Source organism: Pandoraea eparura, from assembly GCF_902459725.1.
GTDB classification, from domain to species: Bacteria; Pseudomonadota; Gammaproteobacteria; order Burkholderiales; family Burkholderiaceae; genus Pandoraea; species Pandoraea eparura.
In genome coordinates, this window is the sequence record NZ_CABPSH010000002.1 from 342454 (window position 1) to 399558 (window position 57105).

Annotated in this window: 52 protein-coding genes and 2 pseudogenes (2 of these 54 cut by a window edge); 26 read left to right on the forward strand and 28 right to left on the reverse strand. The window is 64.7% G+C overall.

The window, feature by feature from the left end; all coding sequences use genetic code 11:
* From gtdA to PEP31012_RS05665, 6 genes are all read left to right on the forward strand, one after another.
* On the forward strand, nt 1–705 hold the 3' portion of the coding sequence (gtdA, locus tag PEP31012_RS05640; protein ID WP_150588355.1) for a gentisate 1,2-dioxygenase. Its footprint begins 333 nt before the window's first position; the window shows 705 of its 1038 coding nt (coding positions 334–1038); its start codon lies off the left edge, out of view; its stop codon occupies nt 703–705.
* A 151-nt stretch (nt 706–856) separates the two neighbouring features.
* Nucleotides 857–1555, forward strand: a complete 699-nt coding sequence (locus PEP31012_RS05645) for a fumarylacetoacetate hydrolase family protein (protein WP_150588356.1) — start codon at nt 857–859, stop codon at nt 1553–1555.
* 9 nt (nt 1556–1564) lie between these two features.
* Nucleotides 1565–2206, forward strand: a complete 642-nt coding sequence (gene maiA, locus PEP31012_RS05650; protein WP_150588357.1) for a maleylacetoacetate isomerase — start codon at nt 1565–1567, stop codon at nt 2204–2206.
* A 40-nt stretch (nt 2207–2246) separates the two neighbouring features.
* Complete coding sequence (locus tag PEP31012_RS05655) at nt 2247–3464, forward strand: 3-hydroxybenzoate 6-monooxygenase (protein WP_150588358.1); 1218 nt, start codon at nt 2247–2249, stop codon at nt 3462–3464.
* A 209-nt stretch (nt 3465–3673) separates the two neighbouring features.
* Nucleotides 3674–5017, forward strand: a complete 1344-nt coding sequence (locus tag PEP31012_RS05660) for an MFS transporter (protein WP_150588359.1) — start codon at nt 3674–3676, stop codon at nt 5015–5017.
* A gap of 271 nt (nt 5018–5288) precedes the next feature.
* The gene (locus PEP31012_RS05665) at nt 5289–6230 is read left to right on the forward strand and encodes a 2-hydroxyacid dehydrogenase (RefSeq protein WP_150588360.1); all 942 of its coding nucleotides are present in this window, start codon (nt 5289–5291) and stop codon (nt 6228–6230) included.
* A 13-nt stretch (nt 6231–6243) separates the two neighbouring features.
* On the opposite strand, the gene PEP31012_RS05670 is transcribed toward PEP31012_RS05665, so the two are convergent.
* Together PEP31012_RS05670 and PEP31012_RS05675 are read right to left on the reverse strand one after the other, a co-directional pair.
* A complete protein-coding gene (locus PEP31012_RS05670; protein ID WP_150588361.1) occupies nt 6244–6495 on the reverse strand; it encodes an MJ0042-type zinc finger domain-containing protein in 252 nt (83 codons plus the stop codon).
* A gap of 175 nt (nt 6496–6670) precedes the next feature.
* Entirely contained in the window at nt 6671–7642 is a 972-nt protein-coding gene (locus PEP31012_RS05675; RefSeq protein ID WP_246171157.1) for an AraC family transcriptional regulator, read from the reverse strand.
* Between the two features lie 246 nt (nt 7643–7888).
* Here PEP31012_RS05675 and PEP31012_RS05680 point away from each other — a divergent pair, with 246 nt between their 5' ends.
* From PEP31012_RS05680 to PEP31012_RS05690, 3 genes are all read left to right on the forward strand, one after another.
* Complete coding sequence (locus tag PEP31012_RS05680) at nt 7889–8938, forward strand: aldo/keto reductase (protein WP_150588362.1); 1050 nt, start codon at nt 7889–7891, stop codon at nt 8936–8938.
* A 252-nt stretch (nt 8939–9190) separates the two neighbouring features.
* Nucleotides 9191–10288 carry a branched-chain amino acid aminotransferase gene (locus tag PEP31012_RS05685; protein ID WP_150588363.1) on the forward strand — a complete coding sequence of 366 codons (1098 nt, stop codon included), beginning with the start codon at nt 9191–9193 and terminating at the stop codon, nt 10286–10288.
* A 134-nt stretch (nt 10289–10422) separates the two neighbouring features.
* Nucleotides 10423–11082 carry a YitT family protein gene (locus tag PEP31012_RS05690; RefSeq protein ID WP_246171158.1) on the forward strand — a complete coding sequence of 220 codons (660 nt, stop codon included), beginning with the start codon at nt 10423–10425 and terminating at the stop codon, nt 11080–11082.
* Here PEP31012_RS05690 and PEP31012_RS05695 read toward each other — a convergent pair.
* Nucleotides 11067–11996 (reverse strand): LysR substrate-binding domain-containing protein, encoded by a 930-nt coding sequence (locus PEP31012_RS05695; protein ID WP_150588364.1) that lies wholly within the window; start codon nt 11994–11996, stop codon nt 11067–11069. The genes PEP31012_RS05690 and PEP31012_RS05695 overlap by 16 nt on opposite strands.
* A 169-nt stretch (nt 11997–12165) precedes the next feature.
* Between PEP31012_RS05695 and PEP31012_RS05700 the strand changes: the two genes are divergently transcribed.
* From PEP31012_RS05700 to PEP31012_RS05710, 3 genes are all read left to right on the forward strand, one after another.
* On the forward strand, nt 12166–13191 hold the full coding sequence (locus PEP31012_RS05700; RefSeq protein ID WP_150588365.1) for a DUF1338 domain-containing protein: 1026 nt from the start codon (nt 12166–12168) through the stop codon (nt 13189–13191).
* Between the two features lie 116 nt (nt 13192–13307).
* Nucleotides 13308–14807 carry an L-piperidine-6-carboxylate dehydrogenase gene (gene amaB / locus PEP31012_RS05705; protein WP_150588366.1) on the forward strand — a complete coding sequence of 500 codons (1500 nt, stop codon included), beginning with the start codon at nt 13308–13310 and terminating at the stop codon, nt 14805–14807.
* Between the two features lie 19 nt (nt 14808–14826).
* Nucleotides 14827–16029: an aminotransferase-like domain-containing protein gene (locus PEP31012_RS05710; RefSeq protein ID WP_150588367.1), complete on the forward strand. Its 1203-nt coding sequence runs from the start codon at nt 14827–14829 to the stop codon at nt 16027–16029.
* Here PEP31012_RS05710 and PEP31012_RS05715 read toward each other — a convergent pair whose 3' ends face one another.
* From PEP31012_RS05715 to PEP31012_RS05725, 3 genes are read right to left on the reverse strand one after another with little or no spacing between them, the layout of a single operon-like run.
* Nucleotides 16030–17196, reverse strand: a complete 1167-nt coding sequence (locus tag PEP31012_RS05715; RefSeq protein WP_150588368.1) for a M20 aminoacylase family protein — start codon at nt 17194–17196, stop codon at nt 16030–16032.
* Between the two features lie 37 nt (nt 17197–17233).
* Entirely contained in the window at nt 17234–18466 is a 1233-nt protein-coding gene (locus PEP31012_RS05720) for a diaminopropionate ammonia-lyase (RefSeq protein ID WP_150588369.1), read from the reverse strand.
* A 59-nt stretch (nt 18467–18525) separates the two neighbouring features.
* Entirely contained in the window at nt 18526–19797 is a 1272-nt protein-coding gene (locus PEP31012_RS05725) for a Zn-dependent hydrolase (RefSeq protein ID WP_150588370.1), read from the reverse strand.
* A 178-nt stretch (nt 19798–19975) separates the two neighbouring features.
* Here PEP31012_RS05725 and PEP31012_RS05730 point away from each other — a divergent pair, with 178 nt between their 5' ends.
* Nucleotides 19976–20449 (forward strand): Lrp/AsnC family transcriptional regulator, encoded by a 474-nt coding sequence (locus PEP31012_RS05730; RefSeq protein WP_150588371.1) that lies wholly within the window; start codon nt 19976–19978, stop codon nt 20447–20449.
* Nucleotides 20450–20533: 84 nt separating this feature from the next.
* Here the strand turns inward: PEP31012_RS05730 and PEP31012_RS05735 are convergent, their stop codons facing one another.
* Nucleotides 20534–21118, reverse strand: coding sequence for a fasciclin domain-containing protein (locus PEP31012_RS05735; protein WP_150588372.1), 585 nt, complete (start codon nt 21116–21118; stop codon nt 20534–20536).
* 46 nt (nt 21119–21164) lie between these two features.
* A complete protein-coding gene (locus PEP31012_RS05740) occupies nt 21165–22058 on the reverse strand; it encodes an alpha/beta hydrolase (protein WP_150588373.1) in 894 nt (297 codons plus the stop codon).
* Between the two features lie 195 nt (nt 22059–22253).
* Here PEP31012_RS05740 and PEP31012_RS05745 point away from each other — a divergent pair, with 195 nt between their 5' ends.
* The 3 genes from PEP31012_RS05745 to PEP31012_RS05755 are packed head-to-tail and all read left to right on the forward strand — an operon-like array spanning nt 22254 to nt 24043.
* The gene (locus PEP31012_RS05745) at nt 22254–22913 is read left to right on the forward strand and encodes a lipocalin family protein (RefSeq protein WP_246171159.1); all 660 of its coding nucleotides are present in this window, start codon (nt 22254–22256) and stop codon (nt 22911–22913) included.
* Nucleotides 22910–23440, forward strand: coding sequence for a chalcone isomerase family protein (locus PEP31012_RS05750; protein ID WP_174978129.1), 531 nt, complete (start codon nt 22910–22912; stop codon nt 23438–23440). The genes PEP31012_RS05745 and PEP31012_RS05750 overlap by 4 nt, the downstream gene beginning before the upstream one ends.
* Before the next feature lie 6 nt (nt 23441–23446).
* Nucleotides 23447–24043 carry a DUF2878 domain-containing protein gene (locus PEP31012_RS05755; protein WP_150588374.1) on the forward strand — a complete coding sequence of 199 codons (597 nt, stop codon included), beginning with the start codon at nt 23447–23449 and terminating at the stop codon, nt 24041–24043.
* Here the strand turns inward: PEP31012_RS05755 and PEP31012_RS05760 are convergent.
* The 5 genes and pseudogenes from PEP31012_RS05760 to PEP31012_RS05780 form a co-directional block, all read right to left on the reverse strand.
* Nucleotides 24044–24187, reverse strand: a pseudogene (locus tag PEP31012_RS05760) (2-hydroxycarboxylate transporter family protein); the annotation flags it as partial. It abuts the gene before it with no gap.
* A gap of 124 nt (nt 24188–24311) precedes the next feature.
* Nucleotides 24312–24581, reverse strand: coding sequence for a TIGR00366 family protein (locus tag PEP31012_RS05765; protein ID WP_425494925.1), 270 nt, complete (start codon nt 24579–24581; stop codon nt 24312–24314).
* A gap of 104 nt (nt 24582–24685) precedes the next feature.
* Entirely contained in the window at nt 24686–25546 is an 861-nt protein-coding gene (locus PEP31012_RS05770) for a sulfurtransferase (protein ID WP_150588375.1), read from the reverse strand.
* A gap of 366 nt (nt 25547–25912) precedes the next feature.
* Nucleotides 25913–26425: a single-stranded DNA-binding protein gene (locus tag PEP31012_RS05775; RefSeq protein WP_150588376.1), complete on the reverse strand. Its 513-nt coding sequence runs from the start codon at nt 26423–26425 to the stop codon at nt 25913–25915.
* A 30-nt stretch (nt 26426–26455) separates the two neighbouring features.
* A complete protein-coding gene (locus PEP31012_RS05780) occupies nt 26456–27679 on the reverse strand; it encodes an MFS transporter (RefSeq protein ID WP_425494926.1) in 1224 nt (407 codons plus the stop codon).
* Nucleotides 27680–28111: 432 nt separating this feature from the next.
* Here PEP31012_RS05780 and uvrA point away from each other — a divergent pair, with 432 nt between their 5' ends.
* The 6 genes from uvrA to PEP31012_RS05810 all read left to right on the forward strand — a co-directional run bounded on the left by uvrA (nt 28112) and on the right by PEP31012_RS05810 (nt 35485).
* Nucleotides 28112–30976: an excinuclease ABC subunit UvrA gene (gene uvrA, locus PEP31012_RS05785; protein WP_150588378.1), complete on the forward strand. Its 2865-nt coding sequence runs from the start codon at nt 28112–28114 to the stop codon at nt 30974–30976.
* An 89-nt stretch (nt 30977–31065) separates the two neighbouring features.
* Nucleotides 31066–32094, forward strand: coding sequence for an AI-2E family transporter (locus PEP31012_RS05790; protein WP_150588379.1), 1029 nt, complete (start codon nt 31066–31068; stop codon nt 32092–32094).
* 115 nt (nt 32095–32209) lie between these two features.
* A complete protein-coding gene (locus tag PEP31012_RS05795; RefSeq protein WP_150588380.1) occupies nt 32210–32884 on the forward strand; it encodes a helix-turn-helix transcriptional regulator in 675 nt (224 codons plus the stop codon).
* The gene (locus tag PEP31012_RS05800; protein WP_150588381.1) at nt 32881–33861 is read left to right on the forward strand and encodes a threo-3-hydroxy-L-aspartate ammonia-lyase; all 981 of its coding nucleotides are present in this window, start codon (nt 32881–32883) and stop codon (nt 33859–33861) included. The genes PEP31012_RS05795 and PEP31012_RS05800 overlap by 4 nt, the downstream gene beginning before the upstream one ends.
* Nucleotides 33858–34256 (forward strand): RidA family protein, encoded by a 399-nt coding sequence (locus PEP31012_RS05805; protein WP_150588382.1) that lies wholly within the window; start codon nt 33858–33860, stop codon nt 34254–34256. The genes PEP31012_RS05800 and PEP31012_RS05805 overlap by 4 nt, the downstream gene beginning before the upstream one ends.
* A 320-nt stretch (nt 34257–34576) precedes the next feature.
* Nucleotides 34577–35485 (forward strand): hypothetical protein, encoded by a 909-nt coding sequence (locus PEP31012_RS05810; RefSeq protein ID WP_150588383.1) that lies wholly within the window; start codon nt 34577–34579, stop codon nt 35483–35485.
* Here the strand turns inward: PEP31012_RS05810 and PEP31012_RS05815 are convergent.
* The 5 genes from PEP31012_RS05815 to PEP31012_RS05835 form a co-directional block, all read right to left on the reverse strand.
* Nucleotides 35479–36027: a phosphonate degradation HD-domain oxygenase gene (locus tag PEP31012_RS05815; RefSeq protein ID WP_150588384.1), complete on the reverse strand. Its 549-nt coding sequence runs from the start codon at nt 36025–36027 to the stop codon at nt 35479–35481. The two genes, PEP31012_RS05810 and PEP31012_RS05815, sit on opposite strands and share 7 nt — an antisense overlap.
* Entirely contained in the window at nt 35987–37819 is a 1833-nt protein-coding gene (locus PEP31012_RS05820) for a Na/Pi cotransporter family protein (RefSeq protein ID WP_150588385.1), read from the reverse strand. The genes PEP31012_RS05815 and PEP31012_RS05820 overlap by 41 nt, the downstream gene beginning before the upstream one ends.
* A gap of 338 nt (nt 37820–38157) precedes the next feature.
* Entirely contained in the window at nt 38158–39612 is a 1455-nt protein-coding gene (gene phnY, locus PEP31012_RS05825) for a phosphonoacetaldehyde dehydrogenase (protein ID WP_150588386.1), read from the reverse strand.
* Nucleotides 39613–39711: 99 nt separating this feature from the next.
* A complete protein-coding gene (gene phnA / locus PEP31012_RS05830) occupies nt 39712–40965 on the reverse strand; it encodes a phosphonoacetate hydrolase (RefSeq protein WP_150588387.1) in 1254 nt (417 codons plus the stop codon).
* Nucleotides 40966–41071: 106 nt separating this feature from the next.
* Nucleotides 41072–41788 (reverse strand): phosphonate utilization associated transcriptional regulator, encoded by a 717-nt coding sequence (locus PEP31012_RS05835; RefSeq protein WP_150588388.1) that lies wholly within the window; start codon nt 41786–41788, stop codon nt 41072–41074.
* Nucleotides 41789–42180: 392 nt separating this feature from the next.
* On the opposite strand from PEP31012_RS05835, the gene PEP31012_RS05840 reads away from it, so the two are divergent.
* The 3 genes from PEP31012_RS05840 (at nt 42181) to PEP31012_RS05850 (ending at nt 45695) form a co-directional block, all read left to right on the forward strand.
* Nucleotides 42181–43314, forward strand: coding sequence for a 2-aminoethylphosphonate--pyruvate transaminase (locus PEP31012_RS05840; RefSeq protein WP_150588389.1), 1134 nt, complete (start codon nt 42181–42183; stop codon nt 43312–43314).
* A 173-nt stretch (nt 43315–43487) separates the two neighbouring features.
* Nucleotides 43488–43934, forward strand: coding sequence for a DUF488 domain-containing protein (locus tag PEP31012_RS05845; protein WP_150588390.1), 447 nt, complete (start codon nt 43488–43490; stop codon nt 43932–43934).
* Nucleotides 43935–44324: 390 nt separating this feature from the next.
* Complete coding sequence (locus tag PEP31012_RS05850) at nt 44325–45695, forward strand: MFS transporter (RefSeq protein ID WP_150588391.1); 1371 nt, start codon at nt 44325–44327, stop codon at nt 45693–45695.
* Nucleotides 45696–45850: 155 nt separating this feature from the next.
* Here the strand turns inward: PEP31012_RS05850 and purU are convergent, their stop codons facing one another.
* The 9 genes and pseudogenes from purU to PEP31012_RS24230 all read right to left on the reverse strand — a co-directional run.
* Entirely contained in the window at nt 45851–46723 is an 873-nt protein-coding gene (purU, locus tag PEP31012_RS05855) for a formyltetrahydrofolate deformylase (protein ID WP_150588392.1), read from the reverse strand.
* A gap of 79 nt (nt 46724–46802) precedes the next feature.
* A complete protein-coding gene (locus PEP31012_RS05860; protein ID WP_150588393.1) occupies nt 46803–47654 on the reverse strand; it encodes an NUDIX hydrolase in 852 nt (283 codons plus the stop codon).
* A 146-nt stretch (nt 47655–47800) separates the two neighbouring features.
* Nucleotides 47801–50290: a GcvT family protein gene (locus PEP31012_RS05865; RefSeq protein ID WP_150588394.1), complete on the reverse strand. Its 2490-nt coding sequence runs from the start codon at nt 50288–50290 to the stop codon at nt 47801–47803.
* 263 nt (nt 50291–50553) lie between these two features.
* Nucleotides 50554–51360 carry a phosphonate ABC transporter, permease protein PhnE gene (gene phnE, locus PEP31012_RS05870; RefSeq protein WP_150588395.1) on the reverse strand — a complete coding sequence of 269 codons (807 nt, stop codon included), beginning with the start codon at nt 51358–51360 and terminating at the stop codon, nt 50554–50556.
* A gap of 163 nt (nt 51361–51523) precedes the next feature.
* On the reverse strand, nt 51524–52501 hold the full coding sequence (gene phnD, locus PEP31012_RS05875; protein ID WP_150588396.1) for a phosphonate ABC transporter substrate-binding protein: 978 nt from the start codon (nt 52499–52501) through the stop codon (nt 51524–51526).
* 16 nt (nt 52502–52517) lie between these two features.
* Nucleotides 52518–53402 carry a phosphonate ABC transporter ATP-binding protein gene (gene phnC, locus PEP31012_RS05880; RefSeq protein WP_150588397.1) on the reverse strand — a complete coding sequence of 295 codons (885 nt, stop codon included), beginning with the start codon at nt 53400–53402 and terminating at the stop codon, nt 52518–52520.
* Between the two features lie 432 nt (nt 53403–53834).
* On the reverse strand, nt 53835–55073 hold the full coding sequence (locus tag PEP31012_RS05885; RefSeq protein WP_150588398.1) for an NAD(P)/FAD-dependent oxidoreductase: 1239 nt from the start codon (nt 55071–55073) through the stop codon (nt 53835–53837).
* A 10-nt stretch (nt 55074–55083) separates the two neighbouring features.
* A complete protein-coding gene (locus PEP31012_RS05890; RefSeq protein ID WP_150588399.1) occupies nt 55084–55437 on the reverse strand; it encodes a RidA family protein in 354 nt (117 codons plus the stop codon).
* 109 nt (nt 55438–55546) lie between these two features.
* Nucleotides 55547–55942 (reverse strand): annotated as a pseudogene (locus PEP31012_RS24230) (hypothetical protein); the annotation flags it as partial.
* 105 nt (nt 55943–56047) lie between these two features.
* Between PEP31012_RS24230 and PEP31012_RS05900 the strand changes: the two are divergent.
* Entirely contained in the window at nt 56048–56692 is a 645-nt protein-coding gene (locus PEP31012_RS05900) for a helix-turn-helix domain-containing protein (RefSeq protein ID WP_150588400.1), read from the forward strand.
* 10 nt (nt 56693–56702) lie between these two features.
* Here the strand turns inward: PEP31012_RS05900 and PEP31012_RS05905 are convergent, their stop codons facing one another.
* Nucleotides 56703–57105 carry the 3' portion of a DeoR/GlpR family DNA-binding transcription regulator gene (locus PEP31012_RS05905; protein ID WP_150588401.1) on the reverse strand. Its footprint extends 353 nt past the window's final position, so the window shows 403 of its 756 coding nt (coding positions 354–756); its start codon lies beyond the right edge, outside the window — the gene reads right to left on this strand; the stop codon is at nt 56703–56705.

Consider the following 57105-nt stretch of genomic DNA (forward strand, 5'->3'; position numbering starts at 1 on the left):
CTGCGCTTCATCGTGGAAGGCTGCGGCGCGTGGACGGCCGTGAACGGCGAGCGCACCACGATGCACCCCGGTGACTTCATCATCACCCCGTCGTGGACATGGCACGACCACGGCAACCCGGTGGACGGCGAGCCGGTCGTGTGGCTCGACGGCCTCGACATCCCGCTCGTGCAGTACTTCGACGCCGGCTTTGCCGAGAACTACCCCGAGTCGCAACAGCCGGTGCAGCGCCCCGAAGGCGACAGCTTCGCGCGCTACGGCTACAACATGCTGCCGGTGCATCACAAGGTCAGCGATCCGACCTCGCCGATCTTCAGCTATCCGTATGCCCGCTCGCGGGAAGCACTCGACACGCTGTACCGCAACGGCGAACTCGATCCGTGGGACGGCATCAAGCTGCGCTATGTGAATCCGGCGACCGGCGGCTGGCCGATGCCGACCATGGCGACGTTTATGCAATACCTGCCCGCAGGCTTCCAGGGCAAGACCTATCGCAGCACCGATGCGACGGTGTTCTCGGTCGTCGAAGGTCACGGCACGGTGCGCATTGGCGACGAGGTCTTCCAGTTCGAGCCGCGCGATCACTTCGTCGTGCCGTCGTGGGCGCCGGTGCAGATCGCCGCGCTCGACGACGCCGTGCTGTTCAGCTACTCGGATCGCCCAGTGCTTGCCGCCCTGAACCTGCTGCGGGAGTCGCGCACCTGAGTCGAGCACTCGAGTTGCACGCCCGCGTTGCAAGCCCGAGTTGCACGCCTGAAACCAGCCCAACGCTCACTTAACGGCCCTGCGTACCGCACCCCCGCATGATCTGCGTGCGCTGCCACTGTTCTCATCTTTATTCGTCGAGTCAAACCCTATGTCCTTCGTCTTCACTCCGCCCGCTACCGTCGCCATTCCCGTTGTTGGCAGCACCGATCAGTTTGCCGTGCGCCGCGTGTACTGCGTTGGCCGCAACTACGCCGCGCACGCCCGCGAAATGGGCTTCGATCCCGAGCGCGAACCGCCGTTCTTCTTCTGCAAGCCGGCCGATGCCGTGCTGCCGGTGGCCTACGGCGAGACGCTCACGTTGAAGTATCCCGCGCAGACGACCAACTACCACTACGAAGCCGAACTGGTCGCGGTGATCGGCAAGGCGGGGTCGGACATTGCGCTCGAGCAGGCGCTCGAGCATGTCTGGGGCTACGCCGTGGGTCTCGATATGACGCGCCGCGACCTGCAGATGAAGATGCGCGAAATGGGCCGTCCGTGGGAAATCGGCAAGGCCTTCGACGCCTCGGCCCCGATCGGCCCGATTCATCCGGTGTCGAGCGTCGGTCATATCGAGAAGGCGGCAATCTCGCTGACGGTCGACGGCGTGCAAAAACAGAAGAGCGACATCACGCATCTGATCTGGTCGGTGGCGGAAACGGTCTCGTACCTGTCGCAGTTCTTCCGTCTGGAGCCGGGCGACCTGATCTACACCGGCACGCCTGAAGGCGTGGGCCCGGTCAAGGCCGGAGAGACGATGGTCACCGCCGTGGAAGGTCTCGGCGAGATCACCGTGCGCGTGATCTGAGGCATCGTCATGCAGCTCTACAGCTTCTTCAACAGCTCGACGTCGTATCGCGTGCGCATCGCGCTCGCGCTCAAGGGGCTGGCGTTCGACACGATTCCGGTGAATATCCGCGTCGGCGAGCATCATGCCGGCGCGTATGTCGACGAGGTCAATCCGTCGGCCGCCGTGCCCGCGCTCATCGACGGCGACTTTTCGCTGGGCCAGTCGCTCGCCATCCTCGACTATCTCGACGCGAGGTGGCCCGCGCCGCGTCTGGTGCCGCAAGACATCGAGGCACGGGCGCGCGTACTCGAACTGGCGATGCTCGTCAGTTGCGACATGCACCCGGTGAATAACCTGCGCATTCTGAAGTATCTGCAAGGCCCGCTGGGCCTCAGTGTCGAGCAGAAGAATGCGTGGTACCGCCACTGGGTCGACGAGGGCATGGCAGGCGTGGAGCGATTGCTCGGCAAGCATGGACACGGCGCATGGTGCTTCGGCGATGCACCGACGCTTGCCGACGTCTGCCTGATTCCGCAAATCGCGAATGCCCAGCGCACGGGGTGCGACTTGTCGGCGTATCCACGAGCGATGGCGGTGTACGCGCAGGCGCAGACGCATCCCGCCTTCCTCGCGGCAGCGCCCAATCGTCAGCCGGATTACACGGCCTGACTTCCATCCAGAACGGCTGGACAGGCCGCAGGAGACAACCATGAGTCAAACCTTTCAGCCCAAAGCCCTCGTCGTTGGCGGCGGCATCGGCGGCCTGGCGGCTGCCCTCGCGCTCGCCAATCAGGGCGTGCAGATCGAACTGCTGGAGCAGGCCGAGACCATCGGCGAGATCGGCGCGGGCATTCAGCTCGCCGCCAATGCGTTCGCGGCACTCGACGCCCTCGGCGTCGGTGAGGCGGCGCGCGGGCGTTCGGTCTTCACCGACCACATCACGCTGCGCGACGCCATCGACCGCAGCATCATCGCGCAAGTCGACGTCGGCGCGCCGTATCGCGAGCGCTTCGGCAATCCGTACGCCGTGATCCACCGCGCCGACATCCATCTGTCGATTCTCGAAGCAGTACAGCGCAACCCGTTGATTCAGTTCCGCACCGCGACGCGGGTCGTCTCGCTGGAACAGGACGACAAGGGCGTCACCGTCATCGACCAGCATGGCGAGCGCCACACGGCCGACGCCGTGATCGGCTGCGACGGCGTGAAGTCCGCCGTGCGCGCCGTGCTGATCGGCGACGAGCCGCGCGTGACCGGTCATGTGGTGTATCGCGCCGTGGTCGACGTCGAGAACATGCCGAAGGACTTGCAGGTCAACGCGCCGGTCGTCTGGGCCGGGCCGAACTGCCACCTCGTGCATTACCCGTTGCGCGGCGGCACGCAATACAACCTCGTGGTCACGTTCCATAGCCGTGAGCAAGAAGTCTGGGGCGTGCGCGACGGCAGCAAGGAAGAAGTGCTGTCGTACTTCGAAGGCATCGATGCGCTGCCGCACCAGATGCTCGACCGTCCGACGTCGTGGCGACGCTGGGCCACCGCCGACCGCGATCCGGTCGCGCAGTGGAGCTTCGGCCGCTCCACGATCCTGGGCGACGCCGCCCACCCGATGACGCAGTACATCGCGCAAGGCGCCTGCCAGGCGCTCGAAGACGCCGTCACGCTCGGCGCCGCCTACGCGGCAGCAAACGGCGATTTCGTCGACGCCTTCCGCCGCTACGAGCACGCCCGCATTCCCCGCACCGCCCGCGTGCTCTACGGCGCGCGCGACATGGGCCGGGTCTACCACGCCAAGGGGGTGGATCGCTGGGTGCGCAACTCGCTGTGGAAGGGGCGCACGCAAGCGCAGTTCTACGACGCTCTGCAATGGCTACACGGCTGGCGCGCCGAGCATTGCCTGTCGCAAACCCCGTGGCTGGCTGAGGCCTGAGGCCTAACCACGCCCCTACCTCTCGATTCACCGCCCGGCATCCGGGCATCGCGCCGCGCGACGATCCAACACCGTCGCGCGGCACCCCCTCGCCTCGCGTCTCGCGATGCGGGGGATTGGCAGCACCCATAACAACAATCACTGCAACGCGTTTCTGCGACGACGGCCCATTAGCCGCGCCGCTTCTGGCAACCCTGAGGAGACAACCCATGCCAGCCACCCCCATCAACGTGACGGCGTTCATCGACCGCCATCGCATTTCGCCGTTCCAGGTGATGATCGTCGTGCTGTGCTTCCTGATCGTCGCCATCGACGGTTTCGACACGGCCGCCATCGGCTTCATCGCCCCTGCCATTCGCGCCGAATGGTCGCTCACCCCGGCACTGCTCGCGCCACTGTTCGGCGCCGGGCTCGCGGGCCTGATGGCCGGGGCATTCCTGTTCGGGCCGCTCGCCGACAAGTTTGGCCGCAAGACCATTCTCATCTTCTCCGTGGTGTTCTTCGGCGTGGCGAGTCTCGCGTCCGCGTGGTCGATGGAACTGTGGCAACTGATCGCCCTGCGCTTCCTGACCGGCCTGGGCCTCGGTGGCGCCATGCCCAACGCGATCACGCTGACGTCGGAGTACTGCCCCGAGTCGCGCCGCTCGTTCCTCGTGACGACCATGTTCTGCGGCTTCACGCTCGGCTCGGCGCTGGGCGGTCTCGCCTCGGCCGGATTGATCGAAGCCTTCGGCTGGCGCGCCGTGCTGATCGTGGGCGGCGTCATGCCGCTCATGCTCGGTGGGGTCCTGATGCGCGCGCTGCCCGAATCGGTGCGCTATCTCGTGATGGCGGGCAAGTCGCCGGCGCGCATTGCGGCATCGCTGCAACGCATTGCGCCGAATGAGGATCTGCGTGGTGCGACGTTCAATGTCACGGCGAAGCCATCGACCACGTCGCCGGTGAAGCATCTGTTCACACCCGAATTGCTGCGTGGCACGCTGCTTTTCTGGGTCACGTTCTTCATGAGCCTGCTCGTGATCTATCTGCTCTCGAGCTGGTTGCCCACGCTGCTTCGCACCAACGGCCTGACGCTGCGCAACGCCGCCATCGTCACCTCGATGTTCCAGGTAGGCGGCACGCTCGGCGCCATCGTGCTCGGCTGGTTGATGGACCGATTCAACCCCCACTACGTGCTTGCCGCCGCGTATGTGCTTGCGGGCGTGTGTGTCGCCGCGGTCGGCCCTGTCGCCAGCTCGCCCGTGCTCGCCTCGGTGGCCGTGTTCTGGGCCGGGTTCTGCGTGTCGGGCGGTCAGGTCGGCGCGAACGCGCTGTCCGCCGGGTTCTACCCCACCGATTGCCGCGCCACGGGCGTGAGCTGGGCCAACGGTGTCGGGCGACTGGGGTCGGTGGTCGGTTCGGTCGGCGGTGCGTCGATGCTCGCCATGGGCTGGTCGATGCCGGCGCTTTTCGCCGCCATCGGCGTGCCCGCCGTGCTCGCCGGTCTGACGATGCTCACGCTGGGTCGCCTGCGTCACCATCAGGCCATGCGTGCGGTGAAGGCCACGGCCTGAGCGTTTCGGCCCGCACAACAAGGCCTACGTAACGCGCACTGCCGCGGGTCTCGGGCTTGAGCGGGCGCCATTCGCATTGCGCGATGGCGCCCGCGCGCCTTTGCGGCCCGGGGAATCCCGACCGCGCAGGGGGCGCACTGCGTGCCGCATCGCGCAAACCCTTGCGGATAGGAATACAGTGTCGGCTGACGGCGAATTCGAGGTGCCCGTTCGGCACCCGCGTCATCGCGACGCTGCGCCGCGAGCCCCCATTCCCCTGTGGAGATTGAAGGTGTCGTTGCCCCCATTGCTGGTCCTGATCCCTATGCAACCCGAGCAGTTGTCTAGTCTGCAAACGCATTTCGATGTGGCGTACCACCCGAGCTATCATCCCGCGCCGGAAGGCTGGGGGCCCGACGGCGAGCGGGCGCGCTTCGTGCTCACCCACGGCGCGCGGGGTCTGAGCGCCGCCGAGCTGTCGCATCTGCCGAACGTGGCATTGGTCAGCGCGCTGGGCGCCGGTTACGAGAATCTGGACGTCGCCGCGATGCATTCGCGCAATATCGTGGCCGTGAACGGCGCCGGTGCGAATGCGCCCACGGTAGCGGATCAGGGCTTCGCCCTTCTGCTGGCTGCCGTGCGTCGCATTCCGGCGTACGACGCCGCCTGTCGCAAGGGGGTGTGGCGCGACGCGCTGCCGATGCAGCCCGGTGTGTCGGGCAAGAAGCTGGGAATCGTGGGACTGGGGGCGGTCGGCCGTCAGTTCGCCAAACGCGGTGAGGGCTTCGATATGCAGATCGGCTACCGAAACCGCAGCCGTCGCGACGACGCGCCCGCGCACTATCAATACTTCGACAGCGTGCTGGCGCTGGCCGAATGGGCGGACTACCTCGTCGTGACCGCCCCGGGTGGCGCACAGTCCCATCACCTCGTGAATGGCGAGGTGCTGCGCGCGCTGGGCAAGCACGGCTTCCTCGTCAATCTGGGGCGTGGCAGCGTCGTCGACACGGCCGCCCTCGCAGACGCATTGCGCGACGGCGTCATCGCCGGTGCCGGGCTGGACGTCTACGAAGGCGAGCCGTCACCGCCTGCGGCACTGATCGACTTGGAGAATGTGGTGCTCAGTCCGCACGTGGCAGGCCGCTCGCCTGAGGCGGACGCCGCCACCGTCGCGCTGTTCATCGAGAATACGCGCCGCTTTCAGGCGGGGGAGCCCGTGTTGACGCCACTGTGAGTGGCGAATTGCGTCAGTGATTGTCGAGCCCGTCGATGCTTCGCACGGGCGACGGCGAGAGCGTGACGCCGTCGTTGACCGGCTCGAACTCGATGCTGCTGCTGGCGCTGCCCGTGGTGAAGGCGGTCTCGCACGTCGGGCACTTCACTTCGGCATCCGAATGGAGATAGTCGTACATCGCCTGGACGGTCGGCTCGCTCGCCGCGACAGGGAAGCGGGCTTTACAGGTGGGACAAACGACGAAACCGGTATGGATCGACAGCATGACGGGCCTCCTGCAGGCAAGTCGGCAACGTCACCCATTTTACAACCAGCCGGGTCGTCGTGCGACGCGGGTCGCGGGGATTGGCGGCGACATTGATCCCGGTTTGCGTGGAGGATTCGTCCGATTTGACGGGCGCCGACACGGTACGCGCAGCGCCGCTGAGCGGCTGCCCGCATTAGTTTCGCGGCCCCCCGGCCTCTTCCTCCTGCAGCCAACGGCGTTTGTCGCGCAGCGGCGCTTCGCCAAACACGCGCGCATATTCACGGCTGAACTGCGATGCGCTTTCATACCCCACCGTCTGCGCTGCCGCCGCCACGGTGATGTCCGCCGCGAAGATCAGCCGCCGTGCCTCCTGCAAGCGCAACTGCTTCTGGTACTGCACCGGACTCATGGCCGTCACCAGCTTGAAGTGGTGATGCAGCGACGACACGCTCATGTGCACCTCCTGCGCCAACGCCTCCACCCGCAACGGTTGCGCGTAATGCTCGCGCAGCCACCGCACGGCGCGCGCAATTCGATTCATCTGGCTGTCCTGCAACGCCATCTGCCGCAGCAATACCCCCTGTCCGTTCATCAGCAGGCGATAGACGATCTCGCGCTTGATCATCGGCGCCAGGATCGGAATGTCGCGCGGTGTGTCCAGCAAGCGCAGCAAGCGCAACACCGCATCGAGCAACGCCGCGTCCAGGCGATTGACGTACATACCCCGCCCGCTTGCTGAAGGCGCCGGCGGCGGCAGATGCTCGTCGCCGATGAGCGACGTGACATCCTCGGCCACCAGGTCGAGCCGCATCCCCAAATACGGCGATTGCTCGCTCGCCCCCGACACCTGTGCCACCACCGGCAAATGCACCGACGACACCAGGTAGTGCATTGGGTCGTACGCGTAATCCTCGTCGCCGATCCGCAAGCGCTTCTCGCCCTGGGCGATGACGGCGAACGCCGGTTGCTGGAGCGCCGGTTTCGGGCCGCCCGGATGCAGGATCCGATGCACGAACAAGCCCTCCACCGCCGTCGGTGTCGTGCCCTCCAGGCCGTGCGTCGCGCGCTCGAGCCGATGCACCAGTTCGGTACGTGCGGCAAGCGACGGATCGTCCTCGAACGCCCGCGGCGAGACCTCGCGCGGCTCCGTCTTGACCAGATGCATGACAATGCCCTCAATCCAGAGGCGGCCGATCCCCACAACACGGCCGCAATGCCGCACAGGATACCCCTGCCGCATGCGCTTGCCCGATCCTCCGGCATGGGATTCACACGATCAGGCAGGAAATGTGCAGGAACAGGTACTGCTCGCTAGATGCGCCTCGACGCATAATTTCTCCCATCCCGTGCATGCCGTCGCCCCTGCCTGACGGCCCCCTGCGACGGGCAGCCATTTCAACGGAGCGATGCAATGCGACAAAGAAAACTCGGCAATACCGGCCTCTTCGTCTCGGAACTGTGCCTTGGCACGATGACCTTCGGCGGACAAGGCGAACTGTGGAGCAAGATCGGCCATTTGCAGCAACAGGACGTCGACACCCTCGTGGGCCGCGCGCTCGACGCCGGCATCAACTTCATCGACACCGCCGACGTCTATTCGGAAGGCCAGTCGGAAATCCTCACCGGGCAGGCCCTGCGCAATCTCAAGGTACCGCGCGATAACGTCGTGGTCGCCACCAAGGTCTTCGGTGCCACGGGCGCGCAGGGGTCCAATTCACGCGGCCTGTCGCGCTATCACATCATGGACGGCGTCAAGGCCAGCCTCAAACGCCTGCAACTCGATCACATCGACCTGTATCAGGTGCACGGCTTCGATCCGGCCACGCCCATCGACGAGACCCTCGGCGCGCTCGACACGCTGGTGCGCCAAGGGCACGTCCGCTATATCGGCGTCTCGAACTGGGCGGCCTGGCAGATCACCAAGGCGCTGGGCATTTCGGCGCGGCTGAACCTCGCGAGCTTCGCGTCGCTGCAGGCGTACTACACGGTCGCCGGACGCGATCTCGAACGTGAAATCGTGCCGATGCTGCGTAGCGAAAACGTCGGCCTGATGGTGTGGAGCCCGCTTGCCGGTGGCCTGCTCTCGGGCAAGTACACGCGCGATGGCCAGACCGAAGCGGGCAGCCGGCGTCAAACCTTCGACTTCCCGCCGGTCAACGTGGAACGCGCTTACGACGCCATCGACGTCATGCGCGGCATCGCCGCCGAGAAGGGCGTGTCGGTGGCACAGATTGCACTTGCCTGGCTGCTCGCCCAGCCGGTCGTCTCGACGGTCATCATCGGCGCCAAGCGGACCGATCAGCTCGACGACAACATCGCGGCAACGCGTGTCACGCTGAGCGAGCGCGACCTGTCGGCCATCGATGCGGCCAGCGCATTGCCCAGCGAGTACCCCGGCTGGATGCTCTCGCGCCAGGGCGACCCGCGCCGTGCCCAACTCGCCGAGGCCGGCCTGCTGTAAAAAGTGGGAAGGGTGTGAGCGGCGCCAGACGCCATTCAGAGCGAAATATCGGCAAACCTCACACTTTTCTTCTAAAAATCGGCCAAATTCCGATTTTTTTCGGCGCCATTACCTTCAAAACGATGTGATGACGGCGCGAGTGGTGAATTCAGTCGACAGGCGGGGGGCTAAAGGAGGAAAATAGGGCCTCCTTGCCGTTTACGTTAACGGCACTGACGACTGAAGCCCCCTCTGCCGAGACATTGAAGAAACATGAGCGCCGATAATCAATTGCGTTTTGTCGTGGAGCCGCACGCCAACCCCACCCCTGCCGACCAGATCGCCGCCAAGCTGGCGAACCCGGTGTTTGGCCGCGTATTCACGGATCACATGGTCACGATCCGCTGGACCGAGGGCACGGGCTGGCATGACGCGAAGGTAGAGGCCCGCCGTCCGTTCGAGATCGATCCGGCATGCGCCGTGCTGCATTACGCGCAGGAAATCTTCGAAGGGATGAAGGCCTATCGCGGTGAAGACGGCAAGATCTCGCTGTTCCGCCCGCAAGCCAATGCCAAGCGTTTCCGTGAATCGGCCCAGCGCATGTCGATGGCCGAACTGCCGGAAGCCGTGTTCCTCGAAGCCGTGGAAAAGCTGGTCGATATCGATCGCGCCTGGATTCCGGGCACGGAAGGCAGCAGCCTCTACATCCGCCCGTTCATGTTCGCGTCGGAGAGCTTCCTCGGCGTGCGCGCCGCGCATGAATATATCTTCTGCGTGATCGCCTGCCCGGTCGGCCCCTACTTCAAGCCCGGCAAGTCGGCCGTGACCGTGTGGGTGTCCGACCAATACACGCGCGCTGCCCCGGGCGGCACGGGCGCCGCCAAGTGCGGCGGCAACTACGCCGCCAGCCTGATCGCGCAAACAGAAGCCAGCGGCAAGGGTTGCGATCAAGTCGTGTTCCTCGACGCCGCGCAACATCGCTGGATTGAAGAGCTGGGCGGCATGAACGTCTTCTTCGTGATGGACGACGGCTCGCTCCAGACGCCGCCGCTCGCCGGCACGATCCTGCCGGGCATTACGCGCGCATCGATCATCGAAATGGCCAAGCGCGACGGCCTCACGGTCAACGAAACGCCGTACGAGTTTGCCCAGTGGCAAGCCGACGCCGCCAGCGGCCGTGTGAAGGAAACGTTCGCGTGCGGTACGGCGGCGGTCGTCACGGCCATCGGCCAGGTGCGTCACGCCAAGGGCGAATTCACTATCGGCGACGGCGGCGAAGGCCCGGTCACCAAGCGCATTCGCGATCAGCTCACGGGCATTCAACGCGGCAAGGTCGCCGATCCGTTCGGCTGGGTGCACCACGTCGCCTGATCGACGAGCGTTGTCCACATAACAAGTTGTGCAGTTGCGCATCGCCCGAGACAGCGATGCGGGAAATCATCGGCGGCGCACCACGACACCAGGAGAGTCGGGCGCGCCGTCTTGTTGTATTTGACGTGCTGATCATGGAACACAATCCAGGCGCAATCGCGGGTAGCCCCCGCAGCGCCATCGCGGCAGCCGACACAATCGGCGTGCCGCACTCCGTGCTCGAAGACATCTATGCGATGGTCATCGGCATGGCATTCGTGGTGGTCGGGCTGGTGCTGCTCAAGGCCGCCGGGTTGGTCACCGGCGGCGTGGCCGGCATTGCGCTGCTCGCCTCTTACCTCTTTCCCCTACCGGTGGGCACCATTTTCACACTGGTGAACATCCCGTTCTTCCTGTTCGCGTATTTCACGATGGGCCCGCGCTTCGCGCTCAAGTCCACCGTTGCGAGCTTCGGCATCACCTTCGCCCTCGCGGCCATGCCGCAGACCTTCAACGTCGCGTTCGTCAATCCGCTGTTCGCCGCGTTCGTTGGCGGCACGCTGTGCGGCATGGGGGTATTGGCGCTCGCGCGTCACGGGGCCGGCGTGGGCGGCACAGGCATCTTCACGCTGTGGCTGCAACGCGAGCGCGGCATTAACGCCGGGATTACCCAGGTGTGCATCGACGCGACGATTCTGCTCGTCTCGCTCACCACCATCCCGGCGGGGCGTGTCGCCTGGTCGGCACTGTCTGCGCTCGCCATGAGCGCCATGGTGGTCGCCTGGCACCGGCCGGGCCGTTACACCGGGCGCTGAGCCGCCACGGGCAGATCATCCGGTCGATAGGCACTGGCCTGCATCAACAGCCACTCGCGGAACACACTGAGTGGCTGCCCGTGCGTGAGTTCCGTTGGATAGACGAGGTAGTAGGCCGACTCGGCCACGCTCTTCACATCGACTGGAATCGTCAGACCGAAGGTGGCCAACTGCCCCTCGACGAAGAACTTCGGCACCAGTGCGATGCCGAGTCCGGCGGCCGCGCCCGCGATCAGCATCGTGTGAAGCTCATAGCGCACCCCTTGCAGCGTCCGGTGGTCCTCGATGCGCTGCTCCGCAAACCATTGCGTCCAGGCACTGGGCCGCGTCGTCGAGTGCAGCAGCGGATACATGAGCAGATCGGCAGCCGTGCGAACCGGCCCCTTGAGCAGCGACGGACGGCACACCGGCACCACCTCCTCACCGAACAGGTAATCCGACGACGTCCCCGGCCAAGTCGGCTGCCCGAAGTGAATGGCCGCTTCGAAGTGCGTCTCGTCGAATGTGAAGAGGTCGGTGTGCACGCCCATGTTCACGCGAACCTCAGGGTGGCGCTCGTCGAAATCCTTCATTCTCGGAATCAACCACTCGGACGCGAACGTCGGCAGCACCGCCAACTCCAGGTACCCGCCGCCGCTGCCGTGCGCCATGATCGAAAGCGTGTCGCGATCGAGCTGTTCCAACGTGCGGCGCACTTGGGTGCCGTACAGGCGCCCAGCGCGGGTCAGCACCACGCGCTGCTTGGCACGCACGAACAGACGCACCCCCAGTTGCGCCTCCAGCGTGGCGATCTGGCGTGACACGGCGCTCTCCGTCAGGAACAGCTCGCGCGCCGCGTGGGTAAAGCTCTCGTGCCGCGCCGCCGCCTCGAAGGCCAGCAGCGCCGCCGTGCCGGGGGTCCTGAATTTGCGCATGATGATTCCAAAAATGCATCAAGTGGCAATTTTATCTCGCTTTACGCGCATGGCATCCATTCCAATAATGCTGTCAATGCAAGACGACATGGAGTGAAGCGCTCCGTGCCATGTCCCTGACACCCCGCGATGCCGCCTGAGGCGGCGTCCCCTCCCGCGAGACATTCCCATGCGCAATGCCAATGTGCAGTCCCTGCTGGTCTCCCTGATCGGGCAAGCGCGTACCGACGCGCTCTTCGCAACCCTCAATTCGCCGTCGATCCTGGCGGACGCCGAGCCGGGGCACGTGACGCGTGCCGAACTGGCACAGGCCATGAACATGGCGCTGTTCGAGGGGCTGCTGGCGCGCTCGACGAACGGCCGCACCTACACCGAAGAAGCGATTGCCGGAGGCGGCAGCGTCTACTTCGATCACGGCGCGTTGCGTACCGTGCGCTGGGCCGATAACGGCGCCCTGCCGCCGGGCGAAGCGGCCTTCACGCGTATTCTGCGTCCGCTGGGGTTCCGTCTGAACGGCCGCTATCCGCTCGACCGACTGGGCATGACCGGCCGCGCCTATGCGCACGAAGACGCTCCCGACGAGATCTCGCAATTCTTCGTGAGCGAGCTGCATCCGGAGCGTTTCTCCGAGACGTTCCAGCAAGCCGTGTCGCGTGTGGTCGGCACGTCGAAGGATCCGCTCACGCCGGCGGCCGTCGGTCAGCTTTGGGAACTGGAGCGCGACGGCACGCTGCCGCTCGAAAGCGCGCAAGCGCTGCTGCCGGTGATCGTCGGGGCGTTCGCGCGTCAGCACGATGTCCCGAGCGAGGCCGATTACGAACGGCTGCTGGCGGAATCCGCCGAAATGGCCTGGATCGCGACCGAAGGCAATGCCTTCAACCATGCGACCGACCGCGTCGAGGATGTGTTCGCGCTGTCCGACGCCGAAAAGGCCAAGGGCCGCCCGATGAAGCCCGAAGTCGAACGTTCGCGCTCGGGCCGCGTGTTCCAGACGGCGTATCGCGCCGACACGGTGCGTCGCGAGTTCCGCGGCAAGGACGGCGAGATCGTCACGCGCGAGGTGCCGGGTTCGTTCTACGAATTCATTACGCGCCATCGCGAATACGACACGGCCACGCGTTGCTGGAAGCTCGATCTGCGCTTCGACGCCGGCAACGCACAAGGTATTTTCAAGATGACGGCCAACGCCAAGTAATCGAGGGCGCTCGGCTTGCGGCGCACAATATGTCTGTGCGTCGCTGCTGCGCCTCAATCTGCCGACACCGGTGAATCGCACCGGCGGCCAACACTGAATTCCATAGGGGTATCCACGTGAACGCGACTTCCATTCTCAACGAACTGGGCATTGCCAAACTGGCCGAAGCGGGCGACATCGCCGTGCATTCGCCCATCGACGGCGCATTGATCGGCCGCGTGGCCAGCGCCTCGGTGGCCGACGCCCAAGCCACCCTCGCCCGCGCCCAGACCGCGTTCACCGCATGGCGCAACGTGCCCGCACCGCGTCGCGGCGAGCTGGTACGCCTGCTCGGTGAAAGGCTGCGCGAGCGCAAGCAGGCGCTGGGCGCGCTCGTCACGCTCGAAGCCGGCAAGATCCTGCAAGAGGGCTTGGGTGAAGTGCAAGAAATGATCGACATCTGCGACTTCGCCGTCGGCCTGTCGCGTCAGTTGTACGGTCTGACCATCGCGTCGGAGCGTCCGGGCCACCGCATGGCCGAGACGTGGCACCCGATGGGCGTGTGCACCGTCATCTCCGCCTTCAACTTCCCGGTGGCCGTGTGGGCCTGGAATGCGGCGCTCGCGCTCGTGTGCGGCAACGCCGTGGTGTGGAAGCCGTCGGAGAAGACGCCGCTGACCGCACTGGCCGTCAACCAGTTGATGGAAGACGTCATCGCCGAATTCGGCGACGCACCGGAAGGCCTGACCGCGCTCATCATCGGCGGTCGCGACGTGGGCGAAGCGCTGGTCGCCGATCCGCGCTCGGCCATCGTGAGTGCGACGGGCAGCACGGAAATGGGCCGCAAGGTCGGCGTGGAAGTCGCGCGCCGCTTTGGCCGCTCGATCCTGGAGCTGGGCGGCAACAACGCGGGCATTGTGACCGGCAGCGCCGACATGGAACTCGCGCCGCGCGGCATTCTCTTCTCGGCAGTGGGCACGGCCGGCCAGCGTTGCACCACGCTGCGCCGCCTGTTCGTGCATGAGAGCGTGTACGACAAAACCGTCGAGCGCCTGAAGACGCTGTACGGCAAGGTCGCCATCGGCAACCCGCTCGAGCGCGGCACGCTCATGGGCCCGCTGATCGACGAAGGTGCCTTCAAGCGCATGCAGGACGCGCTGGACAAGGCCCGCGCGCAAGGCGGCAAGGTCACGGGCGGCGAGCGTCACGTGGTCGCGGGCGCCGAGAACGCTTTCTATGTGAAGCCGGCCATCGTCGAGATGCCGTCGCAGACGGAAATCGTGCTGACCGAAACGTTCGCGCCGATCCTGTACGTGCTCAAGTACAGCGACTTCGCGCAAGCCATCGACGCCAACAACGCCGCCTCGCACGGCCTGTCGTCGTGCGTGTTCACGACCGATCTGCGCGAAGCCGAGCGCTTCACGTCGTCGGCGGGTAGCGACTGCGGCATCGCCAACGTCAACATCGGCCCGAGCGGTGCGGAGATCGGCGGCGCCTTCGGCGGCGAGAAGGAAACGGGCGGCGGCCGCGAGTCGGGCTCGGACGCGTGGAAGGGCTATATGCGCCGTGCCACCAACACCGTCAACTACTCTTCCGCCCTGCCCCTCGCGCAAGGCATCGATTTCTCGGTCGAGTGAAGTCGAGATAGCCCGCCCCATGTACGCCTTCACTTCCGTGTTCGCCAATCCGGCCGGTTCGCCGATTCGCGAGCTGTTCAAATACCTGTCCGAGCCGGGCATGATCTCGTTCGCGGGCGGGTATCCCGCAAGCGACTTGTTCGATGTGGACGGTCTCGCCGCGGCACAGGCCCGCGCCTTCGCCCAGCCCACGCGTTGCCTGCAATATGGCCCGACCGACGGTCTGGCGGAACTCAAGGCACAGCTCGTCGCGCTGATGGCCTCGCGCGGCGCACCGTGCGCCACCGACGAATTGCTGGTGACGACCGGTTCGCAACAAGGGATGGACCTGCTGCTGCGCGTGATGGTCGCGCCCGGAGACGTCGTCGTGACCGAACAGCCTGCGTATCCGGCGACGTTGCAGGCACTGCGACTGCAGCAGGCGACGATCGTGACGGTGCCCGTCGACGCGCACGGGCTGGACGTCGCGCATCTGGGCACGCTGCTGCACGAGGGCAAGATCGCCGTACCGAAGTTGCTGTACACCGTGCCGACCTTCGCCAATCCCACGGGCGCAACGCTCTCGCGCGAGCGTCGCATCGCGCTGCTGAAGCTGGCGGTCGAGTACCGGTTCATCATCGTCGAGGACGATCCGTATGGCGACTTGCGATTCGCGGGCGATGCGGTGCCGACCCTGCTCGGCCTGACGGCGGAAGTGCCGGGATCGCGCGATTGGGTGGTGCACTTCTCGAGCCTGTCGAAGATCGTCGCGCCGGGGCTTCGCGTGGGCTGGACGGTCGCGCCGCCGGAGATTGCCCGCCGATGCGTGGTGGCAAAGCAGACCGTCGATCTGTGCAGTGTGCCATGGACGCAAGCGGTGGCGGCCGAGTATCTCGCCGACGGCGCGTTGGCACGCCATCTGCCGAAGATCACCGAAGCGTATCGTCGCAAATGTGACGCGCTGTGCGATGCGTTGCGCGAGACGCTCGGCGATGCCATCGCGTTCCATTCCCCGCAGGGCGGGATGTTCGTGTGGGCGCGCCTCGCGGCCGTGAAGACGAGCGCGCTGCTGCCGCACGCGATCGCCGAGAAGGTGTTGTTCGTGCCGGGGACGGCGTTCTTCGCCGAGCAGGCCGACGAGGCATCGCTGCGTTTGTCGTTCGCGGCGCCAGCGATCGCGGCGATCGAGGAAGGCGTGGCGCGACTGGCGCGTGCGATGCACGCGACCGGCACCACGCGTTGATCAACGCGGCAGGCTGTCGCGCACGATCTGCGCGAAGTAGCGGGCGCCTAACGGCAGAATCGCGTCGTTGAAGTCGTAACAGGCGTTGTGCAGCGGGATAGCGCCAGGCGCCTCACCGCTGCCGTTGCCGATGAACGCGAAGTTGCCTGGCACGTGTTGCAGGAACACCCCGAAGTCCTCCGATGCCATCATCGGCGCCACGTCCGCATCGACATGGGTTTCGCCGACCACCTTCTGCGCCGCGCGCACGGCGCGCACCGTGTTGTCCGCCCAATTCATCGTCGGCGCGAACTCGTGGGTGTACTCGAACTCACACTGCGCGCCATGCATCGCGCACACCCCCTGACAGATCTCGCGCATGCGCGTCTCGAGCAGTTGCTGCACGTCCGACGAATAGCTGCGCGTATCGCCCTTGATGACGACGTTCGTCGGAATGGCGTTGCGAATCCCGTCCGTGATGAACTCCGTGCACGACACCACCGCCGACACCCCCGGATCGACACTGCGCGACACCACCGTCTGGAGCGCCACGACGATCTGCGCGCCGATGACGAGCGGATCGACGCCCATGTGCGGACGCGCCGCGTGCGTCCCCTTGCCGCGAATGCGGATGACGAAGTTGTCTTCGCTCGCCATGATGCCGCCAGCGCGCGTCGCAAAGTGACCGGCCGCGATGCCCGGCATGTTGTGCACTCCGTAGATCGCATCGATCGGAAAGCGTTCGAGCAACCCGTCGGCAATCATTGCCTTCGCGCCGCGACCGTGCTCCTCGGCAGGCTGGAAGATGAAGCGCACGGTGCCGTTGAAATCGCGCGACGCCGCCAGCAGCTTCGCGGCGCCGAGCACCATCGACATGTGACCGTCGTGCCCGCAGGCGTGCATCTTGCCCGGCACCTGCGATGCGTGCCCGCGCCCCGGCGCCTGCTCGGCAATCTGCAGTGCGTCCATGTCGGCCCGAATGCCGATCACGCCGTCCCCATCGCCCACCCTCAGGTTCGCGACCACTCCCGTGCCGCCGATGCCGCGATGCACCTCCAGCCCGAGGCTTTCCAGAATCGTCGCCACCGTCTGCGACGTGCCGACTTCCTCGAAACCGGTCTCCGGTTGACGGTGGAACGCGTGCCGCCACCCGGTCAGCGCCTTGCCGAAATAAAGATCCTGCGTCATGACGGACTCCTGTGAAGGCGGTTGATCCGAGCCGACATCAGCGTGCCAGCCACGCCTGTTGGCGCTGCATGACCGACGCCGCCGGCTCACCCACGAGGGCCGCATACCCCTGCGGCGCGGTCGCCCCTTCCGTGTTGATCAGCAGGACGCGCGCGTTTGCGCTCAGGCCAATGGCCGCGGCCAGCGACGGCGCTGCCCCCGCCTGCATCAAGCCCGCGAGGCCCGCCACGCCAGACTCTCCCGCAACGAAAGGTACGTCGTTGTCACTGCCGCGCGCCAGGCGCCGCATCGCCTCGACTGCCTCGGCATCGGTAACGGTCATGAACGCGTCGACCGACGGCTGCAGGAATCGCCACGCCAGCGGCGACGCCTCGCCGCACGCCAGCCCGGCCATCACGGAATCGACCGATCCCGACGCTGAGGCCACCTTGCCTGCGATGGCGCTCTGGTACAGGCAATCGGCCTGCACCGGCTCCACGACCACGAACGTGGGACGCCACACACCCCAACGCTCCCAAAGATAGCTCACGATACCCGCCGCCAATCCCCCCACGCCGCCTTGCAGGAAGACGTGCGTGAGCGGGCATGCATCGTCGCTGCCAGCATCTGCCATGGACAGTGCCTCATCGACTTCGGCGGCCAGCGTCCCATAACCTTGCATGACGTCGCGCGGAATGATCTCGTAGCCCTCGTAGGAAGTATCGGAGACCACAGACCAACCATGACGCGTGGCAAGCGACGCCGCGGCCGCCACCGACGCGTCGTAATTTCCCTCGACGCGCACGATCTCGGCCCCGTATGCCGCGATCGCCTGTTCACGCTCCTCACTCACCTGGGCGTGCAGCACGATCACGCAACGGCAACCGATGCTTTGCGCCGCCGCGGCAAGCGCACGACCGTGGTTGCCATCGGTCGCGCTGATGACCGTGACGCCCACAAGCGCGTCGCGATGCTCGCCTCGCAGCAACGATTGCGCGGTGAGTCCGAGCGCTGCGTGCTCGCGCAACAGCAGGCGAACGAGCGCAATCGGCGCGCCCAGCGCCTTGAAACTGCCAAGCGTCGAGCGCAGCGCTTCGTCCTTCACGAGCACACTGCGCACGCCTAGCGACGCGGCCAGATCGGGCAGCGCGCGCAGCGGCGTGCTGCCAGGCGTCAGGCCGTCCCAATGGGCCAGCCACGCACGACTCTCTTGCGCGCGAGCGATGCTCATGATGTCTTGAAGCTCGCCCGGGTACGGTGCGCGGGCGGCGTGAGGATTGACATACAGCATGGGGGGCTCCGGAGTTGCGGTATTTCGGTATTTCGGTATTTCGGGATGTCGAAGCGGACTTATCGAGGCGCGCCGAGACGCTGGGCGACGACGTCGAGCAGCACGCGCGCGCCGTTGACCAATTGCTCGTCGTCGGTGTGCTCGCGCGGGTTGTGGCTGATGCCGCCACGGCTCGGCACGAAGATCATCGCGGCCGGGGCAATGCGCGCGATCATCTGCGCGTCGTGGCCCGCGCCCGACGTCATGCGTCTGGACGACAGCCCCAGTCGACTGGCGCTCGCTTCAATGACATCGGCCAGTGCGGCATCGAACACCACCGGAGAGAAGCGCGCCAGACGCTCTGTCGAAATGCGCACACCCTCGTCTTGCGCAATCGTCGTCAGGAATGCCGAAAAGCGGGCTTCGCTCGCGGCCAGACGCTGCTCGCTTGGATCGCGCATATCGACCGTGAACACGGCCTTGCGCGCAATCACGTTGATCACGCCGGGCTCGACCTGCAGCGTGCCGACGGTCGCGAGCGTCGTGCCCGAGTCGAGCGCGATACGGCGCAATTCGGCGACTGCCGCGGCGGCGACATAACCGGCATCGTGACGCAGACGTGTGGGCGTGGTGCCCGCATGATTGGCATTGCCCTGCACGGTGATCTGCTGCCACGAAATCCCTTGAAGATTTTCGACGACGCCGATCTCCAGCCCTTCCGCCTCGAGAATCGGGCCTTGTTCGATGTGCAGCTCAAGATATTCGTGAGGCACGAGGGTGCCCGGGATCATCTCGCCGTCGTAACCGATGCGCACGAGTTCGTCGCCCAGACGCGCACCGTCGGTGCCGATGGCGTCGAGTGCCTCGTCGAGCGGCAAGCCGCCCGCGTGAACCAGCGACCCCATCATGTCGGGATGGAAACGCGCGCCTTCCTCGTTGGTGAATGCCGCGACCGTGATCGGGCGCGACGGCACGAGACCCGCTTCGCGAAATGCCTGCACGATGGCCAGGCCACCCAGCACGCCGTAGCACCCGTCGAGCGCCCCTGCATTGACGACAGTGTCGATGTGCGATCCCATCATGAGCGGGCGCAGCATCTCGCCCGACGCGTCTTTCTCGGCCGACGCGAGCGTGCCGAAGATATTGCCGATGCGATCGATCTGTACGTCGAGATCGAGTTCTCGCATCCACACGACAAGCCGATCGCGCCCGGCCTTCTCGGCGTCGGTGAGCGCAACGCGGGTGCGACCGCCCGCGACGGGATCGATGCCGATCTCACCCAAGTCGCGCAGTTGCTGCAACAGGACGGCACCGTTCAGACGAAGGGCGGTGGGGGTATTCGTGGCTGGCATAGGGCAATACGGTCGTGTCGGCGGAGATGGCGATGAGAGCACCACGGGCAGGACAGGCCGGCGACCGGCTTCGCGCGTCACCGCTTGCGGAGTATCATCTGATTGACTGAATAATATTCCGGAGCATGCGTAGCGTTTGCGCGTTTTTGGTGATCGAATCGAATTTTTATTGCGTCACATGACCTTGGACAGTTACGACATCGCCCTGCTCGCCGCGATCCAGCAAGACGCGACGACGCCTCAGCACGCGCTCGGCGCGCAGATCAATTTGTCGTCAGCGGCGGTGAACCGGCGACTGAAAAAGCTGGCCGACGAAGGTGTGACACGCAAGACTGTCTCGCTGGTAGACCCGGCGAGCGTCGGCTACGCGCTGACGATCATCACTGAAATCGAAGTCGAGAACGAGCGGCTCGACCTGCTCGATGCGATGCGGCGCAGCTTTCTTGCCTGCCCGCAGGTCCAGCAATGCTATTACGTGGCGGGCGAATGCGACTTCGTGGTGATCATGGTCGTGCAGAACATGGCGCAGTACACGGAACTCACGCGTGCGCTGTTCTTCGAGAGCAACAACGTCAAACGCTTCAAGACGCTCGTGTCGATGAGCAACGTCAAGGTCGGGTTGGAAGTACCGATGGACGCCGTGGCGCGTTGAGCGCATCGACACCCGATCGTTCGCCGAAGCGCTGCGCCCTGGCGAACGACCGGGAAAACATCAGTGCATCAGTGCATCAAGGCGTCAAGGCATCAACACTTTGTCCACGACGTGAATCACTCCATTCGATTGCATGACGTTGCTGATGGAGATGTGTGCCACGCCGCCCTTGTCGTCCGTGACCATCAGATGGTCGCCCTTTTGCGTCACGGTCAGCGACCCGCCTTCGACGGTTTTCAACGTAGCCTTCCCGCCGGCATCCTTGACGGCCATCATCAGGTCCTGCGCGGTGAGTCGGCCCGGCACCACGTGATACGTGAGCACCTTGTCGAGGGTTGCCTTGTTCTCGGGTTTCAACAGCGTGTCAACGGTGCCGGCCGGCAACGCCGCGAAGGCTTCGTTGGTCGGCGCGAAGACCGTGAAAGGCCCGGGACCGGAGAGCGTGTCGACCAACCCGCCGGCCTTCACGGCGGCGACGAGCGTCGTATGGTCCTTTGAGTTCACCGCGTTCTGGATGATGTTCTTCGAAGGGTACATCGCCGCACCGCCGACCATGACCGTCTTCTCACCACCGTCCATCGAAGCCGCGCAAGCGCTGAGCGTTGATCCGAATACAAAGCAGGTTGCCACAAGCACCGGCGCAATTCCGGTGGCGTAACGAGTCTTCATTTCCTCACCTCTTTGATGGCGCTTCGCAAATCGGAAGCCCTCTTACTTACGAACAAGCCGGGTGAGCGGATGCACGCTGCGGAAATGAATTCACGAAGGTAGCGATGTCGTCCAGCACTGGCGCGTAGCCACGCAGCGGTGCGCTAAGCGTTCCCAGAAGCATCGCGTGTCCAAGGTCGTAGTGCCGGACTTCGACCGCATCGTTCGCCCCACGCAAGCGGTGGGCAAAACGCGTCGTGTTTCCCGGATCGACCACCGTGTCCGCGTCGCCCACGGCCAACCACATCGGTGGCTCCCTGCCCGTCACGAAATGAATTGGCTGGCTGGCGAGTCGCACCGGCTCGGGAAAAATCCGGCGAAGCACAGCGCTCTTGAGCGGCAGGAAATCGTAGGGGCCGGCAAGACCGATCACGCCGGCAATATTGCACTCGCGCATGCCGTTGGCGTGCAGGTAGCGGGCATCGGTCGCCAGTAGCGCAACCATTTGCGCGCCCGCCGAATGGCCCATGAGAAACAGACGTTCGGGGTCGCCGCCAAACGTGCGCGCTCGGTCGCTCGCCCAACGCACCGCGATCGCGGCATCGTCCATGAACCCCGGGAACGTCACCTCGGGATAGGTTCGATAGTCGGGCACGACCACCAGGAAACCACGCGAGGCGAGCGCCTCACCGACAAAGCGGTAATCCTCGCGTTGGCCGTTCTGCCAACTTCCCCCGTAGAAGAACACCACGACCGGCATGCCACCGGCCCCTGCGTCGGGATGCGTCGGCACATAGACATCGAGCCGCTGTCGCTCGGAGGAACCGTATGCCAGGTCCTTGACGTCGCGATAGGTCGTTCGCGGCGTGAGCGCATTCACGAGGGTGACGGGGCTGCAGGCGCATAGCGCAACGGTGGTGAGCGCGACCGCCAACAGGCCGCCGAGCGAGACATTTGTCATGTTTCCTTCCTGTCGAATAGAGGCCGGGGCGGGCCCATGCCCCCGGGGCTTGCCTTCGTCAGTACGGGATGGGCGATCGTCCGGATGCACGTCTACACGGAAATCGGCGGATTTTTTTGTTTCCGCTGCATCCGCGTGACCACGGCGCCCGTATACATCGGTGCCCCGCTTTCAACCCGCTACGGAGCCCGCACCATGCCTGCCGTCGTCATTGCATTCGCCGGACTGATTCTCGCGCTGTGTGCTACCGGCCTGTCTAGACGTCGCAACGTTGCCCTCGCGGTGTTCGCCAGTGCGAGCGTGTTGCTGACGGGCTGCTCCGGGGCGCCGCCCAACCCCAACCCTCGTGCTGATGTCCCGCTTCACACGGTGCCCGTCGACCTGCCGCGATACATGGGCAAGTGGTACGTGATTGCCAACATTCCCTACTTCGCGGAACGCGACTTCGTCGGCAGCCGCGCCGAGTGGAAATTGCGTGACGACGGCAAGATCGACGATCACTTCTATGGCCGCAAGGACGGGTTCGACCAACCGGAGCGCCACTACAAGTTCCTCGATAGCGTGGTGCCGGGCAGTGGTGGCGGAGAGTGGCGGGTGCGCCTGTTCTGGCCCATCTACGTCTCGCAGCTCACCGTGTATGTCGATCCGGATTATCGGTACACGCTGCTCGCCTATCCCGACAAGTCGTTGGGCTGGATCTTTTCGCGCGAGCCGACAATGGACGACGCGACCTACCGCGCACTGCTGTCGCGCTTCGATGCCATGGGATACGACACCACGCGTTTCCGGCGCGTGCCGCAGCTTCCCGAGCAGCTCGGTCAGCCGGGCTTCGCCACACCGGGGAAAAGCGAATGAAGGCGCGCCATCTGGCCAGCGCGATTGTGTGTTTGGTCGGCGCGCTGGCAACGTCACCGGCATGGTCGGGATGTCGCGATGCATTGACATCGGCCCATCGCGTTGGCGCGGGAGAGTTCTGCGTGCTGGGCTTCTGTCTCTACAAGGCCGAGCTTTGGTCGCCGCAGACGCCCGTCTCGGCCGACACGCCCTTCGCGCTCGTCCTCAAATACGAACGAAGTGTGAGCGGGGAGCGCATGGTTTCGACCGGCATTGACGAGATGCAGCGACTGGCCCCGCGTCCGATCGCGAACGACACGCTCAATGCGTGGCGCGAGGACATGCAGCGGGCGTTCGGCGACGTGTCGCGCGGAGACGAGCTTTGCGGCGTCTATCTGCCCGGGCGGGGCGCGCGTTTCTATACGAACGGGACACTGAAGGCCGACGTTCGCGACCTGGCGTTCGCGCGGGCATTCTTCGGCATCTGGCTCGACCCGAACACGCGCGCGCCCTCGCTTCGCAGACATTTGCTGGGCGAAAGCCCATGATCGGCCGTGGCATTGCGACAGCGTGACCCAGCGCTTGTCAGTCGCCACCTGGGCCTGCTTTATCTCGCGCTCGGCCAGGTGGGATGGTTCACGTGCGTGCTTAGCGCCGCCAGGGCAGACGGATGGATCGGCGTTGCGCTCGTGGCGGCGATGTCGGCGGGTCATCTGTGTCTGGTCCGGCGGCCACTTCGCGAGGCTGCGTTTCTCGTCGTCGTCACGGTGCTGGGTTTCGGATGGGAGTGCGTCGTTTTTCGCACCGGCTGGATCGCCTACCCCAATGGCGTGCTTGTCGCCGGATACGCGCCTTACTGGATGGCCGGGCTCTGGGCGCTTTTCGCCTTGCAGGTCAATGCCGTCTTCGCGTCGCTGCGCCGTCGCTGGTTCCTGTGCGCCGTGCTTGGCGCGGTGGGTGGCCCGCTGTCGTTTCGCGCTGGGGCGGCTTTGGGGGCCGTCACGTTCATCGACTTCTGGCGAGCGTTCGCCCTGATTGGCGCGGGATGGGCCGTCATGCTGCCCGGACTGATCGCGCTGGGGGCGGCGATCGGTTCGCGGCCGATCGCCTCCGGCACGGCTACCGACGCCATGGGACATGGCGATCGGTAGTCAGTCGGCAGTCATGCGGTAGCCATCCTCCTCAACGATGACCGTGACAGCGCCCCCAATGCGCGTGGCGATCTGCGCGAACGGCATCAGCGACATCCGGTCCGCTGCGGTCAGGATCGCGACGTCGCCCGTGCCGCCCAGACCGATGGGCGTGTCGAAGACGGCCCACCAGCGCTGCTTGAGCGATATGGGCGGTGCGGCACTCGCCGGGCCTTGCCCCGCTGCGGTGGATTCCATCGAGGAGTCTGCGTTCATATTGTGATGTGGGTTACACCAGGAACAGCATGGCGGCGCCGTAGATCACGAGCCCGACGAGGAAGGTCACGACCGTAAATCCGAGCACGCGTTGCGCGCCAATGCCGGCCATCGCCACGACGGGGGCGGCCCAGAACGGTTGCATCATGTTGGAGACCTGCTCGCCCATCGCCACCGCCATGGTCGTGGCGGGCACCGAGGCATGCAGCGCCACGGCGGCCGGCACCACGAACGGACCTTGCACGGCCCAGTGACCGCCACCGCTCGGGATGAAGAACGTCACGAGACAGCGCAGATGACGATGCGCAGCTTGCGCGGGGCGGGGGGTGCCGACGTGTAAATTGCGCTGGCATCGGCCGATGCCGCTGCGGTGCGTGGGGCACGGATCTAGTACGGCAACCCCTCGTCAATGGGCAGCGATGGATCCCTTGACCATTCATTCCACGAGCCGAGGTAAAGGCGCACGTCCTTGATACCAGCCTCCTCCAGTGCAACAAATGTGTTGGAGGCTCGCGCCCCTTTGAAGCAAAACACAACAACGGGCGTATCGCGACCAATCCCCACGGTCGCACACTCGGCAAGAATCTCTGCGGGCGATTTGAACATCTGACCAGTGGGGGTCGGTTTCATCATTCGATACCACTCTAGCCAGACCGAGCCGGGAATGCGGCCCTTTCGGGGGCAAAAGTCCTTGCCATAAGGTGACGAGCTTTCGGCAATCCATTCATCGACGTCGCGCACATCGAGCTTCACGATGTGCGGGTCTGCAACGGCGTCCTTCATCCCCGCCAGGTCGACAAGGATGCGGCTTGCGCTCGTGTCTGCGGGAAACTCGGCGGGCGTCGGCGAAGGCACTTCCGTCGTGCTTGGCAGCCCAGCGGCACGCCATGCACTGTAACCACCGTGCAGTACCTTGATTTTGTCACGCGGATAGCCGAGATAACGAAGCAGGACATACCCCCGGCAGGATTGGCCAAATCCAGTTGTCATCGACTGTTCGTAGATGACCGCCGTCTCCTTCCCGGACAATCCGGCCTTCGCAAATGCTTCGGTAAATTTTTCGCGCAAGGCGGCAAGACCTTGTGGCGTTGAGGTCGCCAGATAGGTAAATATCTCATGGATATTCACCGCGCCTGGCAGATGCGCTTCGGCAAAACTCGCCGCGTCTCGTGTATCGATGAGCACGACCGGCCCGGACTGAATCAACTGTGTCAATTCAACTGGTGAAATGAGAACTCTCTCGTGCATGGCAACCCCCCATCTCGTTTCGCCTGAGGGTGGCCCGAACAGAGGACCACATCCCGATGCGGTGCACACTGGCAAGCTCGGCGCCCACTTGTCGAAATAAATCTAGGCGAAGACGGACGAACCACTTTGATGCTTATCAAAGGAAAATCCGAGAGGGAATCCCATACGGGCGGTCGTACCACCAGCCCCGGCGCTGAAGATGAAAACCGCGCCTGTGGCACGTGCTTTGGCTATCCGATTTAGCCGGTTCCGCAGAGTCATTACTGCAGTACGAAAGCGCGCGACACACATAAAAACAAATGGCCCGCACCGAGGGAGGTTGCGGGCCAGCGACTTACACTTTCCAGACGTGCTCAAGTGCGGGTATTAGAACGGAATATCGTCATCCATGTCGTCAAAACCGCCGCCCGACTGCTTGGCCGGTGCTTGCTGACGGCCACCGCCGCCACCGCCACCGCCGCGCGAATAGCCACCACCACCGCCTTCGTCGCCACCGCCACCGCCACCGCGCGAGTAGCCACCGCCACCCTCACCGCCACCGCCGCTACGGCCCCCCAGCATCTGCATCTGGTCTGCCACGATTTCCGTGCTGTAACGCTCGGTGCCGTCCTGCGCCTGATACTTGCGCGTGCGGATACGACCTTCGATGTACACCGACGAGCCCTTCTTCAGGTACTCATTGACGATTTCCGCAAGCCGGCCGAAGAACGACACGCGGTGCCATTCCGTCAGTTCCTTGAACTCGCCAGACTGCTTGTCCTTGTATCGATCGGTCGTCGCCAGACGAATGTTCGCGACCGCATCGCCGCTCGGCATGTAGCGGACTTCGGGGTCGGCGCCAAGGTTGCCGACCAGGATCACTTTGTTGACTGATGCCATAAATCTTTCTCCGGTATTGCTGATATCCGATCAGGATTGACGAGGCGCTGGCGTCCTCATCGGTGCGGCGATTATAAGCCACACGACAGCCCCGGCTGAACAAGTCAGGAAGATTGCGTTTTGACCGTAGTGGGTCATCAGAAAACCCCCTATCGCCCCGCCGCAGAACAACCCAAGCGCCTGGGTCGTGTTGTACACGCCTACCGCCGCACCCTTGCGCTGCCCCGGCGCCAGCTTCGACACCAGCGACGGCTGCGACGCCTCCAGCACGTTGAAGCCCAGGAAGTACACGAACAGCACGCACGCAATCACGCCCACCGTCGGCGGCAATCCGCCCAGCGCCGCCTGCGCCACCGCCACCAGCGCAATCGCCGAGAGCAGCACCACCTTCATCTTGCCCCGCTTCTCGGCCGCGATGATCGCCGGCACCATCGCCACGAACGACAACCCCATCACCGGCAGATACACCTCCCAGTGCTGCGCGACCGGCAACCCCGCCGCCACCAGCATGCGCGGCATCGCCACGAACAGCGCCGTCTGCGTCGCATGCAGCACGAACACGCCGAAATTCAGGCGCAACAACTCAGGGTTGTGCAGCACCTCCGAGAACGGCGCCGGGCCCACCTTGGGATGCGCAGGCGGCGTCGGCACGACCCACACCACCACGAAAATCGCCAGCACCGCCAGAATGCCGATGGCCGAGAACAGACCGCTCATGCCCAGCCAGTGATAAAGGAACGGTGCACACACGATAGCCACCGCAAACGACACGCCAATGCTGGCGCCGATCATCGCCATCGCCTTCGTGCGGTTGGCTTCGCTCGTCAGATCCGCCACACAAGCCATGACGGCCGAGGAAATGGCCCCCGCGCCCTGGATCGCCCGGCCGACGATGATCCACGCCAGGTCGTGCGCCAGCGCCGCCACGAGCGAGCCGATCGCAAACACGATCAGACCGAACACGATGACAGGCTTGCGTCCGAGCCGATCGGAAGCCCAGCCATACGGAATATAGAGCAGGGACTGCGTCAGACCATAGATGCCGATGGCCAGCCCGACGAGAAAAGTGTTGTTGCCGCCCGGAATCGTCTGCGCGAACACCGAGAAAACCGGCATGATCAGAAACAGACCGAGCATGCGCAGCGCAAAAATCCCCGCGAGCGATGCACTCGCGCGCACTTCTAGCGGGGTCATGCGGCCACCTCGGCCGCGCGTCGTGGCAGGGGAAGCGGAAGTCACGGAATCGGTAGACATTACGTCCTGAGAGATGGAAAAAGCGCGCGCAACATCGTGCAGCCTCGGAATCGTCTGATGATTGCGGCCCCAGCGCCCGGCGCGTCGCCGCCCAATGGGCGCGTCGATGACCGTCTGGACGGCGGTCCGGCGCCAGCCCCCTGGAAAGCGAGCAATTCGCCCCCACCTACGGCCCATGCCGGTGTATCGCCCGAATCGACCCGTCAGTCGGTTCGGCCTTGGCCACCAAACTTAGGTATATTAGCAGGTTTAGCCGCCCGGATTTTCCCCCAGCGGCCCGCCCGACCGCTCCCGCCGCCTGCGGCGTCGACACCCCGGCCAACGCCGCGCCGACGCCGCGCGACGTCCCGGGAAACTCGGACTCTTGGGGGCCGGAAACCGCCCCGCGACAATTCGCCGCGCGGCTTCCTCGGCGACGACCCGGAACCGTGAATGGAAACCATCCGTATTCGTGGGGCTCGTACCCACAACCTCAAGAACGTCAATCTCGACTTGCCGCGTCACCAGCTTGTGGTGATCACCGGCCTGTCCGGTTCCGGTAAGTCGTCGCTCGCCTTCGACACGCTCTACGCGGAAGGCCAGCGTCGCTATGTCGAGAGCCTGTCCGCGTACGCCCGCCAGTTCCTGCAACTGATGGAAAAGCCCGACGTCGACCTGATCGAAGGCCTCTCGCCCGCGATCTCCATCGAACAGAAGGCCACGTCGCACAACCCGCGCTCGACGGTCGGCACGGTCACGGAAATCCACGACTACCTGCGTCTGCTCTACGCGCGCGTAGGCACGCCCTATTGCCCCGACCACGGCTTGCCGCTCGAATCGCAAAGCGTCTCGCAAATGGTCGACGCCGCGCTCGCGCTGCCGGAAGACACCAAGCTCATGATCCTCGCGCCCGTCGTCGTCGATCGCAAGGGCGAGCACGCCGATCTGTTCGAGACGATGCAGGCCCAGGGCTTCGTGCGCTTTCGCATCCGCTCGGGCGGCGGCGCCGCCAACGAAGGCACGGCGCGCGTCTATGACATCGAATCCCTGCCCAAGCTCAAGAAGACGGAAAAGCACTCCATCGACGTGGTCATCGACCGCGTGAAGGTGCGCGCCGATCTGAAGCAGCGTCTGGCGGAATCGTTCGAGACGGCACTGCGGCTGGCCGACGGCCGGGCCATGGCGCTGGAGATGGACACCGACAAGGAACACGTCTTCAGCTCGAAGTTCGCCTGCCCGGTGTGCTCGTACTCGCTCCAGGAACTCGAGCCGCGTCTGTTCTCGTTCAACAACCCGATGGGCGCATGCCCGACCTGCGACGGCCTGGGCCAGATGACGTTCTTCGATCCGAAGCGCGTCGTCGGCTTCCCCGCACTCTCGCTCGCCTCGGGCGCGATCAAGGGCTGGGATCGTCGCAATCAGTTCTATTTCCAGATGCTGCAAAGCCTCGCGGCGTTCTACGACTTCGACGTCGACACGCCGTTCGAGGAACTGCCGGACGCCACGCAGAAAATCGTGCTCTACGGCTCGGGCGAGCAGACCATTCCCTTCACCTACGTGAACGAGAAGGGCCGCACGTCGGTGCGCGAGCATGCGTTCGAAGGCATCATCCCGAATCTGGAGCGACGCTATCGCGAAACCGATTCCGTCGCCGTGCGCGAGGAGCTGGCCAAGTACCAGAACAACCAGGCCTGTCCCGATTGCGAGGGCAGCCGTCTGCGTCGCGAAGCGCGCTTCGTCAAGGTAGGCGAAGGCCCGCAGGCACGCGCCATCTACGAGATCGGCAACCTGCCGCTGCGCGAAACGCTCGGCCACTTCCACGAACTGGTGCTGCACGGTGCCAAGCGCGAGATCGCCGACAAGATCGTCAAGGAGATCGTGGCCCGCCTCACGTTCCTGAACAACGTCGGGCTCGACTACCTCTCGCTCGAACGCAGCGCCGATACGCTCTCGGGCGGCGAGGCACAGCGCATACGCCTGGCGTCGCAAATCGGCTCGGGCCTCACCGGGGTGATGTACGTGCTCGACGAGCCGTCCATCGGCCTGCATCAGCGCGACAACGATCGCCTGATCGGCACGCTCAAACATCTGCGCGATCTCGGCAACTCGGTGATTGTGGTCGAGCACGACGAGGACATGATTCTCGCGAGCGACTACGTCGTCGACATGGGACTGGGCGCCGGCATCCACGGCGGCATGGTGATCGCCCAAGGCCGTCCCGAGCAGATCGAGAGCGCGCCGGAGTCGCTCACGGGACAGTACCTGTCGGGCGCGCGGCGCATCGAAGTGCCCGCGCAGCGCCACGCCCCAAGCGACGATCGTCTGCGCATTCTCGATGCGACGGGCAACAACCTCAAGAACGTCTCGCTGGATCTGCCGGTCGGGTTGCTCACCTGCGTGACGGGTGTGTCCGGCTCGGGCAAGTCGACGCTGATCAACGACACCCTGTATCACGCCGTCGCGCGGCACCTCTATGGGTCGTCGGCCGAGCCGGCGCCGTATGACCAGATCGAAGGGCTCGAGCACTTCGACAAGGTCATCAACGTCGACCAATCGCCCATCGGACGCACGCCGCGCTCGAACCCGGCCACCTACACGGGGCTGTTCACGCCGATCCGCGAACTCTTCGCCGGCGTGCCCGCGGCCAAGGAGCGCGGTTACGATCCGGGCCGTTTCTCGTTCAACGTGAAGGGCGGACGCTGTGAAGCCTGTCAGGGCGACGGCGTCATCAAGGTCGAGATGCACTTCCTGCCCGACGTGTATGTGCCTTGCGATGTCTGCCACGGCAAGCGCTACAACCGCGAGACGCTCGAAATGCAGTACAAGGGCCGCAACATCTCGGAGGTGCTCGACATGACGGTCGAGCAGGCGCACGAGTTCTTCAAGCCGGTGCCGGTGGTCGCGCGCAAGCTGCGCACGCTGCTCGACGTGGGCCTGGGCTACATTCGCCTCGGCCAGTCGGCCACCACGCTCTCGGGCGGCGAGGCGCAGCGCGTGAAGCTTTCGCTAGAACTCTCGAAGCGCGACACGGGCCGAACGCTCTACATCCTTGACGAACCGACGACCGGGCTGCACTTTCACGATATCGAGCTGCTGCTCACGGTGATTCACCGTTTGCGCGATCAAGGCAACACCGTGGTCATCATCGAGCACAATCTCGACGTGATCAAAACGGCGGATTGGGTGATCGATCTCGGGCCGGAAGGCGGCGCGGGCGGTGGGCAGATCATTGCGCAGGGCACGCCCGAGCAAGTGGCGGCGAACAAGGCCAGCTTCACCGGCAAGTACCTCGCCCCGCTGCTCGCGCGAGGGAAGTAAGCGCCCCGTTCGGGCTGGCGGTTCGTGACGGCACGGGCGAGCGCCGCCTGTGCCGTCGCGACCGCGTGTTTTTACAAGGACGTCATTGCATGGAACCGCGCTCTGGCTGGCATCCGGATCGGGATGCCTGGATCGAACTGGCGAGCTATGGCGCCGCCGCCCTGGCCCTTTGGCTGATTCTCAGCATCCACCTGCTCTCGGTGGTGCTCGCAGGGACGGTCGTCTATCAGCTCGTGCACGTGCTCGGGCCGCGCCTGCAACTGCGCATCTCCAGCGAGCGCGCCCGGCTGGTCGCCGTCGCCCTGCTCTCGGCGGTGATCGTCGCGCTGATGACTGCCATCATCTTCGGCATCATCACCTTCTTCCGCAGCGATGCCGGGCATCTGCAACACCTCAACGGCAAGATGATGGATGTGGTCGAACAGGCACGTGCGCAGTTGCCCGCCTGGCTCACGGCACGCCTGCCGGCCGACAGCGACGACATCCACCAGTCGATCACCGGCTACCTGAAAGACCACACCCAGGAGATGTCGCTCGTCGGCAAGGAAGCCCTCAATGCGATGGTGCACATCATCGTGGGGCTCGTGCTCGGTGCCCTCGTGGCCCTCTCGTCGATCCGGCCCGTACACACCATGCGCCCGCTCTCGGCCGCGCTCTCGCGCCGCGTCACGCTGTTTGGCGATGCGTTTCGCCGCATCGTGTTCGCCCAGGTCAAGATCTCGGCGATCAACACGCTCTTTACCGCGATCTTCCTGATTGGCGTGTTGCCGCTGTTCGACGTTCATCTGCCGCTGCGCAAGACGATGATCGTGGTGACGTTCGCCGTCGGCCTGCTCCCGGTCGTGGGCAATCTGATCTCGAACACGTTCATCGTGGTGTTGGGCCTGTCGGTCTCGTTGTACGTGGCCATCGCCGCCCTGACCTTCCTGATCGTGATCCACAAGCTCGAATACTTTCTGAATGCCCGCATCGTCGGCACACAGATCCAGTCGCGCGCCTGGGAGCTGCTGCTCGCCATGCTCGTCATGGAAGCCGCGTTCGGGTTGCCCGGACTGGTCGCGGCACCCATCTATTACGGCTATCTCAAGAGCGAACTGGCGGAAAAGCAGCTCGTTTGAGCACCGCCCCGGCGCCCGAACGGCCCGCTGTCTTCGTCGGGAAACCGGCGGGCATCGGGCCGCCTTTTTTATCGTCAATTTGACATTTCGTCACCCAATGACATAATGTCAAATCATGAAATCCGCGAAATCGCCCGCCTCGGGCAAGTTGGACGAGAACACGCTGCTCCTGCGTGAGGGTCGCAAGATCATCGAAGCGCTCGGTCAGACGTTCGCACCGCTTGTCGAAGTGGTGTTGCACGACCTGACCGATCCGGACCATGCCATCGTGGCAATCGCCAACAATCTGTCGGGGCGCGAACCCGGCGACGCCGTCACGGAGATGGGCCTCGCACGCATCGCCGATCCGGCGTTTCCCGAAGTCATCGCGAACTACGCGAACCGCTTTCCGGACGGACGCCCGGCCAAGAGCACGTCGATCGGGTTGAAGAACAGCCGTGGCGAGTATGTCGCGGCCATCTGCCTGAACATGGACATCTCGATGCTCGCGGCGGCCGCCGCCAGCGTGCAGCAATTGGTGAGCGTGCCGAATCATGCCCCGACGCCCGTGCGCGAAACGCTTGCGACGCGTCGGCTCGACGACATCGTCCCGCTCATTACCGACTTTGCCGCGCAGCGCAACACCACGCCACAGGGCCTGACGCTCGCCCAGCGCCGCGAAGCCATCCGCCTCATCGAGGCCCGCGGCCTGCTCGACCTGCGCCACGCCCACGCCGAAGTGGCGCGTGTGCTGGGCGTCGCGCGCTCGACCGTCTACACCTATCTCTGCGACACGAAAGGCTCATCATGACAACTCCTTCGCTGGCGATTACCTATGGCGACATCGTCGCCGCCCACGACCGGATTCGAGAAGCGGCACATCGCACGCCCGTGCTGACGTCGCGCACCGCCGACGCCATGACCGGCGCCCGTCTGTTCTTCAAGGCCGAGAACCTCCAGCGCATGGGCGCGTTCAAGTTCCGCGGGGCGTATAACGCGATCTCGCAGTTCACGGCCGAGCAAAAGCGCGGCGGCGTGCTGGCGTTCTCGTCGGGCAACCATGCGCAGGCGATTGCGCTCTCCGCGCGCGAACTCGGCGTGCCGGCTGTCATTCTGATGCCCCAGGACGCACCGCAGATGAAGATCGACGCCACGCGCGGTTACGGCGCGGAAGTAATTCTGTTCGACCGTTACCAGGAGGATCGCGAAGCGCTTGCCAAGCGTCTCGCGCAAGAACGCGGCATGACGCTGATCCCGCCGTACGACCATCCCCACGTGATGGCCGGCCAGGGCACGGCGGCCAAGGAACTGATCGAGGACGCCGGGGAGCTGGACACCCTCGTCGTGTGTCTTGGCGGTGGTGGACTACTCGCGGGCAGCGCCGTCGCGGCACGCGCGTTGCATCCGGACATCGAGATCTACGGGGTGGAACCGGCCGCCGGCAACGACGGCCAGCAGAGCTTTCGCTCGGGAAAAATCGTGCACATCGAGACGCCGCGCACGATTGCCGACGGCGCGCAAACGCAGCACCTCGGCGAATACACGTTCCCCGTGATTCGCTCGCTCGTCGACGACATCGTGACCGTGACCGACGACGAACTCGTGCAGACGATGCAGTTCTTCGCCAGTCGCATGAAGATCGTGGTCGAGCCGACCGGTTGCCTCGCGGCGGCCGCGGCGCTGCAAGGCAAGCTCGATATCCGTGGCAAGCGCGTCGGCGTGATCCTGTCGGGCGGCAACGTCGATATGACGCGCTTTGCCAAACTGACGCTTGGGGAGACCGTATGAGCACGCCCGCCGATGGCATCGAGGCCGTGAACGTGGCGGCGTTGCAACCGCCGCGCGGTCATTACTCGCATGGGGTCCGGGCTGGCGGGTTCGTCTTCGTGTCGGGGCAATTGCCGATCACGCCGCAAGGCGAACGCCTTGCCGGCGAGCCCTTCGCGGTACAGGCGAAACAGGCGCTGGATAACGTCGCGACCATTCTTGCCGCGTGCGGCACGCGCATCGACCGCTTGGTGCAAGTGCGCGTGTACATCACGAACGTCGACGACTGGGGGCCGTTCAACGAGGTCTACGCCGCGTGGGCCGGCGATGCGAAGCCTGCACGCGCTGTCGTGCCGGTGCCCGCACTCAGTCATGGCGTGGCAGTGGAGATCGAGGCGACGGCGTTGGCGGGCTGATTGGGCGACATCCGCGCGGCGACGACATCGACGCGCGCGCGCGGCGGCGCCCCCGTCGGATGGCCGAGGCTCACCTCGTCGGGCTCGCGTTGGGGCCCCTTGCCCACCTGAGGTAGTGTGTCCATTTTCCAAAGCGTAGTAACGATTTGCGAAATATCCCAGGATTTTCGCGCGTACAGATTCGTCCCACGGATACACTTTGGGCCACGAACGCCGACGACCATCCCGCCATGACACCTCCTGATTTCTCGACTCCGCCGCAGCCTACCGCGACCGACACGACGCTACCCCAACCACACCAACGTATCGATGACGAGCCAATGCGGCTCATTACCAGCTTCAACGACGTTTTCGTCGTCGTCGCGTCGGCGCTGCTCATGTTCGGCACGGCGTGGCTGACACACTCGCTTCCGCCGTGGCTCACGGTGCTGGTCTGCGCGGCGCTCTACTGGGGACTGTCGGAGGTCTTCGTGCGGCGCCGTCGCATGGCACTCCCCGCGCTCTTCTATTGTTTCGGTTTCATCGCCTCGTTTGCGAGCGTCGGGTTCATCGGCATACAAGCCGCCGCGCCCGGATTTGGCACGGGCGAAGCCATCCCGACCGAGGCGCAAGGACTCGCGCTGGGCGCCCATGTCCTGTTGTCGCTGTTCGCAAGCTATGCCGGCATCGGCGTCGGCACGGTGTTGTACTGGCGACGCTTCCGGGTGCCGGTCACCCTCGCCATGGGCATCGGCGCCGTGGTTTGCCTGACCTGGCTCTTCGTTGTGATTCTCGGCGAGAACCTCATCGACGCCATGCGCGCCGTGACCATCGTCGGCGGTCTCGCCATCTTCGTCTGGGCATTGCGATGGGACGCCCGCGACCCGAAGCGCACGACCTTCCGCTCGGATGTCGCCTTCTGGCTGCATCTGCTCGCCGCCTGCATGGTCACGCATCCGATCTTCTGGGCACTCATGCCGGATCACGCCGTCGCCGCCATCGCATTCTTCGTATTGCTGACCGGTATTTCGCTCGCGATCGACCGCCGTGCCCTGATGATGTCGTCGCTGCTGTACGTGATTACGGCAATGCTGAACCTTCTCGTAAGCTCGGAGAACACGCACGCGTTGGCAATGGTCGCCGTCGTGGTCGGCGGCGCCCTGTTGCTGCTGTCGGCCTTCTGGCACCCGTCGCGCGCGGCCGTCCTGAAGCTGCTGCCTGCCGGCTGGCGCGCCCGCCTGCCTCACTGAAGCGTTACCCGCTCCAGCAATGTCATATAGTGATCGAGCGACGGTGTCGGCATGCCGACAACCTTCGCCCGGTCGTCCCATCGACGCAGCCGCAGTGCCGCCTCGGCATGCTCACGCGCCAGGAACGCCGTTGCCTCGTCGTCGCTGAACGCCCCGCCCTGCAACGCCAGACTGCGCACCGAATCGGCCGAGAGTTTGCCGAAATACTCGGGGTCGACCGCGCACAGGCAGCGCTTGGCATCCACGTGCAGACGAATGGGATCGAGCACTGCGTCGCTGAACAACGGGCGCAGGAACGGCAGGGCGAAGTATTGGTGCAGATCGTCGATGCCGCGCGCGGAAGGCGTCTCGCCCTGGAGGTTGAGCAAATGACCGAGGTCGTGCAGGAAACTGGCGGCGACGAGCGACGCATCGGCGCCCTCCTGTTCGGCCAATGCCGCGCTTTGCAGCGCATGCTCCAATTGCGTGACCGGCTCGCCGCTGTAGGCAAGCGAACCGAAGTTATCGAACAGGGTGCGGATGTCCGGCAGGCTCAGGGCCATCGTGTGAACTCTCGTTGTCGTCGCGAACATTGGCGGCGGCCGTCGCGACATCGGCCAGCACCGACAGCGCCGACGCCTTTGAATCCCTGGGCGCCTTGGGTGCCTTCACATCCCTGAGCTCCCCGGCATCCCTGGCGTCCTTGCCATCCTTCGGTTTGTCCCGCATGCGGCTCTTGCGCAGCGCACCGGCATCGTCGAGCACCGGATATGCGGTCGAGCAGAACAGCGAGTTCAAGCGCTTCATATCGCTGATGATGTCCAGGTGCAGCGAACTCGTCTCGATACTCTGCACCGACTGGCCCGCCAGACGGTTCAGGTGCGTGTATGAATAGGCACGCTCCAGATCGCGAAAGCTCTCCTTCTCGGCCATGAGCCGCTGCGCACTGCGCAGGTCCGTGTTCAGGAACACCGACAGCCCCAGTTGCAGGTTCGTCACCAGCCGCGCATGCATGTCGCAGATTTCCTGCAACCCGGCTTCGGAGAACGACAGCTTGTGCGAGATCTTCTTCTCCTCGACCTCCGTCACCATGCGCTCGATGATGTCGCCCGCGTGCTCCAGATTGATCGTGAGCGAGATGATGTCTGTCCAGCGGCGACTGTCCTGCTCGCTCAGGTTCTCGCGCGACACGCGGGTCAGGTACATCTTCACCGCCGTGTAGAGGTGGTCGACGTCGTCGTCGAGCCGGCGCGTCTCGCGCGCCCGCGCCACGTCGTTGCTGCGAATGACGTCGAGCAACCCGTTGAGCATCTGCTCGACGATGTCGCCCATGCGCAGCGTCTCGCGCGTCGCATTGGACAGCGCCACCGACGGCATCTCCAGCGCGCTCTCATCCAGGTGACGGGGACGCATCACGCCGTCCGCCTCCGGACGCTCCGAGAGCAGACGCACACACAGGCGCGCCATCGGCTCGGTGAAGGCGAGAAATACCACGCAACGCACCAGGTTGTAGAGCACGTGGAAGTTGACGACGGCTTGCGCGGGGGCATCCGAGAGCCAGCTCACCAGCGCCGGCGCATAGTCGACGAACGGCAGCACGATCAGACAGCCGATCAGCTTGAAAACGAGGCTGCCGAAGACCACGCGGCGGCCCGCCGCGTTCTGCCCGGCCGACGTGAGCATCGCGAGCATGCCGCTACCCAGATTCGCGCCGATTACGAGGCACAAGGCCACCTTGAGCGAAATCACGCCCGACGACGCCAGCGTCGCCGTCAACAGCACCGCCGCCAGACTCGAATACGACACCATGGCGAACATGGCGCCGATCAACGTGTCGAGCATCACGTCGCCGGTCAACGACCCGAACAGCACCTTGACGCCCGCCGCTTCAGTCATCGGCGTGGTCGCGCTCACGATCAGTTGCAGCGCCAGCACGATCAGCCCGAGCCCGATGGCCACGCGGCCGATCTGGCCGGCGCGCGTCTGCTTGCGCGACAGGAAGAAGACAACGCCGAAGAAGATCAGCAACGGCGAGAGCCAGTGCAGATCGAACGTCAAGATTCGCGCCATGAGCGCCGTGCCGACGTCCGCCCCGAGCATGATCGACAGTGCGGGCGCGAGCGCAATCAGCCCCTGTGCGCCGAACGACGAGACGATGAGCGCCGTTGCGTTGCTGCTTTGCACCAGCCCTGTGACGAGCACGCCCGCCGCAAACGCGAGGAATCGATTCGAAATGCTGTGCGACAGAATGCGCCGCAGATCGGCGCCGTAGACGCGCAGGACCCCGGTACGCACGATGTGCGTACCCCAGATCAGCATCGCGACGCCGGAAAGAAGGTTGAGGAGTGTCAGCATGCCAGTGTTCCGTGATCTTGTTGTCAACGGGACGGGCAGCGCCTCGCGCCGCCCACATGACGCGCGCACTGGTTTGCCAAACCGGCATCCCGCGTCAGTCCAACACTGGCGTCGGGATGCGTATGAAGTTCACGCGTCATGCGTATCCCCAATCGGTACACCGTACACCAAAACGACCAGCGCAACAATCGTGTCATCAATTTGTCACAATTTTTGCTGCGATTCCGCCAAGCCTTGTTGCGCAAGGGGCACAGCCTGAGTCGAGTCACCGGAAAACACCGCATTCCGTGCCCGTCGGTCGATCCCTGGGCTGGCCCTTGTCAGCTTGACTCTCTGCCTCAGATACCCCACGGCAGCGTAAAGGTTTTGGTGTTGGTGAAGCTCTTCATCGCCTCCTGCACCCCCTCCTTGTAGCCGAGGCCCGAGTCCTTGATGCCGCCAAACGGTGTCAGCTCGATACGATAGCCCGGCACTTCCCAGACATTGACCGTTCCGACCTGCAGCTCGTTGGTGAAGCGCGTCACGTAATCGAGGCGATTCGTGCACACGCCCGACGACAGACCGAATGCCGTGCCATTTGACATCGCGATGGCTTCGTCGATGCTGCCGAACGTCAGGATCGGCGACACCGGCCCGAAGGTTTCTTCACGCACCACGGTCATCTTCGGATCGACACGGTCGATGACGGTCGGCGAGTACAATGCGCCCTCGCGCCGGTTGCCCACGAGCAAGCGCGCGCCTTGCGACACGGCCTCGTTCACGCGCGCTTCGAACAGCCGGGCCGCCGCCTCGTCGATGACGGTGCCCATGTCGTTCGCGCCGTCGGCCGGATCGCCGTATTGCCATGCACGCGTTTTTTCCACCACGAGGTCGGTGAACTGCGCCGCGATGTCGCGATGCACGAGCATCCGCTTGACGGCCGTGCAGCGCTGGCCCGAGTTCTTGTACGAGCCCTGCACCGCCAGATCGGACGCGCGATCGAGATCGGCGTCCTCCATCACGATCAACGGATCGTTTCCACCGAGTTCAAGTACGATGCGGCGATAGCCCGCCTTCGACGCGATGTACTTGCCGATCGACACGCCGCCCGTGAAGGTGATCATGTCGATGTTCTCATTGGTGATCAGTTCGTCGGCAATCTCCATCGGGTCGCCGGTCACGACTTGCAGCATCTCCGGCGGCAACCCCGCTTCGTAAAGCGTGTCGGCCAGGTAATAGGCGGAGAGCGGCACCTTCTCCGACGGCTTGAGCACCATGCGGTTGTTGGTCGCAATCGACGGTGCCACCTTGTGCGCCACCTGATTCATCGGGTGATTGAATGGCGTGATGGCCGAGATCGCCCCGAGCAGCGGCTCGCGCTGCGTGACGACCCGGCGCTTCTTGCCATGCGGCGTGAGATCGCACGAGAAGGCCTGCCCGTCGTCCTTGAGCGCTTCGCCCGCGGCGAAACCGAGCACGTCGGCCACGCGACCGATTTCATAGACGGCGTCTTTCTTGCACAGCCCCGACTCCATCGTGATGATCGCCGCCGCTTCGGCGGTGCGCTCGCGCAGCAGCGCAGCGGCCTTGTCGAGAATGTTGGCGCGCTCGAAGCGCGTGAGGGTCGAGCGATACTGCTTCGCGATCGAGAACGCGCGGCGCACGTCGTCGATCGAGGCCTTCGGCACGGTCCCGACCAGGTCGCCCGAGTAGGGATTGAAGATTTCGATGATCCGATCGCGGGTCACTTTCTCGCCGCCGATGCGAAGGGCTTCGGCACGGAACTCGGGATGCAGCTTGTGCGGCGCGTTCATGGGGTTCTCCACAGCGTATCCAACGGAACGGAGCCGGCGACGCAAACGGTCTGGGTTGCGCGCCGAGGGCTCAAAAGGCAAAGGCGTTGCCGTACCGCGTCAGACGTGATTGAGTGCCACGTCGAGAATGTCGAAGTTGCGCAACCGCGTCTTGCCCGGAATGCCGTCGGTCTTGCGGTTGAACAGCAACGGCACCGTCTGCTCCGAGATTCCGCCGTGCGAGCGCAGCGGCACCGTGAGCCCGGTCAGGTCGTGCCGGCTGGCGCTCGTGCCCAACACGACCGACTGATCGCTCACGACCACCAGGTCACCCACGCGATCGGGCGGCAGCTCGAAGCGCGCGCATGCCTCGGCGTTGTTCAGCACGACCTCGATGCCGGGCAACGCGGCGATGCGCTGACGCAGCGCGTCGCGATCCCCGTCGGGCGGTAGATAGATCGTGGCAAACGAACCAAGCGCCCCGTGATGCACCACGTACGGATCGGTAATCGGCAGAATCACGCGTGCGCCGCCCGCTTCCACGCCCTTGCCGAGCCAGTCGTCGAGCAGATCCTGCAAATAGATGACGTTGGGCCGCCCGGTCGCCGGATCGTGCTTGGCATTCATGCCATGGTCGGCCGTCAGCCCGATCACCGCGCCCAATTCGTCCATGCGGCGCAGGTACTTGTCCATCATCGCGTAGAAGGCGTTCGCGCCCTGCGTGCCTGGCGCCCACTTGTGCTGGACGTAGTCGGTCGTCGAGAGATACATCAGGTCGACCTGACGCGTCTCCAGCAGGCGCACGCCGGCGGCGAACACGAACTCGGAGAGCGCCGCGCTGTAGACATCGGGCACCGGCATGCCGACGAGACCCAGCACATCGTCGATGCCGTTCTCGGCGAGCGTGACCTGATCGGCCTTCTCCGACGAGAAGCAGATGCCCTTCATGCGGTGGCCGAGCAACTTGCGCAGCTTGTCCTTCGCCGTCACGACCGCCACGCTCGCCCCCGCATCGGCGGCCGCCGCGAGCACCGTGCCCGCGCGCAGATAGGCGGGGTCGTTCATCATGACTTCCGCGCCGCGACCGCCGTCGGCGGACGGGTCGTAGAAGTAGTTGCCGCAGATGCCATGCACGGCGGGGGGCGCGCCGGTCACGATCGACAGGTTGTTCGGGTTGGTGAACGACGGCACGACGCAGTCGCCCTGGAATACCGCGCCATCGGCAAGCAGATGCTTCAGGTACGGCGCCACGCCGGCAGCGGCGGCGGCTTCAAGATATTCGAACTGGCAGCCGTCAACGCAGACAATGACGGTCGGCTGTTGCGGCAACCGGTATTGGCGGCCGTTCACTTCGATCTGTACGGGCGGGTTCACGTCGGGTCTCCTCAAGAGCAACTCGATTGAGTGCCGCCGGTGTCGCCCTGGGGGCGGCACACACCCGGCGGCCGGGTATTCAACAAGACAAACCGTTCACTGTTCTTCAGCCAGCCTTCGCCTGCACGGCGCCGCCGGGTGCTCGCGCAAGCGCCTCACGGATGCGCTCGCGGCCGCGCGACAAATGCTCGCGCGTGACTTGCGCCGCAAGCGCCGGATCGCGCGACGCAATCGCGCTCACGATGTCGCGATGCTCGCGCTCAGATTTCGGCGGCGCGGACGTATCGCCCGTCAATGCTTCGTGGCGGAACAGGCTCAATTCCTTGACCAGACGCCGGTAGGTCTCGAGCAACTTGCGATTGCCGACCATCTCGACGAGGGTGTCGTGAAATGCCAGGTTCAACCGGTAGTAGGCCTCGCTGTCCCCCGCCTCCACCGCGACGTGCATCGCCTCGACGGATTCGCGCAGGCGCGTGAGTTGTTCCGACGTGATCGTCTCGGCCAGCGTGCGCGCCACGTACTCGTCGAGCACGCCGCGCAACGTGTAGATCTCTTCGGCCTCTTCCAGCGAGATGACGCGCACGAACACGCCGCGATGCTTCTCGGTGCGCAGCAACCCCGCTTCTTCCAGCGCACGAAACGCTTCGCGCACGGGACCGCGCGACACGCCCAATCGGCCAGCCACCTCGATCTCGTTGAGTTTGGTGCCGGGCATGAGCGTGCCCGCCATGATCTGGCGCTCGATCTCGTGCTGAACAAGCGTGGTCAGCGACTGGCTCTGCAACAACTCGATCGCCGTGGGCGACGTGGGTTTCGGGTTCATACCGGTCTTCCTTCTCTCTGAACGCTGGCGGCACCACGTGACGCCATCCCGCAAAGGCACCAATCGCTTTCGCCCATGCTCGCGGCAATTTGTTGCATTACGTGATTATTTTTGCTTTTTGATATTCAATCACATCGATTTGTAGATTGTCAACAAATCGCGTCCATCATTTTCCGATGGCATCGCAAAACAGGCACGTGGCGCAGCGGTAACCGACAAAAAAACATCATCTTAATCAATGATTTCCATGCTATTTGAGGATTTTTTCAAAGAGATGACAATGCATCAATGATTTCAATAAAATGACATAATTTGCCACTAATATGCAACAATCCACCTCACCGAGGTGCTTCACAGACGCAGTTCGTTTTCCCGCTTGATAGGAGGCGGTCATGATTCTCGGTCAGGAACCCATTCTGCTTACCCCCGGCCCGCTCACCACGTCGCCGGCGACCCGGCACGCCATGCTGCGCGACTGGGGCTCGTGGGATGCCCAGTTCAACCACATCACCGCGTCGCTGTGCCGCGATCTCGTGGACATCGTGCACGGTGGCGACACACATGTCTGCGTGCCGATGCAAGGCTCGGGCACGTTCTCCGTCGAAGCGGCCATCGGCACGCTCACGCCCCGCGACGCGCGCATTCTCGTGCCGGACAACGGCGCGTACTGCCAGCGCCTGCTCAAGATCTGCCGTTATCTCGGGCGCGACGCCGTCGCCCTGCCCATTCCGGAAGATCAGGCGGCCAGTGCGACCGCCATCGACGAGGCGCTCACGCGCGATCCGTCGATCACGCACGTCGCGCAGGTGCACCTGGAAACCGGCGCGGGAGTGCTCAATCCGCTCGGCGAGATCGCACGCGTGTGCCAGAAGCACGGCAAGGGGCTCATCGTCGATGCCATGAGTTCGTTCGGCGCGGTGGACATCGACGTGCGGACGACGCCGTTCGACGCGCTGGTCGCCGCGAGCGGCAAATGCCTCGAAGGGGTACCGGGCATGGGGTTCGTGATCGCGAAGCGGTCAGTGCTCGAAGCGAGCGGCGGCAACAGCCATTCGCTGGCGATGGACCTCCACGATCAGTACACGTACATGCAGAAGACCACGCAATGGCGCTTCACCCCGCCGACGCACGTGGTCGCCGCCCTGCGCGCGGCCGTCGATCAATTCCTCGCGGAGGGGGGACAGCCGATTCGCGGCGAACGCTACCGCAAGAACTGCCGAACACTCGTCGACGGAATGGCCTCGCTGCGCTTCCGGCCGTTCCTCGAACCGGAGATCCAGGCGCCGGTGATCGTGACGTTCCATGCGCCCGCCGACAGCAAGTATGACTTCAAGGCGTTCTATGCGGCAGTGCGCGAGCGCGGCTACATCCTCTATCCGGGCAAGCTCACGCAGATCGACACGTTCCGCGTGGGCTGCATCGGCGCGATCGACGACAACGAGATGCGCAACGTCGTCACGGCCATCGGGCAGTCGCTGGCGTCGCTCGGCATTCGGCACGTCGCACCGCTCACACGCGCTGCGTGAAGGGGTTGTCGTAGTCGGAGGGAACGCGCAGCGCGTGACGTTCTCGACGGCCTCTGGCTTCGGCGACGCGGCAAGGCGTCGCCGAACACGGGCGGGACTCGCCTGTCTCAGGCGCCTCGGGTAAGCTCTCGCGTATCGAGCACTTGCGCTCTCACGCTCCGAGGTCGTCTCTCATGCCGTCGTCGAAAACGCCCGATGCCGTCCCGCCGGCCAAAACCAGCCCTGCTCGCAAGCGCGGCGCCAAACTCCCCGAGATTCGCTTCAAGCGTGTCTATGACGCCCCCAATGCCGCCGACGGCCAACGCGTGCTCGCCGATCGCCTCTGGCCGCGCGGTCTCGCCAAGGTCAAGGCCCAGATCGACTTCTGGGCCAAGGACGTCACCCCCAGCACGCCGCTGCGCCAGTGGTTTCACCAGCATCCCGAGGCGTTCGACGAGTTCCGCCAACGCTATCTCGACGAGCTGGCCGCACTCGACGCCGAGGACAACGCCACCCTCGCGGACCTGCGCACGCGCTTGAGCGAAGGCCCGGTCTCGTTGCTCACGGCGGCCCACCGACTCGACGAGGAGGACGCGCGCACGCACCTCGATGTCCTGCGTGACTTCCTGACGTCGCGATAAACAAGAACGCCGACGTGGGCAGCGATGCCGGCGTCGTCATCGGTGGCATCGCTGGCTTCATCGCCGGTGCTCGTGCCGCCGTCAGCATGCAACGGCCCGTCATGTGTTTCATCAGACACAATGACGTATTGCACTTCGACACCACATTCCGCCCTTCAAAACGATGCCGTGCGGCGCCAGCTCCGTGAAAACCCGCATGAGGCCTGGCGCTGCATGCGATCCGCACGAACCGCGGGGAAGTTTGCTATAACGCTCACTGCGCCGTCATCGCGCCTACCATGACCGGCGCGCCGCCGTGTTATCGATTGCCCCCGCCGACGCACTGCCGCTTGTGTGTCAAGTCGTTCTTCGTTTGCTTATCCGGTTGCCGCGACGGCAACGTCATGCCTCATGCTCGTTCCACTGATCGTTGCCTGCGCGCTGTTCATGGAAAACATGGATTCGACCGTGTTGTCCACCTCGTTGCCGCTGATTGCGCAGGATCTCGGCGAGAGCCCGATCACGCTCAAGCTCGCGCTCACGACCTATCTCATCAGCCTTGCGGTCTTCATTCCGATCAGCGGATGGATTGCCGATCGCTTCGGCACGCGCAATGTCTTTCGCACCGCCATCGGCGTGTTCGTGCTCGGCTCGATCTGCTGCGGCATCTCGAGCACGCTCCCCGAACTGGTCATCGCGCGCTTCATCCAGGGCATGGGCGGCGCGATGATGGTGCCGGTGGGACGCCTCGCCCTGCTCAAGTCCGTGGAAAAGCGCGACATGGTGCGCGCGCTCAACTACCTCACGATCCCCGCGCTGGTCGGCCCGGTGCTCGGCCCGCCGCTCGGCGGCTTCATCACCACCTACTGGCATTGGCGCTGGATCTTCTATATCAACATCCCCATCGGTGTGCTCGGCTTCGTCCTTGCAACGAAGTACATTCCCGATCTTTATGAGGACGACGTGCCGCCGCTCGACCTCCGGGGCTTCGTGCTGTCGGGCCTCGGACTCTCGATTCTGATGCTGGGGTTGTCCACCATCGGCCGCCATCTGATCCCCGTGTCGCTCGCGCTGGGACTCGTCGCCATCGGCGCGGCGTTGCTCGTGGCCTACCTGCGTCACGCGAAGGGGCTCGCGCATCCGCTGCTGCGGCTCGACCTCTTTCGCATCCCCACGTTCCGCGCAGGTGTCGCGGGCGGCACGCTGTTTCGCATTGGCGTCGGCGCAACCCCCTTCCTGCTGCCACTCATGCTCCAACTGGGTTTCGGGATGACGCCGATGGAATCGGGCGCGCTCACGTTCATCTCGGCAGCGGGCGCGATGTTCATGAAGACGCTCTCGCTGCGCATTCTGCAACGCTGGGGTTTTCGCCGCGTGCTGATGACGAACGCGTTGGTCGCGTCGGCGACGCTCGGCGGCTATGGGTTGTTTACCGCACAGACGTCGCATCTCGTCATTCTCGGCACGCTGCTGTTCGGTGGATGCTTCCGCTCGTTGCAGTTCACGAGCCTGAACGCCATTTCATACGCGGACGTGCCGGCGCAGCGCATGAGTCAAGCGACGAGCCTGGCGAGCGTCGCGCAACAGGTGTCGCTCACACTGGGCATCACCATCGGCGCCGCCGTATTGCAGACGTCGTCGTGGCTGCACGGGCGCGATCATGTGATCGACGTCGACTTCCCGTGGGCGTTCCTGGTGGTGGGGCTGATTGCGGTGAGTTCGACGCTATCGATTGCACGGCTTGCGCGCGATGCCGGCAGTGAGCTGGCGCGGCGCACCTAGCACTTCGCCCGACGGTTCGTCGGCGGGTTCGCTCGGTCGTTCAGCGTCCCGAAACGACAACGCCCGGCACCTCGCGGTCCGGGCGATTGACGTTGGACGTTCGGCGTTCGGCGTTTGACGTTGGGTGCCTCGCCTGGCGCGTCCAACCGCGTCGCTTAGCGGAAGATCACGGTCTTGTGGCCGTTGAGCAGAATGCGATGCTCGGCGTGATAGCGCACGGCGCGCGCCAGCGCCACACATTCCACGTCGCGCCCGATCGCGGTCAGTTGCTCCGGGTCCATCGTGTGATCCACGCGCTCGACTTCCTGCTCGATGATCGGGCCTTCGTCGAGGTCCGACGTCACGTAGTGCGCCGTCGCCCCGATCAGCTTCACGCCACGGTCGAACGCCTGATAGTAGGGCTTCGCGCCCTTGAAGCTCGGCAGGAACGAGTGGTGAATGTTGATCGCGCGCCCCGCGAGCTTTTCGCACAGGTCGCTGGAGAGCACCTGCATGTAGCGCGCGAGGACCACGAGATCGACGTCGTTGTCCTGCACCAGTTCATACACCTTGGCTTCCTGCGCCGCCTTCGATTCCGGCGTCGCATTCATGAGCGGCAGGTAATGGAACGGAATGTTGTAGCTCGCCGCCAGTTGATAGAAATCCTTGTGGTTCGAGACGATCGCCGGGATTTCGATGTTGAGCTGGCCGGTCTTGTAACGAAACAACAGATCATTCAGGCAGTGACCGATCTTCGAGACCATGAGCATGACGCGCGGCTTGATCGCGGCGTCGACCAGTTCCCACTGCATTTCGTACTGCACGGCGAGCGGGGCGAAGTCGCGCTGCAACGCGGCCAGATCGCTCTGGCCCGGCAGTTGCTGGAAATGCACGCGCATAAAGAAGCCGCCCGTGAAGCGATCGTTGAACTGGGCCGAGTCGAGAATGTTGCCGCCGCGCTCGACCAGGAAACCGGCCACTGCGTGGACGATGCCGGGACGGTCCGGGCAGGACAACTTCAGGATGTAGCTATTTTCGATCGGTGCCATGATTGCTCCTGGGCAAAGGCTTGCAGTGTCGTTGCAGTGTTGAAATGGGGGTCGATGGCGGTGCGCTCGCGTGCCGCGATCATTCGTCCGCCGGCTTGAACAACGCCTCGATCCCGGCGCAGTCCTTCGCGCGAATGGCGCCCTCGCGCAGCAGGAAATCGAGGCTGGCCAGGCTCGCATCGACTGTCATCTTGCCGTCGGCGATCACCTCGCGCACGTCGCCGGCCGAGCACAGCCAGTGCGCGCTCGCCTCGCCGTCCTGGTTCTCGGGCACGAAGCCGCGCGGCAGCGCGAGATCGTAGACGAAGATCTGCTCGGACTGCACGCCCTCCGGAATTTCCGCAAGGATATGCAGCGTGCGACCGGGCCGCGCGTCGTTCACGAGATGGGCCGGGATGCCGGCCTCTTCCCAGCACTCCTTGACGAGCGTGTCGCCCACGCCGATCCCGTTGCCGATGCCGCCAGCCGCCGTGTTGTCGAGACAACCGGGATCGGTCGCCTTGAGCACACTGCGCCGCGCAATCCATAGCGTCGGCGCTTCGCCGACGAAGCGGGCCGGCACGTATCCGTTCACATGCACGGCGAACGTGCGCGTGCCGAAAAAGCGCGACGCCGCGCGTTCGATCCAGGCGAGCGGCGCGTCGTACAGCCGTTGCCGGATGGCGTAGCGCTCGTTGCGCCAGCCCGTGATGAGCCCCTCGGCCGCCAGCGCTTCGATCACCGGCGCCAGCGCCGCCGTGCGCGCTTCGCACGTATCGTGGCGCGGATGAATACGGACGGCGAGCGAGCTGATCTCGAATACGTCAGGCCAACGGCACAGCGACTCGGCGTCGCGACGGCGAATCCACCCATAACGCTGCGAACCGATCACAAGCGGCAGATGCGCCGTGTCGTCGAAGCGGCGCGCCGCCGCAATACAAGCAAAAGACATACGTCAGAGACCGGACGCGCCCCCATCGGAGGCGCGCGAAATCGAGGCAAAAGCGGCATTTTACAGAAGCGGCGGCGAATCCGCCTGTCTCCAGCGTCGGGGCGACCGACGTCGCGGCGGCAACCTGCCGCGACGGGCTCGCGCGCTCAGGCTCTCACACGCTCACCCGTCGGGTCGTACAGCGCGCGCAGTTGCACCCGGGCATCGATTCGCTCGCCGGCCAGATCGACCTGATAGCGCCCCGTCTCGACGTACTCGGCGGACACGACGCCGTCGGGATTCGTCAGATACGCGAGCCCGACGGGGGCATCGATCATGTGACCATACGCGGCCGATGACAGGAACCCGACCGGCTGGCCGTTGCGCAGCAACGCTTCGCCGCCCCAAAGCATCCGGTCGCGCGCGCCGTCGAGCGCCACGCTTACGAGCCTGCGGCGTACGCCCGTCGACCTCGCCTGCTCGACGGCCGCGCGTCCGGTGAACGGGTGATCGCTCGCCAGCTTGCACGCGAACATCAGCCCCGCTTGCGCCGGATTCGTGTCCGGTGTCAGCTCTCGTCCCCAGGCACGATAGCCCTTCTCGATGCGCAGCGAGTCGATGGCGTAGTAGCCCGCATCCTTCAATCCGAAGGCGGCGCCCGCCGCGTGCAGCGTGTCATAGACATCCACCGCGAATTCGACGGGCACATACAGTTCCCAGCCGAGTTCGCCGACGTAGGTCAGGCGCGTGGCGCGCACCGTGGCGTAGCCGAGATCGATGTCGCGGCTCGTGCCGAAGGCAAACGCCTCGTTGGAAAAGTCGGCCCGCGACACCTGCTGCAACAGCGCGCGCGAATGCGGTCCCATGAGCGCCAGTACCGCGTACTGCCCGGTGACGTCGACGACCGTACAGCGCGGATCGTCGGGCAGGCTGGCAATACGGCGTTCCAGATAGTCCATGTCGCGCGTGGCCTGCGCCGAGCCGGTGACCATCAGATACTGATCGGGCGCGAGACGCGTGAGCGTGACGTCCGATTCGTAGCCGCCGCGCGCATTGAGCATGCCGGTGTAGACCGTGCGCCCGGGCGGCACGGCCACGTCGTTGGTGCACAGCGCTTGCAACACGCGCTCGGCGTCGCGGCCCTTGATCAGCAGCTTCGAGAAGGAACTCATGTCGAACAGCGCGACGGCCTCGCGGCACGCGCGATGCTCGGCGGCACTCCACGCGTGCCAGTTCTGCTGACCAAAGTCGTAGTCGATCGTCGCCTGCGCGGGCGACGGCGCGAAAAAGTTCGGCCGCTCCCAGCCCATCTTGCTGCCGAAGCAGGCGCCTTTGGCGAGCAGCGTCGCGTACAGGGGTGAGCGACGGAACGGCCGCGCCGTGTCCAGTTCGCGATTCGGCCAGGGCATGGCGTAGTGCAGGCCAAGCGTCTCTTTCACGCGATCGTGCAGCCAGGTGTCGTTGCCGTTGAATCGCGCAAAGCGGCGAATGTCGACGGGCCAGAGGTCCATCGTCGGCTCGCCCTCGACGATCCACTCGGCGAGCGCCATGCCGGCTCCGCCCGCCGAGGCAATGCCCATCGAGTTGAAGCCCGCGCCGACATAGAAATTGCGCAGCTCGGGCGCTTCGCCGAGCATGAAGTTGTTGTCCGGCGTGAACGACTCGGGACCATTGTAGAACTGCCGGATCTGGGCCGTCTCGAGCGCGGGCACGCGCATCAGCGCGTTTTCCATGAGGATCTCGAACTGGTCCCAGTCGTCGGGCAGCAGTTGGAATTCGAAATTCTCGGGAATGCCGTTCATGCCCCACGGCTTGGCGTTCGGCTCGAAGCCGCCCATCACGAGACCGCCGACTTCCTCCTTGAAATAGATGTAGCCGTCGGGGTCGCGCATGACCGGCAGATCGGGATGCACCCCCGCGATACGCTCCGTCACGATGTAATAGTGCTGGGCCGAGTGCAGCGGCACGTTGACGTCGCACAGGCGCCCCACGGCCTTGGCCCACTGCCCGGCGCAGTTCACGACGATCTCCGCGTCGATGCGCCCGCTCTCGCCGTCCTTGTTGCGCCACGACACCCCCGCCGCCGTGCGGATGCCGCCGGGCGACGCCGTGTGAATCGCCGTGATGCGTGTGTTCTCTGCGATACGCACGCCATGACGGCGCGCCCCGCGAGCGAGCGCCTGCGTGAGATCCGTCGGGTTGGCCTTGCCATCGCCCGGCAACCAGACCGCACCGATGAGATCGTCGGTGCGCATCACCGGCCAGAGTTCGCCGGCTTCACGCGGCGAGATGACGTCGCATTGCACGCCATAGGCGCGCGCCGCCGCCGCCGTGCGCTTGAGCTGCGTCATGCGCTCAGGCGTGCGCGCTACCGACAACGACCCGCAGGCCTTCCAGCCTGTACCGAGCCCCGTCTGCGCTTCGAGCTCGCTGTAGAGCTTCGTCGAATAGCGGATGAGCTTCGTCATGCTCTCCTGCGAGCGCAATTGGCCGACCAGCCCCGCCGCGTGCCATGTCGTGCCGCACGACAACTGCCCCTGCTCCAACAGGACAACGTCCGTCCAACCGAGTTTGGCAAGGTGATAGGCGACCGAACAGCCGACGATGCCGCCGCCGACAATGACAACGCGGGCATGAGTGGGCATGGCTGAGGACATGGGGAGGCTCCGGATTGGGCCCGCGCCGAGAACGGCGTCACGTCGCGGGCACTGTCTTGTGCGATGCGGCCAGATTACGCAAAGCGCGCGCTATTTGCAATATTTTGCAAAAAAACGACAATAATTGCAATACTACGCCCGACGAGATGCGAACGACCTGTCGGCCGCACGGAGCCCGCCAACGCCAACCGGATGTCGACAGGAAACGATGAAGGGCACCGAAGTGCCCTTTGTGGTTTGCTTCGTCGGCCGTGACCGAGCGATCAGATCACGTGCTTGCGCACGCGGGCCGAGAACACGTCGATGCACGTGACGACAACGATCATGATGAGCATCACGGCACACGTCTGCGCGTACTCGAAGCTGCGGATCACCTCGTAGAGCACCACACCAATACCGCCCGCGCCCACCATGCCGACCACCGACGCCGAACGCACATTCGACTCAAAGCGATACAGCGTGTACGAGATCCACAGCGGCATGACCTGCGGCAGCACGCCGTACAGAATTTCGTCGATCGCGCGCGCCCCGGTGGCCCGCACGCCTTCGACCGGACGCGGATCGATCGCTTCGACCGCTTCGGCGAACAGCTTCGAGAGCGTGCCCGTCGTATGCACCCACAACGCCAGCACCCCGGCGAACGGGCCCAGCCCCACCGCCACGATGAAGAGCATCGCGAAGACCATCTCGTTGATCGCGCGGCAGGCATCCATCACGCGACGCACCGGCTGATACACCCACGCCGGCACCATGTTCGACGCCGAGAGCAATCCCATCGGAATCGAGCACACCACGGCGAGCACCGTTCCCCAAACGGCGATGTGGATTGTCACGAGCATCTCGTGCACATACACGCGCCAGTCGCGAAAATCGGGCGGGAAGAAATCGTGCGCGAACTGGCGCATGTTGCCGGAATCGCGAATCAGATCGAGCGGGCGCATATCCGCGCCGCCCCACGACCACACCAGAATCAGGAAGAACGCCCCCCAGCCGATCAACGTCAGCCACGAACGCTTGGGCGGCTCGCCGGGCAGACGGCCATTGGCAGTGAGGGATGCGCTGGAGTTCATGTCGTGTACCACAAGGCTTGCCGGTGCAGCATCGACCGGCGAAAAATCGAACCGCGGAAATCACGGCGGGCCAGGCAAAGCGGCCCGCCGCCATCGATCACCAGACAACGCACGCGTGCTGCCCGGTGACATCGTGTCATTGCACGCCCTGACGATCGGGCGCTTACTTCGTCTTGCTCATTTCCTGATCGAGCGCGGCGAGCTTGGCGTCGATGTCGGTCAGTTGCGATTGCTTCTTGGCCGCATCGAGGTTGGCATCCGACGTGATCTGCTGCTTTTGCTTGAACAGCTCGAGCTGGCGGATCGGCAGCAGTTGCGCGTCGGTCGAGGCACGGAAGCCGCCGTAGTTGTAGATGTTCTTCAGCACTTCCTTCTCATGCGCGTCCTTGCCATAGGCGAGGAAGAAGTCGCGAATCTTCTTCTTCGTCGCTTCCGGCAGGTCCTTGCGCCACACCAGCGGATCCGACGGAATCAGCGGCGACTTCCAGACCACCTGCACCTGCTTGGCCTTCTCCGGCTGCGTCGCCTCGAGCTTGGCAATCTCTTCGGTGTTGTTGGTCGCCACGTCGACCTGATGGTTTAGCACGGCCATGAGGTTGGCGCCGTGATTTGAGCTGCGCGCGCTCTTGAAGTACGTGCGCGGATCGATGTTGTGCTTCGCGAACACGTAGTAGCCCGGCACCAACGTGCCTGACGTCGAGGTCGGGTCGCCCAGGCCGAAGTTGATCTTCTTGCCGTTCTTGATCACGTCGTCGAGCGTCTTGTATGGGCTCGCCTTGTTCGCGATCAACAGCGAGTAGTAGCCTTCGGTGCCATCGGCGTACATGATCTTCGCGAAGACTTCGCCTTGCGAGCGATCCACGGCTTCCATCGCGGCCTTGTTGCCCAGCCAGGCGAGCTGCACCTTGTTGAAGCGCATGCCTTCGATCACGCCGGCATAGTCGGTGGCGAAGAACGGCGTCACCTTGATGCCCGTTTGCTTCTCCATGTCGTCGATCAGCGGCTGCCAACGCTGGCGCAGTGCCGCGCTCGAGTCGGTCGAGATAATGCCGAAGTTGATTTCCTGCGCGTGCGCGGTGGCCACGGAAGCGACCGAAGCGATCATGGCCGCGCCGGCCAGCAGGGTTTTCCAAAGTTTCATGAGAGCAAGCTCCTGGTCAGGTCAGGCTGAGGGACATCGAGGTGAGGAAAGCGGCTTGCGCGTCGGCCGGCTCAGGGCTGACCGCGCGCGGGGAGGCATCGGCGTGTTCGGTGTCTTCACTGTTTTCGTTGAGCAGCTCGCTCGCCTGCACGCCATAAAGGCGGCGCAGCAGGTCGGGCGTGAGCGCCGACGACGGGCCGTCATACACCACGCGCCCCTGATGCAAGGCGACGGTTCGCGCGCAATAGCGCATGGCGACATCGACCTGGTGCAGCGAGACGACGACCGTCAGTTTGTGGTCGCGGTTCATGCGCGCGAGCATGTCCATCACCTTGCGCGCCGACTCCGGATCGAGCGACGCAATCGGTTCGTCCGCGAGAATGATCCTGGCGCCCTGCACCAGCGTGCGCGCCAACGCTGCACGCTGCTGCTGACCGCCCGAAAGCGTGCTGGCGCGCTGGAACGCCAGATCGGCGATGCCGACTTCGGCGAGCGCCGCCAGCGCCGCCTGACGCTCCGCCGGCGTGAAACGGAACAGCAGGCTGCGCCACACCGGCACGCGTGCGAGCAGGCCCGTCAGCACATTGGTGATCACCGGCATGCGGCCCACCAGGTTGAACTGCTGAAAGACGAAGCCGATGTCGCGACGAATCTGGCGCACCTCGCGCACGATGCGGCCGTCGCGCTGAATCGGGCGACCGAGAATCTCGATGCCGCCCGGTTGCGGATCGGCGGCCACAAAGCCCGCCATGTGACGCATCAGCGTCGACTTGCCCGAGCCCGACGCCCCGATCAGGGCGACCATTTCGCCCGGCATGACGTTGAGCGCCACCTCGTCGAGCGCACGGCGGCCGCCCCCGAAAGTCTTGGTCAGTCGCTCGATTCGAATCGCTTCGTCCACGGATCACCTGTCAATCGACTCGCCGGCCGGATCCGATGCTTTCCCGATAACCGCGCCCTGGAGAGGGAGCGCGTCGCCCGCATCGCTCGACTAGCTGTTTTGTGGCAATTTGTGCCAAAAGTGATCGCAGTCTAGAAAGCGGCGATGACAAGACGGTGACAATCGAAGCGCTTTTTGATGGACGTCGAAAACGCTTATCGGGTCAATGAGTTGACAACGCTTTCGGCGCGCCGGCACGCACCGACGCGCCGGCCCCGAAGCCGCGCCAGGTGAGGTGCGACATCATCGGCCTCGGGGACGAGCGCCGATGTTGTCTACATATTTCCGGGGGAGGTGCCGCTTCGACAATCCGAGCAGCGAGCGAAGACGATCGTGTGACCACGAACACACGCCCCTGTCGAGCACAGGCACAGGCAGGGGGCACGGACGCGATCAACAACGGAATCGATCGGCACGGAACGGATGGGGATCCGCGATCGGATCCGCCCCGACCATCATCTCGGCGAGCAAACGCCCGGTGATGGGGCCGAGTGTCAATCCATGATGCGCGTGTCCGAACGCAAACCACAAGTTCCTGTGCCGATTCGCGGGCCCGATCACAGGCATCATGTCCGGCGTGCACGGACGACAGCCGAGCCAAGGTTGCGCGTCCAGCCGCTGGCCCAGCGGAAACACCTCGCGCGCGAAAGGCTCGATGGCATCGAGTTGCACGGGCGTGGGGGGCGCGTCGCGGCAAGCGAGTTCGGCCCCTGTCGTGAGGCGAATGCCGCGCGTCATGGGCGTCATCATGTAGCCGACCTCGGCATCGAGCACCGGCTGCTTCAGGCGCGCGCCTTCCCGCGCGGCGTAATGCATGTGATAACCGCGCTTGACCGCCAGCGGCAGTCGATAGCCCAGCCGTGCCGTGACGACATCCGACCACGGGCCCAGCGCGACTACGGCGGAATGCGCATCGATGCGGCCTGCCTCGGTGTCGACACCCCACTCCGGCGCGAGCGTCGTCGCGTCACCGATGAAGATTCGTCCGCCCAGCGTTTCGAAGTAGCGTGCATAGGCGGTGACCAGCGCATTGGGATCGCTCACGGAGTCCGCATCGGTGTAGCGCAGTGCGCCAATCAGCGCGGGCCCCAGCGACGGCTCGTCGCGCCGCAGTTGCCCGGCATCGAGCGACTCGAAGGCGACGCCATACTCGGATCGCCATTGCTCCGCCACGCGCAACTCCGCTTCCTGCTTGCGCGCGCTGCGAAACGCCTTGAGCCAGCCGCCCTTGCGCAGCAGTGCCTGAGCCCCCGAGGCCTCGACCAATGCGCGATGCTCGTCGACGCAATGCTCGATCAACGTCGAGTACGAGCGGGCGATGGCCGCGTGACGGTCCGCGCGCGAGTGATACCAATACCGGCACAAGAAAGGAAGCACCTTCGGCATGGCGCGCGCGTGATAGCGTACGTCGGGCGAGCGATTGCGCGCATAACGCATGAGCGTGGCGAGATCGCGGGGAAGCGCATAAGGATAGACACCCTCGCGCTGGATCAGCCCGGCATTGCCGAACGACGTCTCGTTGCCCGGCGCCTTGCGGTCGACCAGCGCGACGGCGAGCCCACGCTGCTGCAGGTGCACGGCGACGCAGACGCCGACCATGCCCCCACCGAGGACGAGCGTATCGAATTTCATGACGGTCACGTCACGCAAGCGCGGTCACGGCGACTTCGACATCCAGCCCGGATTTCATCAGCAAGGCCTGCACGCAGGCGCGTGTCGGCGCATGGCCCGAGGGCACCCATGCCTCCCATGCCGCGTTGAATTCGTCAAAGTGCTTCGGGTCGCTGAGCCAGATGTTCGCGGTGACAAGGCGCGTCTTGTCGATCCCCGCTGCGGCGAGCAGCGCGTCGATGCGCGTCAGCACTTCGTTGGTTTGCACGGTGATCGAAGCGCCGGCCGTGTCGGGGACTTGTCCCGCCAGGTAGACGACGCCATTCGCGACGACGATCTGGCTCATGCGCGCGTTGGTTTGCAATCTTGTGATTTCATTGGACATGACAGGCTCTCTGGCGTTAAACGGATGACATTCCGGATGGATTCTCGCTCGCCGAATCGAAGATCGGCGGATGGGTGACGATTGACTTGAGCGCCGGGTTCGCCTGCGCAAGCGTCACCAGATCGGGGCGTGGCAACGCCGTGAAGCCGGGCGCGTCGATATCGTAGGCGAGCGGGTCGCCGGATGAGAAGCCAGCCGTCGCCGCGAGTTGCAGCGCGGCTTCCTCGACATCGCGCCCCATTGGACCGACAACGGAAATGGGCATCCATCCGAGCAGGCGCCGTGCGTTGGGCACCAGCCCCGGCGACGGTCTGAAGCCGAAGACGCCGATCGACAACAAGAACTGGTTCACAGGCGATGCCGACGGGAAGAAAAGCTGCCCGATCTGAATCGCAAAGACGCTGTAAATCGTGAAGTCGTAAAACGCCAATGCCGTACCCAGCGTCGTCGCAGCGATGACTTTGGGCCTCGATAACCCAGCTTTTTCCATGGCAAGCGTTAACACGGCGACGGCTCCTTCAGGATCGATTCTGCATGCGAGTTATCATATATGAGAAAAATATAATTCTCGTATACGATAAAACCCGTAGTTCGATAAGAGAGACCGAGGATGGCCAGATCCCCCGCGCGCAAGGCGCTCGCCCCCGCCGAGTCGTTGCCGCAATTCGATCGCAAGGCGATTGGCGCGCGACTGCGCGACGCGCGTAAAGCGAAAAAATTGACGTTGATGAATTTGTCGTCGCGCTCCGGCATCGCCGTGTCGACCATCTCGAAGGCCGAGCGTGGCGACATCGCACTGACGTACGACAAGTTCGCGGCGCTAGCCCAGGCGCTGGAAGTCGGCTTCGACGCGCTGTTCGAACGTGCGCCGCTCGAGGCGACGAGCCCGCTTGTGCCGACCTTCACGGCATCGGACCATCAAATGGTCTACGACACGCCCAACTACGAATATCGCATGCTCGCCAACGAGCTGACGGGCAAGCGCATGGTGCCGATGCGCGGCCTGGTACGGGCACGCAAGCTCTCCGACTTCCCCGACTACATTCGCCACAGCGGCGAAGAGTTCGTGTTTCTGCTCAAGGGGTCGCTCGAACTGCGGTTCGAGACCGGCGCGACGTTCCAACTGAAGCCGGGCGACAGTCTGTACTTCGACAGCTCGGTTGGCCACGTGTACCTGAGCACCGGGAAGCAACCGGCGGAGGTACTGGTGTGCTGTGTGGGCGCGCACGCCCATCGGCCCGTCGACGCGATGTGAGCGTGCCCGGTCACGCGATAAGGAGTTCCGGGCCGCGCGCGCGCAATTGCGCCAGCATGCTCTTGTGCGGCGCGGCGTCGCTGATGAGATAACGGGCCGCTTCGAAATGGCGGATACGCACGGGCGTCACACGACCGAACTTGGTATGGTCCGCCACCACGGCCGCGATGTTCGCGCACAGCAACATACGCGCCCGAAGCTCGGCGGCCGCGCGGTTGAAGTCGGTGATGCCACCGTCCTCGGTCACGCCGCCCACGCCGATGAACGCAAAGTCGGCATGGTATTGCGAGATCTGGTTGATGGCGTCCCAGCCCTGCACGGCGTCTTCGTTGTCCTGCAACTCGCCGCCGAGCAACGTCACCTGGTTATCGTGATGACGGCCCAGCAGCCGCGCGATCTGCCAGTCGTTCGTG

Coding starts and splice junctions, on each gene's coding strand:
- PEP31012_RS05645 (WP_150588356.1), top strand. CDS start 857: ATGTCCTTCGTCTTCACTCCGCCCGCTACCGTCGCCATTCCCGTTGTT.
- maiA (WP_150588357.1), top strand. CDS start 1,565: ATGCAGCTCTACAGCTTCTTCAACAGCTCGACGTCGTATCGCGTGCGC.
- PEP31012_RS05655 (WP_150588358.1), top strand. CDS start 2,247: ATGAGTCAAACCTTTCAGCCCAAAGCCCTCGTCGTTGGCGGCGGCATC.
- PEP31012_RS05660 (WP_150588359.1), top strand. CDS start 3,674: ATGCCAGCCACCCCCATCAACGTGACGGCGTTCATCGACCGCCATCGC.
- PEP31012_RS05670 (WP_150588361.1), bottom strand. CDS start 6,495: ATGCTGTCGATCCATACCGGTTTCGTCGTTTGTCCCACCTGTAAAGCC.
- PEP31012_RS05675 (WP_246171157.1), bottom strand. CDS start 7,642: ATGCATCTGGTCAAGACGGAGCCGCGCGAGGTCTCGCCGCGGGCGTTC.
- PEP31012_RS05680 (WP_150588362.1), top strand. CDS start 7,889: ATGCGACAAAGAAAACTCGGCAATACCGGCCTCTTCGTCTCGGAACTG.
- PEP31012_RS05685 (WP_150588363.1), top strand. CDS start 9,191: ATGAGCGCCGATAATCAATTGCGTTTTGTCGTGGAGCCGCACGCCAAC.
- PEP31012_RS05690 (WP_246171158.1), top strand. CDS start 10,423: ATGGAACACAATCCAGGCGCAATCGCGGGTAGCCCCCGCAGCGCCATC.
- PEP31012_RS05695 (WP_150588364.1), bottom strand. CDS start 11,996: ATGCGCAAATTCAGGACCCCCGGCACGGCGGCGCTGCTGGCCTTCGAG.
- PEP31012_RS05700 (WP_150588365.1), top strand. CDS start 12,166: ATGCGCAATGCCAATGTGCAGTCCCTGCTGGTCTCCCTGATCGGGCAA.
- PEP31012_RS05710 (WP_150588367.1), top strand. CDS start 14,827: ATGTACGCCTTCACTTCCGTGTTCGCCAATCCGGCCGGTTCGCCGATT.
- PEP31012_RS05715 (WP_150588368.1), bottom strand. CDS start 17,196: ATGACGCAGGATCTTTATTTCGGCAAGGCGCTGACCGGGTGGCGGCAC.
- PEP31012_RS05720 (WP_150588369.1), bottom strand. CDS start 18,466: ATGCTGTATGTCAATCCTCACGCCGCCCGCGCACCGTACCCGGGCGAG.
- PEP31012_RS05725 (WP_150588370.1), bottom strand. CDS start 19,797: ATGCCAGCCACGAATACCCCCACCGCCCTTCGTCTGAACGGTGCCGTC.
- PEP31012_RS05730 (WP_150588371.1), top strand. CDS start 19,976: ATGACCTTGGACAGTTACGACATCGCCCTGCTCGCCGCGATCCAGCAA.
- PEP31012_RS05735 (WP_150588372.1), bottom strand. CDS start 21,118: ATGAAGACTCGTTACGCCACCGGAATTGCGCCGGTGCTTGTGGCAACC.
- PEP31012_RS05740 (WP_150588373.1), bottom strand. CDS start 22,058: ATGACAAATGTCTCGCTCGGCGGCCTGTTGGCGGTCGCGCTCACCACC.
- PEP31012_RS05745 (WP_246171159.1), top strand. CDS start 22,254: ATGCCTGCCGTCGTCATTGCATTCGCCGGACTGATTCTCGCGCTGTGT.
- PEP31012_RS05750 (WP_174978129.1), top strand. CDS start 22,910: ATGAAGGCGCGCCATCTGGCCAGCGCGATTGTGTGTTTGGTCGGCGCG.
- PEP31012_RS05770 (WP_150588375.1), bottom strand. CDS start 25,546: ATGCACGAGAGAGTTCTCATTTCACCAGTTGAATTGACACAGTTGATT.
- PEP31012_RS05775 (WP_150588376.1), bottom strand. CDS start 26,425: ATGGCATCAGTCAACAAAGTGATCCTGGTCGGCAACCTTGGCGCCGAC.
- PEP31012_RS05780 (WP_425494926.1), bottom strand. CDS start 27,679: ATGTCTACCGATTCCGTGACTTCCGCTTCCCCTGCCACGACGCGCGGC.
- uvrA (WP_150588378.1), top strand. CDS start 28,112: ATGGAAACCATCCGTATTCGTGGGGCTCGTACCCACAACCTCAAGAAC.
- PEP31012_RS05790 (WP_150588379.1), top strand. CDS start 31,066: ATGGAACCGCGCTCTGGCTGGCATCCGGATCGGGATGCCTGGATCGAA.
- PEP31012_RS05795 (WP_150588380.1), top strand. CDS start 32,210: ATGAAATCCGCGAAATCGCCCGCCTCGGGCAAGTTGGACGAGAACACG.
- PEP31012_RS05800 (WP_150588381.1), top strand. CDS start 32,881: ATGACAACTCCTTCGCTGGCGATTACCTATGGCGACATCGTCGCCGCC.
- PEP31012_RS05805 (WP_150588382.1), top strand. CDS start 33,858: ATGAGCACGCCCGCCGATGGCATCGAGGCCGTGAACGTGGCGGCGTTG.
- PEP31012_RS05810 (WP_150588383.1), top strand. CDS start 34,577: ATGCGGCTCATTACCAGCTTCAACGACGTTTTCGTCGTCGTCGCGTCG.
- PEP31012_RS05815 (WP_150588384.1), bottom strand. CDS start 36,027: ATGGCCCTGAGCCTGCCGGACATCCGCACCCTGTTCGATAACTTCGGT.
- PEP31012_RS05820 (WP_150588385.1), bottom strand. CDS start 37,819: ATGCTGACACTCCTCAACCTTCTTTCCGGCGTCGCGATGCTGATCTGG.
- phnY (WP_150588386.1), bottom strand. CDS start 39,612: ATGAACGCGCCGCACAAGCTGCATCCCGAGTTCCGTGCCGAAGCCCTT.
- PEP31012_RS05835 (WP_150588388.1), bottom strand. CDS start 41,788: ATGAACCCGAAACCCACGTCGCCCACGGCGATCGAGTTGTTGCAGAGC.
- PEP31012_RS05840 (WP_150588389.1), top strand. CDS start 42,181: ATGATTCTCGGTCAGGAACCCATTCTGCTTACCCCCGGCCCGCTCACC.
- PEP31012_RS05845 (WP_150588390.1), top strand. CDS start 43,488: ATGCCGTCGTCGAAAACGCCCGATGCCGTCCCGCCGGCCAAAACCAGC.
- PEP31012_RS05850 (WP_150588391.1), top strand. CDS start 44,325: ATGCTCGTTCCACTGATCGTTGCCTGCGCGCTGTTCATGGAAAACATG.
- purU (WP_150588392.1), bottom strand. CDS start 46,723: ATGGCACCGATCGAAAATAGCTACATCCTGAAGTTGTCCTGCCCGGAC.
- PEP31012_RS05860 (WP_150588393.1), bottom strand. CDS start 47,654: ATGTCTTTTGCTTGTATTGCGGCGGCGCGCCGCTTCGACGACACGGCG.
- PEP31012_RS05865 (WP_150588394.1), bottom strand. CDS start 50,290: ATGTCCTCAGCCATGCCCACTCATGCCCGCGTTGTCATTGTCGGCGGC.
- phnE (WP_150588395.1), bottom strand. CDS start 51,360: ATGAACTCCAGCGCATCCCTCACTGCCAATGGCCGTCTGCCCGGCGAG.
- phnD (WP_150588396.1), bottom strand. CDS start 52,501: ATGAAACTTTGGAAAACCCTGCTGGCCGGCGCGGCCATGATCGCTTCG.
- PEP31012_RS05885 (WP_150588398.1), bottom strand. CDS start 55,073: ATGAAATTCGATACGCTCGTCCTCGGTGGGGGCATGGTCGGCGTCTGC.
- PEP31012_RS05890 (WP_150588399.1), bottom strand. CDS start 55,437: ATGTCCAATGAAATCACAAGATTGCAAACCAACGCGCGCATGAGCCAG.
- PEP31012_RS05900 (WP_150588400.1), top strand. CDS start 56,048: ATGGCCAGATCCCCCGCGCGCAAGGCGCTCGCCCCCGCCGAGTCGTTG.